Raw genomic sequence first — 56567 nt, 5'->3', positions numbered from 1 at the left:
TGCCTGAGACATGCCGACGGCAGTCATACCCAAGGCGTCCAGAGCTCTGGAGTTATCACCTGAAATCCTAATCTCCAGTCCCTGTGCATCCTCCAGGTGGCGCACCGGCTCTATGGTTTGTAGATAGGCAGGCTCTGAGGTAAAGGCCGTAATGACCTTGAAACCCTCCAATCCTGTCATCTGTTGGCCATACTCCTGGATGAGCTGATAGACCGTTCGACTGGCAATTTCAGAGTTAACGTTTTGACCTGTCAGGCTCCCGGTCAGATTGATCAAGGGAAAACGCCCAGGCTCATAGGAGGTTGCTGAAAGTCCAATGTCAGCCACGCCGTTCAGCACTCCATCGTACATGTTATTGGCGCTTAGCAGAGTCCCCCCAGGAAACAGCGCGACCTCCACACGGCCATTGGTGCGCTCGCTAATTTCATTCGCCCAGCGCTCCATCTGTATTGCCGGAAAGCTCTGGGCGGGTGCAAAGAAAGCGTAACTGAGCTTGATCACCTCTGGACTCTCGTCGCGCGTGCTGGCTGAACTTTCATCTTCACGATCGCTACATCCTGCCAAGGTGACAGCAGCGACCAACAGCGATAATCTGCCTATCCACTTACGGCTTTTCATGACTCCACTCCCCTTGGGCGCCCTTATGACCTCGGGCGAGCTTCGACAACTGGCATGAGCTTTAAAAGCGCCAGCCGCTTGAGAAAATCATCCGAACGCTGGCGGCGATGTTGCGCCAAGTCACTACCTGCATAGTCAAAAAAGCCCTGCCCATCCTGAAAACCGCGCCGCTGCTCTTTCATATTACGAGCAATGACATCGGGCGATTTGAAGCGCTCGTCGAGGTTTTCGCACAGATAGTTTGAGGCATAATAAAGCGTGTCGCCGCCCCCCCAATCAATAAACTCCAGCACGCCAAGCACTGAGTAGCGCAGACCTAATCCAACCCTCATGGCCACATCAATGTCCTCAGCACTAGCGACGCCTTCCTCGACGAGACGAGCAGCTTCGTTCATCAGCAGGACTTGTAAACGCGGTACGATGTAGCCCGGTGCCGCTTCGCATAAGACAGGTACCTTACCAATACTCTTGAGAACGCCGTATAACTCGTCGATATAGCGTGACTCGGTTTTGGTACTGCGGCTGACCTCGACTAATGGCATCAAGTGGGCAGGGTTGAGCCAGTGCGCGTTCATGAAACGCGCGGGATTTGTTACAAAATCGGAAAGCTCACTGACCAAAAACGTAGAGGTCGTCGAGGCGATCACAACGTTCTCCGGCAATTGCTGGCTGGCCCACACCAGTCCTTTCTGCTTGAGCTCACGCATCTCTGGTAAGGCTTCGAACACCAGTCGACCGCTCATCGGGGCCACCACCTCTTGATGGTCGGTAAATTGCAAACGCGACACCATGGACGCTATCTGCTCGGTCTGTACCAACCGCTGATCTCGGAGATACGTAAGCTCTGTCGTCAAACGGCTTCGCGCCTGATCGTAGTAGCGCGCTCGCTCACCGGGCTCACGCGCCTTAAAATCGACCAGCACAACAGCTTGCCCGGCCAGAATGAACGAAAGCGCGATGCCTTCCCCCATTCGTCCTGCACCCAGTACAATGATCGGATTCTGCACGTTATTCTCTCCCATCGTTGAGTCTCAGCGCTGGATACCGTGCGTCATGAGCTGACGCATCTCGTCCTGCGATAGCGACTCCAACCCAAGGTTTTCCAGTGTGCGCCCTTCGGCGTACAAGTCTCGTCCGGTAATGGCGGAAGCGATATTCAACAACCCTTCAGCGACGGGCGTCGGCTGCCCCACCCAACGGCCAACCGACACAATTAGCGATAGGCCTAGCCGAGTATCCTCCATCATGTAACGGTGACTATGTAACTCGATGTTCTCTCGCCAATCACCGCTGTCCGTCAGTTTTCCATGGGCCCCACGTCCATACATCCACTCTTCGCCTTCGCTGGCATAGTGATTGGCCAGCGGGAAGTGAGAAGGTTGATAGCCAAGCGCTTCACGCACGGCAATCCGCTCGTTATCGAGCTCAGTCGTGACGCTTCGAATAGCAGGTTGCGTACCTTCGTTGTGAATATCCCAAGCGTCGAAGTGCTCCAGCGGACCGGCATTCATGATTATTAGAGGGGGGTGGATGACAGGGCCTGCGTTCATGAGCGCTCCACTCAGACCATCTTCGATGGGTTCAACGCTGGGGTACGCCTCGCGAAGTACCGAAAACGCGTGCTCCGACAGCTCACTGGGAAAAACACCCGTCGGAAGGCGGGTCGCGTAGACGCTGATCACGACCTTGTTCGGACCATGCTTGCGCGCCAGATAAGGCAGTGTACCGGTTTCGCAAAACGCAACGCGGCTAGCATTACCGGCTTTTTTCATTGCGCGATGGAAGAGATAGCAACCAAACGTTCCCGGCGGTAGAAAGACGACCTGATCATCGCGAAGTAGCGGACCTAACTGCTCGGCAAGTGCTTCGTGAGACGTCGAAGGTAGTGGAACAATCACCAGATTTGCCTGACGAGTCGCCTCCGTTAGATCACTGGTCAGCGTCAGTTCACCTTGGCCACTTCCTATCTGAATTTGCCGATCACCGCGGGCATCCTTGACATCCAGATAGCCCAGTTGACTCAGCTCTTTTAAAGCCTCGCTATCACGACGCCACAGTGTGACATCGAAACCTTTTTCCACCATCTCGATAGCCGCGGCGTAACACCCGTGCCCACCACCAATCACGCTGACCTTCATCGCTTTCTCCCGTTGATGTTGTGATTTATCAGAGGCTTTTACGGTATAGCCACCCTGTGAGCGGCCGCTATCCAGAATGCGCGATCGATATACAAAAAACGCAAAGATATGAAAAAACCAGGGAGTGCTGACGAGCAGGTCTATCGACAAGTGAATCCGGCGATGAACCATAAAGGCTATCGGGTATCAATTTCTGCACTTTTTGAGTGCTTCAGTCGATCCAATTTAGCGAGTTGTTTTCCCCAGTACTCTTAAATTGGCATCCATCGTACTGATTCAAAAATATTTATATCGATCAGGAATCTATCTTGCAAAAACTACAAGAACATAACCGGCAAAAGAATTGCCTAGGCTATTTACTTAACTTTTCATGTGATGTTGAATGTTTTTTGCGCTTTCAACAATGGCATGCAGCCGATAATAAACGAGAGAATATGCTCATGACTGAAGACACTTACTCGACCCCTGCCTCCTCATTGCGTACGCCTGCATTACGTCTGGGTACTCTTTTGGCGAGCGCGCTGTTAAGCAGCGCTACATTAGCAAGCGACATTAAGCTCAACTATGCCTTTTTCGCACCAGCTCAAACGTTTCCGGGGATGCAAATGCAGTTCTGGGCAGAAGAGTTGGAGAAGCGCACCGAGGGCCAAGTGACGGTCAATACGTTTCCCGGCGGCACTTTGCTGACCGCGAGTAACATGCTTGATGGGGTACTCAATGGCGTCGCCGATATCGGTTTGACCACCACGTCCTATGAGCCCGCACGCTTTCCGCTACTCAACATGATTGGTGATATCAACGGTCTGGACATAAATGCCGAAGTAGCCAGTCAGGTGGCCTACCAACTCGTTCAGGAGTTCCCCCAGGAGCAGTTCAACCTGGAGGACTTCAAGGTCATCACTGTCTTTACCTCTGAGCCGGGATACCTTCAAACGCGTAACGAAGTTCGCACCCTCGAGGATCTGACAGGCCTTGAAATTCGCGTACCCGGGGAGTCGGAAACCATGCGGTCGCTGGGTGCTGTTCCCATTGGCATGTCCCAGGCCGAAACAGGCGAGGCGTTACAGGCCGGCATTGTTCAGGGGATTGCCTCTTCACGGGAAACGCTGATGGATCTTCAGTACGCGCGCTACCTTGACTATATCGTCGATTATCCCTTATCCAACGTGATCATGCTGGCCGTCATGAGCCGCCAGCGCTGGGACTCCCTGCCCGCGGATGTACAGCTCGCTATCGACCAACTGGGCGCTGAAGCCTCACGATTTGCAGGGCACTATCTCGATAACCATGTTCAGGAGTCGCTCGCTTGGTCACAGGAAAACCATGACTTGAACGTCATCACGCTGGATGAAGAAGAGCAGGCTCGTTGGGCGGCGCGCCTTGATCCTCTCAATGCGCGGTATATCGAACAGATTGATGCACAAGGGCTCCCTGCCCAGGCGCTTTATGATCGAATGCTAGAGCTCATTGAGCAGTACGATAGTAGCCCCTCTATTTAATTTTTAATTGAATGTAGAGAAGAAGTTACCGCCTCTGACGCTGTTGGAACGATGTCAGGCAACGCCGGGCTCTCCCATGGCCAGCAGGCGGTAAAGCGTTTCGAGTACCGGTACTCGCAGGTGGTGCTTCCTGGCGGTGCTGACAAGCGCACCATGAATACTTTCCACCTCGGTGGCACGACCTGCTCGACGATCCTGCAGCATGGACGGCAGGTGGTCTGCCTGACAGCGAATGGCATGATCGATACTGGCCACCACGCGCGGCCGATCAAAAGCAATACCGCCTTGCTCGGCGATACTGCCGCATTCGCTCACAATTTCCTCGATCAAGTCCTTGCCTTGTGCATGCTCACCCACCGCTCCCACGGCACGGTCAAGCAACGTGCAAAGGCCATTGAGAGCCGCGTTGAATGCCGCTTTCTCCCAGATTCTGCTCTCGACCGCCGAATCCGGACAGCTGGTTAAACCGGCGCCGATCAGAACCTCGTGTAACTTTTTCATCCATGGGTCCTCTTCTCCCGTACAGCACCACCATTGAATGGTGCCTTGGGAATTGCCATGCACCACGCCAGGCGCCCGCAAATCCGCCGCGATAGTCGTAATCCCCTGCAAAATGTAAGCGGTATCGACGTACTCGGCAATCAAGGCAGCGTTCCCCAGCCCATTTTGCAACGTCAGCACTCGTGTTTGAGGGGCAATAAGGTGTCTTGCGGCCCTGATCGCCGCTCGTGTCGCACTTCCTTTAGTGAGCATCAGTATCAGGTCGATGTCTTCTCGGAGTTGCTCAGCCAGACCAATAGGGACTCGTATCTGATCTACCTGTCCTGCCATGTCCAGACGAACCCCCCGAGTACGAATGGCCTCCAATATCTCCGAATCGACATCGATCAAACGCACTGTGTTGCCGCTCAGAGCGAGTCGAGCAGCAAACAGACACCCCATGGCACCGGCTCCAATGATAGCGATTTTCATCATATTGTTAGAACGGTAGCGGCCGCTCAGTTTTCATCTTACGGACCATGGCGGTGAAGAACTCGTTGGCAAAGCCACTTTCGCGAATCAGTTGAGCCGTGAGGTTGGCACACTTCTGACTGATCTCAGTGTCGATTTCAACGTCATCGCCTCCCAGTGCCCCTGCTGCGCACTGATTCTCGGCGGCTCGCTGAACAGTCCAAAGAAGAAAGATCGCTTTTTCGATGCTGGATTCACCGACGGCGATACCATGATTACGCAATACGAGAATGTGTTTATCACCAAGACTCTCCAACATACGCTTCTTCTCATCTTCGAATAACGTGATGCCCTCGAACTCGTGATAGCCAATCCGTCCATAAAGCTGAGCACCATAAAAGTCATGATGACCAAAGCCATTTGTCTTCTGCACTACCGCAGAGATAGGAATGGTATGGGTATGCAGCATGCAGTGGATGTCCTCGCGAGCGCCGTGCACAGCACTGTGCAGCGCGAATCCTGCCGGATTGGCGCTATATTCGGACTCCTCGACCTTGTTGCCATCCAAATCGACTTTCAGCAAATTGAGCGGAGTGACTTCCGTATAATTGAGCCCGAAGGGGTTGACCAGATAGTGACCGTCGGTATCCGGTACGCGGGCGGAAATATGATTGAAAATGGACTCCGTCCAACCAAAAAAGTCGACCAGATGATAGCAATAGGCCAGTTTGACCCGCTGCTGCCACTCTTCATCACTGCAGTGGCTCGGTTTTTCGATCCCAGCGGGCATTGCGATGGGCTGAATATTCATTGATACGTTCTCCTGTCAGGATGTCTGTTCGCGTTGGCGGTGCGCAGCGCTTTCCAAATAGTGAGTGAGATATACAATTGTCCTGGTGACGGGGACGGCAATCCTCTTTCTGTCTGCCAGCTCGATCACGCCCTCTACAATGGCAGTGAGCTCAAGTGGGCGCTCGCGCTGATAATCCTGAAGCATGGAGGTCTTGACGCCTCGCATGGCGGTTCCGATTTCCAGAAGTTCTTGCAGGGTTATTTCCAACTGACTGCCATGGGCCTGTGCGGTAAGCCGGGTCTCTTCGTAAAGCGCCTCTACCACTTTTTGTAACCAGGGATGGCTATAAAGAGTGTCAAGCGTTGTGCGGGTGATAACCGAGAGCGGGTTGGAACTGAGGTTCGCTGCGATCTTGCTCCATACAGCGTCGCGAATACGAGGCGTATGGAGTGTTTCAACTCCTGACGATGTCAATACTTCGACAACCTCGCCAAGACGGCGCTGGCGCTCCGGGGAAAGCGATGCGATTTCACCCAGCACCAGCCGATGCGGCGTAGTCGATACAGCCCGTCCCGGCGCTTCGAGTCGTGCGGTGATGTACACGACACATCCCAGAATGCACTCAGCCGGTCGTTGCCCGATCAGGTGCCCGCCCGGGTCGACCGCCTCAACATGGTCCACGGTTTCGCTACTCCCCATGAACAGCCACCAAGGCGTACCATTCAGCAGCGGGACAAGCCAGGTATGCACTCCAAAGAGAGGCGACAGCGCTGGTAAAAGTTCGGGTACCGCGTGCGCCTTGGTACAAAGCAGCACGATATCCTGAATGCCAAGGTCAGCGCTTTGATCGGACACCGTTACCCTTGCCGAGTGATGGCCCTGCATATCATTTAACTCGACACCCCGATGTTCGATGGCCGCAAGCGCCTCTCCCCTTGCCAATACACTGACGCGATGGCCTGCCTTCGCTAACCGAGCTGCCAGTGTTATGCCAATGGCACCTGCGCCGACGATGGCGATGCGCGGCGACACAATAGAGTTCATCGGGCACGAACCTCAGGGCTTGAGTAGTACTGAGGTGGTGCAGAAATCCGATGCCCAGCCGGCCGTCAACGGCGCCACGAACACGTTCTCCGTACGTGTTCGGGTAATCAACCAGCGCCCATCCGACTGTTTGGCAAAGGCATTGTTGAGGCGCGATGAGCGCAGCAGGGAGCTGCCGTCCGAAAATATCCAAGGCTGACAGTGCACCCATTGTCCCGTTGCCGTGTTTCCGTCGACATGAATCTGCTCGGAAGTCAGATAGTGCACATTAAGCAGCAACTCGGGGTCCTGTTTTTCGCCCCAGAACTTCTCGAAGTGACCACGAATGGCGGCCGCCCCTTCGAGACGCCCAAACTGCCCATCGTAGTATTCGCCGACCCCCTCCCACACCGCATCCTCGGAATAGAGCGCCATGATATGATCGATACGTTCGGCATCGCCGCTCACGCCATACTCGGGCAGGGGGGTATCGCATAGAAACATATAGCGTGCCTGAATGCGGCGTATCTCCGCCTCGGCTTCCAGTTTATCGACACGCTCCAGTAGCGCCTTGAATTCGCTGGCAGTCACTTCGTTCATCGCTCTCGTCCCCGGTTTATAGTGATGATGAATGTTGCTCACACTCTTGTCTTAACGTGAACCGAGCTGCTCGATGACATGCACCAGTCCGGTCTTCATATGGCTCAGTTCCTCATCGCTGACGCTATCGAACACCTTCTGTTCATGCTCTTGCGCCATCTTGAGCAATTTGTTCGCAAGCTCAGTACCGGCCGCTGACAGTGCCAGTTGGCGCTCGCCCGCAGACTCGTTCACCAGATCTCGGCGGATTAAACCGTTCAGCGTGTATTCGCAATCTTCCGGCGGTTGAGCGACGCCTTGGGCAACCTGAGCGAACGGCTGTGGACCGCGATCAAGAAGCAGTGTCAGCATCCGCCACTCCTTTTCGTCCACGCCCAGATGGCTTAACCGGGGATAAAAGTCCCTGCGATAGGCAGCCAATGATTGGCGTAGCAGATAAAGAAAATGCTGGCCCAGCACACCGTCACCGGTAGAATGATCGATATCGGGCAGCATCATGGGGTGCGGCTCCGGCAGCGCGTAACGGCCACCATGGAATACCAGCGATCCGCAGCCATCCTGATAGTCATACTCGAGCACTTCACCCACGATGATGAAGTGATCCCCTCCCTCATAAACCTGCCAGGTCCTGCATTCGAAATGGGCCGCCGCGCCGACAATACGAGCGCTGCCTCCCATCCCTTTTTCAATCTCGATATCCTTGAACTTATCCTCACCGCGCTGAGCGAAGCGGTTGGAAATCGCCACCTGATCGCTGGCCAACACATTGACGACAAAGTGCTCGGCCTGACAGTAGATATCCTTACTGTAAGCACTTTTATCGATACTCCAGAGAATCAGCGGAGGCGTCATGGAAACGGCATTGAAACTACTCGCCGTCACACCGTACTGCTCGCCCCGCTCATCCTGAGTAGTGATGACGGTAACGCCCGTAGCAAACTTGCCCAGTGCGTTTCTGAAGTCTCTTGTATCAATACTCATGATCCACCTTTTATTATTTATAGAACGTCAGCGCCCCAGCTTTTCGCCTGTTACACCGCCAATTCCATACTCGCTTTTAGGAACTTCGCTGATAATGACGCGCACATTCTCTTTGGGAGCGCCCACGGAAGAAACGACGGCGTCAGTAACTTCACTAATGAGCGCCTCTTTTTGTTGCTGTGTTCTACCCGACATCATGTAAACGTGAACGGTAGGCATTGGTATCCTCGTTATGAGTTCCTGTTAGTAATGCGTCAGGCACGAACGCGCCTGATCGGTCTTGCACCATGAAAGACTCCGGGGCCATGGTCTAAAATCGTACCCCGGAGCTAACATCAGAAAGCCGTTAGTTCACGGTACTCGTCGTAACTTTCGCTGAACGCTTTATACGACTGGATTACTTCGGCAAAGTCTGCATCTGCCTGAGCGGCCTCTTCCAGTACTGTCTCTGACGCCGCTTGGAGCGCGCTCATGACATCGTCAGGGAAACGCTCCACGGACACGCCCGCATCACGAAACTCATTCAGCACGGCCGACTGCGCCTGCATGTCGTGCGCGTACATATGAATACTCAGGTCACTACAGGCATTACGTACCGACACCTGTTGGCTTTCGGTAAGCCCAGCCCATACGTCCGCGTTGATGAGTAGTTCATTTAAACTGCCAGGCTGATGCCAGCCGGGAAAGTAATAGTGTTTGGCCACTTCATAAAAACCCGCACTCGTATCGATGGCCGGGAAGCTAAGTTCCGCAGCCCCAATACGCCCCGTATCCAGCCCCAGGAATGTTTCGCCGGCGGGAATGGAGACGGGCGATACCCCCAGTTGGCTGACGACTTGGCCGCCCAGCCCGCTGATGCGCATGCTCATGCCCTGTAAATCGTCCACGCTGTTGATTTCCTGTGTGAACCAGCCGCCCGCCTCGGAAATCATGCTGCCACAAGGAATAGGCACAACGTTGTGCGGCTCGTAAAGCCCTTCCCAAAGCTCCAGACCACCTCCGCCATAAAGCCAAGCCAAGTACTTGGGCACATCGGGGCCGAAGGGGATGCTTTGAAAGAGCGCGGCGGCGGGTATCTGCCCCGCCCAGTAGCTTGCGGCCGACCAGCCGGCGTCGAGACTCCCGTTACCTACGTTCTCGAGGATTTCAAACGGAGGGGAAAAGGCTCCCGCATCGTAAGGAGTGAATGTCAGTTCACCGTCGGTCGCCGTGGCAATATCCTCGACGAACCGATGGATCGAGCTATCGATCACTTCCAGACTGAATGGAAAAGCCGATTGAAGGGTAAGCGTTTGGGCCATCGCGGAGGATGCCAGCATCGATAGGCTGGCACCGATGAGAGTTTTCTTTAAAGGAAATGTCATGGTTTCAACTCCGTTTAAGGTTGTCGTTTTTGTTGAGCACGTTACAGCATCAATATTCCTGGAAAGATCAGGATCATCAGCAACACAAACAGCTGAATAGCGATGAAAGGCATTACTCCCCTATAGATGTCCAGGGTAGAAACACGCTCACCCACAGCTCCTTTCAAATAGAAGAGCGAGACGCCAAATGGGGGCGTCAAAAAGGAGGTTTGCAGGTTGATGGCAAATACAATGGCGAACCAAACCAATAACGACACGCCGTTGAGGCCATTGGCTAGATCAAGCTGTGTCACGATGGGAACGAAGATAGGCATTAAAATTAGAGAGATTTCCAGCCAGTCCAAAAAGAATCCCAACAGGAAGACCAGTAGCAGGATCAAGAAAAGTACGCTCCAGCTTCCACCTCCCAGTAGCTCCAGGCTACTGCGAATCAAACTATCTCCCCCGACACCTTTGAAAATCAGAGAAAAGCACGTAGCCGTAATCACCAGCATCATGATCATGGCGGTAGAAATGACGGCCTCTCTGGCCGCCGTCATGATGGCCGAACCATCTATCTTGCCCATGACGCCTGCAAAGAGAAGTACCGCTAAAACGCCAACCCCGCTCGCTTCGGTAGGGGTCGCCACGCCGAATACAATGGTTCCAAGAACCGCAGGGATCAGTATTAAAAATGGAAAAAGCGCCAGCGCGTTGCGCCATATACCTTGAGGTTCGAGCGATACCGCTTCACTCTCTTCGGCGGGGAAGGCGTTACGCCCGCTACCCCACCAAGCGAGCCCTAGCGAATAGAGCATGTAAAGCAGCATCAGTAGCGCACTGGGTACCAGCGCTGCTCGAAAAAGGTGACCGACAGGAACACCTACCAGGCTAGATAGAATGATCAGCATGACGGAAGGCGGCATTAAAATGGCCAGCGTACCCGACGCCGAAATCAACCCCGAGGCAGAGGGCGCGGAATAACCGGCATCCAGCATGCGGGGCAAAGCGAGCACGGCCAGCAACACCACCGATGCGCCGACGACCCCCGTGGTTGCCGCCATGAGCCCGCCAATGAACAGTACTGTTAATGCCAAATGACCGGGAAGGCGCTGCAGCATGCGCTCACTGACCCTGAAGGCCTCCCGCGCCAACCCGGTTCTTTCCAACAGCAATCCCATTAGAATGAACATGGGAATCGCGATATAAAGCCAATTATTCAACGCATTGGCGTAAACTCGGGTCAGCATCAGATTGGCGAAGGCCAGTGGCAAATCCGAGAATAGAAGAAAAATGGCCGATACACCGCCTAGTACCAGCGCTACCGGATAGCCCGATAAAATACCGATAAAAAGCAGGAGCACCATTGTCAGCGGCATCCACATATCAAGCAGCATGCGACCTCCTACCGGTCATCAAACACCAGGTATGTCGCGCGGTCAGTAATATCAACACGGCCAGGAACAGCGTCATCCCAATGGGGAGTGCCGCCTTGATGATATAAATATCGATCAACCCACCATCGGTTGAGCGCTCGCCCGTCATGTACGCCCGTTCGGCAAAGCGATAAGCAGGCAGCAGCAGCAGTACCAAGAAGGGAATGCCAAAGACGAGATGACCAATCAAGTCGATGATGAGCCGGCCGCGAGCGGGAAGACGTGCATGCAACACATCGACTCTGACGTGACGGTCAAGCCATAAAACGGGAGCGGCCGCCAGCATCATGGCATAGGTAAAGAGCAGTATTTGGAGCCCCATCAACGCGTTGAACGTGATACTCCGCCCTATCAACGTGTAGGAAGCATCAAACTCAAGCAGTTGGGACCACCCCATCAAGTGCATCAGTACGCCAAGGCCAATGACCAGGGCGATCAGCAGTAAACCGATACCGCAGAGGTTAAGAATCTGCTCGCAAAGCCGTGTGCCAAAAGGCTGCATGACGACGCTCCCTTAGTCAGTTCAAATATCGATAACGAGCCTAGGGCTCTTGGCGCGTGAGCAGCACACTGCAATCTGGTCGTTATCCTCCTTTTCTTCATCGCTGAGAAACTGATCGCGATGGTCCGGAGTCCCCTCGATCACGTCGCAGATACACGTACCGCATACGCCCTCCTCGCAGGATACGTTGACCTTCACACCAGCAGCCTTCAAAGCGTTGGCAATCGACATGCCTTCGTCTACCTGAACGATCACACCGCTGGCAGCCGCTTCCACCTCGAAGGCTCCCCCTGTGGTGTCGAGCTCGGCGGTGAAGAACTCAGAATGTACACAGGCATTGGGCCAATCTGCCTGTTTAGCGGCCTCAATGACCCAGTTCATGAAGCCGGTAGGGCCGCAAACATAAAGATGGGTATCGCTGGGCTGAGCGGCCAAGACCTCGTCAATATTCAGGCGCTGACGGGCATCGCCGTCATCAAAGTGCAGCACTACGGCATCGCCGAATGCACTCTGAAGTTCGTCAATGAAAGCGGCTCTTTCTCGCGACCGGGCGCAGTAATGGAGCTCGAAAGAGCGCCCTGTCGCCTGTAGCTCATACGCCATGGCAATCATTGGCGTCACCCCAATACCACCGCCGGCCAGCAGCGTATGGGCCGAGGCCGCCAGCGGGAACAGGTTACGCGGTGCGCTCACCTTGAGCTCGACGCCCTCGTGAAGTGTCTCGTGTACTGCTTGGGAGCCACCGCGAGAGTCAGGGTCGAGCAACACGCCCAAGCGGTAACGATGCCGCTCGCTAGGGTGGTTGCTCAACGAGTACTGGCGAATCAGCCCTTCGCCGAGATGAATATCAACATGGGCTCCCGCCTCGAAAGGAGGCAGCTCACTTCCATCCACGGCGACAAGGTCGATCACCGCGATGTCGCTGGACTGAATTTCTCGGCGATCGATGCGTAGTGTCAAAAGGTCATTTTGCATGTTCATCTCCCGTTGCTCAGCGCATGTAAATGCCGCCGTTGGCATCCCAGCAAGCACCGTTAACAAAGGCCGCTTGGGGGCTCGCCAAAAAAGCGACCATTTGGGCCACCAGCTCAGGAGCACCCAACTGCCCTACCGGAATGTTGGCAAGCGCCTTGTCCAGATTGTCACCCAGCACGTCATGGACCATGGGCGTATCCAGCGGCCCCGGCGCAATGGCGTTGCACGTCACGCCATCCTTGGCGAGATCGCGCGCAAAAATCTTGGTGAGCGTCAGAATGGCGCCCTTGGATGCGGCGTAATGTGCACCGGTCGCGGTGCCGCCATTCTGACCCGCGAGCGATGCGAGATTGATAAGGCGACCGTAGCCGTTTTTCTTGAAGTGGCGCCCGAAGACCTGACACCCTGCAAAAGTACCGCCGGCGTTGGTCGCCATGACCGAGTTGAAATCTGACGGGGAGATATCGAGCACCCCTTGCACGGCCGTGCGCGCGGCGTTGTTAACCAGCACTTCGCAGCTACCGAATCGTGCAACGACCTTATCCAGCACCGATTGGAAGTCTTCCGGCTTATCGACATCCAGCGTGGCAGTCACGGCGGTTTCCCCCGCCAGATCCAGCTCGGTGGCGAGCGCTTCAGCAGGAGTGGGGTCAATATCAGTGATCACGACGCGAAATCCGGCGCGATGGAGCTCGCGCACGATGTGAACGCCGAGACCGCGAGCGCCCCCTGTCACAACGGCGGTTTGAAGCTTGTCGGGTAGTGGTGTAGCCATCAGAATAAATAGCTGAACGAATTCAGCACTCCGTCCGAGTTGAGCAAGCGAACCACTTTCTCCTCGAGCGTGAAGCCTGAGTCAGTGATGGTCAGGGTGTAACGCACGTTGGCGGCCCAAAGGCGCTGACGGCCGAATTTGTCTTCTACCAGATGCTGGGCGCAGGAGACCGTAACCGTTTGACCGTCGACCGCTTCGATTACAAAGCGCGACAACGTCCGCACGGTAACCGCAGGCGGTGCCGATGAAATCGAGAAGCCATCCTGGAACCGCTTGATACGGTCGCGCCGCATTTTATCGTCGTCGTAACAGAGGTTGAGGACGTCGGCGTAGTTCTCGGCTTCCTCGATAGGAATGATGTAGAGCCCCTTGGGCTGCCATAGCGCCAGCCAAGCGTCATACTCTTTTGCATCGAGCATGGCCGCTTCGTTCCACAGAAACTGCGTGACTCGCCATAGCAAATTGTCGTGTTCGGCATTGTTCATGTCTTACTCCTGCATCATCCGTTTCCACATGCCATAAGCGGCGCGCATGCCCGTCTCATCCGATACATGACCACGCGGTCCGGCCTCACCCTGCTCTTCTTTCTCAATCCCGCGGTTTACCAGGATCGGCAGTTCGGTGCCGCCCTCGACGCCGCGCTGAATGCGCTCCCAAACCTCCGCATCGTCGGGAGAGCCGAAGCCCATGGGCCCCTGGAAGTGCTCGTGCAAACGCAGGCGTAGACGGTTGGCCGCGTCGGGCCCCCCCTCCATACCCAAGGCAATATGGCGGATATCGGTCTTGTCCACGGCAACCGGCGTCAACACTCGGAAAAACGCCATCGAGCACGCCACATTGGGAAAGAGATTGAGGTTGAAGCCAGAACCGCCGACTGCCCTGACGATGCGGCGGACCTGGTCGTCCGGGTAGCCCTCGGCGCGCAGCTCGTCAGCCAGTTCCTCGAAGCGCTCCGGGATCTTGCGCTCCAGATCCGCCTCAAGGTCAACCAGTTCGGGGATCATGACCATCACGGAGTGCCCGTTGCCTAAATCTTCCACAAACCCCTCACCGTCTAGAAAGGTGAATGTGTCTTCGGCTTCGGCATCGAGCGACTGCAAAAAGGATTTGTGTACGATGGGAAAGTGATAGGCATCGGTGGTGTTCTCGAGCTGTACTTTCCAGTTCATGGGGACCGAGAACTGGTGCTCACCCATGGTTTTCACCGGGTAGCCGCCACCTTGCTTCATGAAAAGATCGATCCACTTTTTGGCAGCACCGAGAAACTCCTCGAGCGGCTCGATATCATCGTTGAAGGTGGCGAAGATCATGCCGTTATAGGTCTCGGTGCGTAGGGAGAAGAGACTATGCTGAGCCTTGTCAAACGCCTCTCCGTACTGTTCGGGGTGTGGAATGGCCCGCAGACTGCCATCAAGCCCGTATCCCCAGCCATGGTAAGGGCACTGGAAAGAGGAGGTCTTTCCTTTGTGGATCTCGCACACCGTGGCGCCTCGATGCCTGCAGCGATTGAGCATTACATGGATGTTCTGCTTACGATCACGCACGACGATGACCGGCTCGCGACCGACGGTAGAGAGCTTGAACGATCCCTTGTCAGGTACTTCGCTCTCGTGGGCGACCCACACCCAGGTCTTGCGAAAGATCTTCTCCTGCTCCTGCTCGAAAAGCACTTCGCTGGTGTACATCGTTGATGCCACCTTGTCGCTCTCGACCAACCGCTCCGGGTCCAAAGTAATATTCTTGATATCAATCAGCTGGTTCACGATCTTCTCCTGATAGCGTTAACTGGCGGCCTTATATGCCAAGCCTGCTCGTTGGAAAGCGACAGTTATTCGGGAACGACCAGTTCGCGACCAATTCGCGCTTCAACGCGAGCGTATTTCCAGAGTTTGTAGGTGCCATCACCGACGGGCGTGGTACGGAAGAAGTTGCAGGCCTCGACGACCGTATCGTAGTCCGGTACATCGGCCATGATGTACGCCGTCCAAGGAGCCGTAGCGGAAGGGCCGACCATAATGCGGTCATCATCCATGATGCCCAGGATAGTGACGCCGGGCAGATTATCGATGCCTTGCATCATCTGACTGAAGGCCTGCCAGACCTGCTTACCTTCGTCGGCGGTGGCATTCATGAAGTTCTGGTTGATACCGATACAGAAAAGTACGCGTTGCATAATGATGTTCTCCGTAATGAGTGGGTCAAAAGTCGGCTACAGATAGCCCGGTAACGGATCGTGTCCGAAGAAAATGGCGCCCGCATTCTTCCAGGTCACCTCGCCCATGAAGGCATGCTGAGTGCATAGTTGAGAGTCACGCAGGATGCGCGATAACGGGTGAGCGTTGTCGGCACCGCTCATTCCGCTGATGCGATAGAGCGATTGGATAGCGTCGGCGCATTCGTGCGTCAGGTGGGTGGTGGATAACCGCAACAGGTTGACCTGATCGCGATCTGGAACACCGCCTTGCTCGATGGCTTGCCAAGCATCATCCGTGCTCTTATAGAAAAAGTGGCGAGCCGACTGCACCCGAGCTTCCGCCTTGGCAATCGCAATCTGCGCGTACTCGCGCTCGCCAAGGTTAGGCGCACCGGTGATCGATTTTCGCCCCTTCACCGAATTCCGCACGATATCGAGCGCCTCTCGAGCCATTCCAAGCGTGGTGACCGAGAGCACTTGGGCGGCAAACGAAAGCGATGGATAGCGAAAGAAAGGGCCGTCGATGGTGGGTTTACCTCCCCGAACGAAGGTCCACTCTTCGGGCACTTCGACATTCTCGACCACAAGATCATGACTGCCGGTGCCCACCATTCCGATCATGTTCCAGGTCGGATCGATCTGGACTTGAGAGCGAGGCATTACCGCCATCCGCGGCAGCGCGCCCTGCTCCTCGGGTAGAATGCCCACGCCACAAAGCGATGCGCCCATACAACCGCTGGCAAACTTCCAGCGACCGCTCACCTTGAAGCCGCGCTCGGTACGCTCGGCAGGCTGCGGTGGAAAGATACCCCCGGCAAATACTACATCCGGGCTCTCCCGCCAAACTTCCTCTAGCGTGCTTTCAGGCAAGGCGGCAAGATAGGCGGGGCTCATGCCGAAACTGGCTACCCAGCCAGCCGATCCATCGGCGGTTGAAATCGCTTCAACCATGCGAAGAAATTCCGCCGGGGACTTTTCATCACCACCGAATCGAGCAGGCACCATCGCACGGTAGACGCCAATGGCCTTGAATTGGTCGATGATATCCGAGGGAAGGTGGCGTAGCGCCTCGATCTCCTCACGTCGAGCGCGAATATCACCAAGCAATGCGTCAAAACGGGCCTTGCCTCCCCACTGTTCTTTATCGACGTACTGCGGCATGCTTGTCTCCTTGTTTGAAGGTTGCCTCCAGTGGCATTCCCTGTTGCATCAGTTGCCAGCTGGCACGACATACACCCGCATCGTCACCGCCACGCCCTATCACCTGCATGGAAACGGGAAGCCCCTGATACGGCGGCAAAGGAATGGATAAAGCGGGATGGCCAGAGAGGTTGAAAGGACGCACGAAAAGCGAGATGTTCAAATCCTGACGACCTGCCAACGCCTCGCTTGCTTTCATCGGAAAATGCGGTAGGGTCGGCAGAACCAGATAGTCATGACGCATCAACAAGCGGTCGACTTCGGCGGTGAAGGCATGGCGGACTCGCTCGGCTTCGGCAAGCTCTGTATCAGACGTTGAAGCCGCCGCGTTCAAACGCTTGGCAACATCGTCTCCAATTTTGCCGCTGCCCAGCAGCGCTTCACAGGCAAGATAGGTTTCCCGGTTGATGACCGTCATGGCCGCATGAAAGGCTTCGGCCATCAGCGGTAAGGCCACGCTCTCTTGCTTGGCCTCGGCTTGGTCGAGCTGCTGCCCAAGCCCATTCAGAATGGACGATTCGGCATCGACGTCTATAACTCCCAACGAGCCTAACTCCCCGGCTGGCGCCACCGAGAAGGTGGGATCTACCGCCGCCATGAAGTCGATCAAATCCTGCAAATTTGCCGTCAAGGGGCCAACACAGTCGAGGCTGCTCACCGCGGGCATGATGCCTTCCCGACTCAGACGCCCGAAAGTAGGTTTCAGGCCGTAAACGCCGCAGCAGGCCGCGGGTACGCGAATGGAGCCACCGGTGTCGGTGCCGATACCGATATCGGCCAGTCCTGCCGCAACGGCGGCCGCCGAGCCACTGGAAGAACCACCGGTAACCAAATCCGGATAACCGGGGTTTTCCGGTGTGCCTGTCCAAGCGTTCACTCCGGTCATGCCAAATGCCAGCTCGTGCAAATTGGCTTTACCGACAATGTGGTAGCCTGCCTGAAGGGTGCGTGCAACGATATCCGCATGTCGGGATGCCGGCGCGATCTCGGCCAGCGCCGCCGAAGCAGCCATCGTAGGCAATCCCTCAATATCGATCGTATCCTTGACGACAACGCGTTTACCGCCTTGCCCCAGATCTACGGCTGAAGTAATTACTGTCATGTTAGATCGCCTCTGTAGACATATCACATGAAAATTCAAGTATCTAAACCGACTTACCAAGCCATTTTTAGTGACTGCCAATCTCACCCTTAATAAACGTTAAAGGATGAACAGTACCAACTGAGGAACGGCCAGCAATAAAGCAATACACAGGATATAAGGCGGTAGAAAGTACCCGACACCGCGAAAGGTTTCGCCCATGCGTAACTCGTCGTCCAAGCTTTTAACAATAAAGGCATTCACGCCCACTGGCGGCGTAATCGCTCCCATACTGGTCACGATGCACACCACAACGCCGAACCAGATCGGGTCATATCCAAGTGCCATCGCCACTGGAAAAAAGATGGGAATCGATATAATCAAAAATCCCATCGCATCCATCAGAGCGCCGCCGATAATGTAGATAAGCAGAATAAAGGCCATAACTAATATGGCAGGTAAAGGTAGTGCGGCAGCCCACTCACCGACCATGTAGGGCAGTCGAGTGATGGTCAAAAAGCGACCAAAAATCACCGCACCCGCGATCAACATCAAAATCATGGCGGAGGATTTCAATGCGTTGGCCACGGCCTCCTGAAGAACGGTCCAGCTCAGCTTACCCTGCACTAAGGTGATCAGCATGGCACCGACGCAGCCAACCGCCGCCGCCTCCGTCGAGGTAAACCATCCAGCAAAGAGCCCGCCCAGCACCAGCATGAACAGTACGGCGACCTCGATGACCCCCTTTAATGAGCGCCACCGCACGGACCAGGAAGAACGACTTCCCTGAGGTCCCATGTGAGGTTTCAAGCGACAGATTAGTACGATCATGGCAATGAACAGCACTACCAGAATGAGCCCTGGTACGATGCTGGCGAGAAAGAGATCGCGGATAGCAAGCTCAGCCTGCAAGGCAATGACGATGAGTACTGAGCTCGGCGGGATAATGACGCCAAGTGTGCCGCCTGCCGCCACGCTTCCGGCACTCAACGCGCGGTTATAACCGAACTTTTTCATCTCCGGTAGCGCGATGGTGCCGACCGTGGCGGCTGTTGCCGTGTTCGAACCACTGACGGCCGCAAACCCGGCACTACTCAAGATCGTGGTAGTTGCCATGGAACCGCGCAAGTGGCCAATCCAGGCATAGGCCGAGGCAAATATTTTCTCCGTAATTCCTGAGCGAAACAGTAGCTCACCCATAAAAATAAACAGGGGAATGACACTTAAAGAGTAGCTTGACAGCTGCTCCCATATTCCCGAGCTAATAACGTTATAAGCCGCAATAGGGCTTGTCATATACAGCATGCCAAAAAAGCCCACTAAGAACATGGCAAAGCTGATAGGCATTCTTAAAAGAATGAGCAAAAACAGACAAAGTATTCCTATCAGGGCTACCATCGTCATACTCATTGCGTTATCACCTTTTTAAAACTGCTTATAAAGTCAGCGAACAGCACAAGGCAGAAGGCTGAAAAACCCAACGCGACCAGATATACAAAGGGATAGATAGCCACGCGCAGCGTTTGTGACAAAGAGCCCCGCTGCATGGCATTAACCCCATACTCCCATAACTTCCAAGCCACGACGGTAAAGAAAAGAAAGCTAGTCAGTGCCACCACTACGGTTAAAATGGCTTGAATACGTAGCGGAAAGTGAGCAACAAGTAGGTCCAGCTCTACATGCGCTTTAACACGTTGGGAATAGGCCAAAGAGAGTGCGACGACGATAGCGGTTAACCATCCCACTACCTCTGTAGTCCCACCGAAAGAGGCACTAATTTGGCGCATGACGATATTGCCTACAACGATAAATACCATCATCAACAGTGCCGCACCGGCGATATAAAGCAGCAACAAACTAACCAACCGATTTACCCTATCCATATGCGAGCCTCCTCGAATAATCAATAAACACGTGCCGAGCCGTCGCGGAATGCATTAGCTGCACCATTATTGATATTCGTTGATTAGCTCAAGGTAACGATCATATAGCTCGAATGCCGGAAGCCCCTTAGACGCCACATCGTTCAGCCTGTCCTCGTTCAGAGGCTGCAATAGATCAGACCAGCGCTGCGCTTCACTATCCTCGAGTGTCAGTTGCTCGACATCATATTTGTCTGCCGCCCAAGCGAGCGACTCCTGAATATGCTCATCCAGATAGCCACCCGCGAAGGAAGCCATTTCCGCCCCCAAAGCATCGATTTCCTGCTTTACATTATCGGGCAAGGAATCCCAACGCTGTTGATTCATGACAGCGACGAAGACGACATTGGTGAGAGGGTAATCGGTAACATAGCTAACGTTACGTGCATACTGCAGATCCATTAGGGTTTCGCGAGAACCCACGTAGCCGCTCACGATACCAGCCTGAAGCGCCTCACCCGTTTCAGACTGCGTCAGACCCACGGGTATTCCACCCAGTGCTTGAACAACTGCTGTACTATCTCCCGGAACGCGTATCTCTTGTGCTTCGAACTGTTCAAGCGATGTCACTGGTGCCTGAGTATGCAAATAGCCAGGTTCGGACGTGAACGCCGTTATAACCTTGAACCCCTCAAGCCCTGTTTCTTCGGCCGGAAATTCACCGATCAGATCAAAGAGTGCTTGGCTCGCCACGCGTGAATTAACCTCAATACCCGTTATACTGCCAACGAGGTTAATGAGCGGAAAACGACCGGGCTCATAGGAAGTCGCTGAAAGTCCGATATCGACGACACCATTCAAAACACCGTCGTACATGTTTGAAGCACTAAGCAGCGTCCCACCCGGAAACGTATTGACCGAAACTTGCCCATCGGTTCGCTCGTTGAGAAGCGTGGCCCAACGTTCCATTTGCACAGCCGGGAATGTCTGCGCTGGCGCGAAAAACGCATAGTTTAAGTTTATTTCTTCAGCAATAGTGCAAGCGCTAAACAATAGCCCAGCGCACCCAACTCCTACTCGCAGCTTCCACTGCTGGCTATAAGTTTTTTTGAGTAGTTGAAGCGGCTTATTTATCATAGGTCACGACCTCTATTTTATTTTTTTACTGGATATACATGTAACATCAAGCAAAAAAACATTCAACATCACATGAAAAATAAAGTAAATGCTAAGCGTTTTACTGCAAAATCAAGGCCAAACTCAAAAATCCTCAACAAATCATAAGTTTATTATTAAATGTAAAGAGATTAATTTTTGGAAAAATTGTTTTTTTAACCCTTTTCGCTCATCAGATGCACCAAATAGAGTCATGGGCGAGCTGGATGCACCTTTCGGAAGATGCTTTTATCAAACAATTCTATTTTTTAGCTTTTATTATATGACGCTAAAAACAAGGGGTATCAACGTATAAAGTGCTCCAATAATCAACAGTAAGCCAATTACATTTAACCAAACACCTGCACGAATCATGTTTTTAATCGGCAAATCCCCCGTCGCAAACGCAACCGCGTTAGAGGGTGTCGCGACCGGCAGCATAAAAGCACAGCTCACTGCAAAGGTGACGACTATCGTCATCAAGAATGGATCAATGCCCAGCCCCGTGGCAATCGCACCCATAATGGGGAAAAAAGCAGCTGCGGTAGCGGTATTACTGGTCAGCTCGGTTAACAAAATAATGACCAGAGCCGTTATCGAAAGAATTAAAATCGGTGGCAAGCCAGCGAGTCCGGACACGCTCTCGCCAATCCAAACGCTTAGCCCCGTTGCGGTGAACTGAGCAGAAAGCGTCAAACCACCGCCAAACAGAATCAGAACGCCCCAAGGCACATCGCGCGTTGCCGACCACTCTAATAGCGCCCCTTGGCCTTTGGTGGCCGGGATGATGAACATCAGTAATGCCGCCAGAATGGCAATGCTGGTGTCATTGATATTGGCAAGCCACGGCAGCGCTGATTGCACGACTGCAAGCTTGCCGAGTAGTGGAACAAAAACCCAGAAAAACACCGCCCCGGCGAATACCATCAGCACGCGCTTTTCTTCCACAGAAAGCCGACCCATCTCCTTAAGCTGGGCCTCGATCATAGCCCGCCCGCCCTGAATGTCCTCGACTTCAGCGCGAAACACTAGCTTGGTGAGTACAAACCAGGCGGCGATCAACATGGCTGTCGAGAAAGGCACACCCAGCAGCATCCAGTGCCCGAATCCAATACTGACTCCGTGAGTATCTTCCATATAGGCACGCATTAGTGCCATGGGCGGTTGGCCGATCAATGTTGCCATCGATCCAATGGTGATGGCGTAGGCGATCCCCAACAACACGGCGGCGGAGAATTTAGGCGTATCGTCGCCATTGCCCAACGATTTAACCAGCGCAATGATCGAGCCACCGATCGGCACCATGATCACCGCAGTAGCGGTGTTGCTCACCCACATGGTGATAAACCAGCTGGCGAACATCAGTCCAAAGACAATTTGCGCAGGCTTAGTGCCTACAGTGAGCACCGTCAGCAAGGCAAAGCGACGGTGCAGATTCCAGCGCTGTGTCGCGAGACCCAGCAGCACGCCTCCCAACACAAGAAACACAATGCTATGCGCGTAGGGCGAAGCCGTCGCCGAAATAGAGGCAATGCCAAAGAAAGGGAACAGGACAAGCGGCAAAAGCGATGTCGCTGGAATAGGAATAGCTTCTGTCATCCACCAAACCGCCATCAACATGGCGATGGCCGCGACCAACCGCGCATTGAATGCCAAGGTGTCTGGTAGCAAGAAAAATATGGCTAAACTCACCGCAACACCCAGCAAAAGTGACAGAGGCCTGAAAGGTGAGATATCGGTACTGGAGTCACCGTTGGCCGTTACGTGAGAGTGCGACATGCGAGGTTCCTGATAATTTTCACACTCACAATTGTTGCGCTTGGCTTTCTTGAGAACCAATACCTATCAGGTAGTGTTATATACCCGATTGAGCAAGTTCACGATGAACATCTCAGTATTTGCGTGTTAAAAACATAGTTTAGTTAGAAAAACAGCTAACGAGCATGGCGTTGTCGCAACGATGCCCCCATCAGAACATGTTTCAAAAGAATCGCTGCCAAGTACTATTTACGACTAATGGATTTCAAGACGCCTATAGCGCCTTGTACGGTCGTGTTGACCATCACTATAAACGCGCCTGATTTGTGGTTAACACCATAGGTTTTCCTGGCAAGTGAAATCAGCATGCCATACCCAAGCGAACGCTCAAGCATGACTTAACACTACTCGAGCGACTCATAAAGCAACCCCATATGGGTCTTCGCGATGGTCTTAAGCTCCCCAGGAGCTTGTAACGTAAACCAGTTCGGCCAGTTGCAGATGGATATCGAAGTGCTGCTCCTGTGAGAAAGTGTTCAGCACCCAGGCCATACGAACCATGCGCGATAGCGACCGCGACATACTCGACAAGTACAAGGAGACACCAAAGAAGGCATCGAGGTGAATTCGATTGAGTGCTGGATCGGCTCATGCACCTTTTCAGCAGGCCAAGGACTGTGCTTGAGCCTGCTCGAAGAAATACGCGGACGCCTGCCACAACGCTAGCCTCAGACGGTCGCCACCGGCGTTACTGGTGAGCCGATGGCCCCCGGTAGCCGCAAGGGCGGCGCGGTCAGAAAGAAACGTGTACGCCGGTGCGCGTGCAGCCACTCGGCCAGCGGCCCCAAGTGCCAAAGCTCGGCCAACGGCAGTCCCAACTTGAAGAGGCAGTGGTGGTGCAGCGGCAGCTTGCAGCAGTCAGTCTCGGTTAGTTCATGATCGGCATTTTCGACCGCATAGTTATCGGCGCACAGCGCGGATATCTGGCTATCGCTGATCCATTCGAGCAGCGCCTTGTCTCTGCCGTCCAGTACGGCGCCGGTACGCTTGAGCGTGTCCAGATCCGGTGAGCCGTTCATTTTGACGATTTCTTCGGCGAAACCCGTGCGCATCACCAGCATATCGCCGGCCTCTACCGTCACGCCCAGCGTTTCCAGTGCATGCATGAGTTCGTGATACCCCACCAGCGTGCGGCCGGGACCGAATACACGCGCCAAGTCCACGAGCACGCCTCGCCCCTGCATGCCGTGCATCGCCATGTTTTCCACCCCGAGGCGCTTGGCTCGGGATGGGCTCTCCATATCCTCGGCGTTACCAGGGCCCTGTATATGCTCTTCGGCACGATAGCCGTTGTAGTAGCACCGCTCGGCTTTGCCATCGCCGTTGGCGTCGAATAGGGCCCCCACGTGTGCCAGCGAATCCCACTGGGAGGAGTACTGAAGCGACAGCAGCACCGCATCGTCGCTGATGACATCGACAAGGCCCGGGCGAAGGTTGGAAAGTGCAAAGTTGAGATACTGATCCTCCCCTAGCCGAGTGGGTGACAGCCTGGGCGGGAAGCGACGAGGATTCAGCGCACTTCCTCCGGGAAGGTCCAGCGGTAATGAGAGCGTGAACACGTTGCCGGTTACGATCTCCCTGGCGCCCTTCAGCACCTGCTCCGCGGTAAGCAGATTGGCCCGGCCCAATTCATCGTCAGGCCCGAAATCGCCCCAGTTGGAGCCTTCGGGGCGCTGTTGCCAGCGCGCCGTCGATTCAGACATTTTCATTGCCTTCGCCCCCTTTCTGTTCCATGGCCAATGAGATCACACGCTCCAGCGCTTCACGCGTCGTTTGCCGGGTACCCGCCTGATCCCATTCGTAAAAACCACGTCCCGACTTGATGCCTAGCCATCCCTTCGCTACGTGCTCTTCCAGCAGCCGGGACGGGGTATGGGTATCTTCCAGATCTTCGTAGAGATAGCGGGCAATATTCAAATGCGTATCGAGCCCGTTCAGATCACGCTGCATGAGAGGTCCATTGAGCGCCAAACGAACGCCGATGGAGAACTGGACGATCTCGTCCAGCGCCTTCGCGTCCACCACTCCCTTTTCCAGCAGGGAAAGACACTCACGCATGATGGCGTGCTGAATACGATTGGCCACAAAGCCGGGAACGCTTTGCTTGAGCACCGCCGGGCGCTTACCGATGCGTGTCAGAAAATCACAGGTCCGGTGGATCGCAGACGATGTAGTGGCGGCGCCGGGAATGACCTCCACGGCGGGGATCAGATCCGCCGGATTGAAGAAATGCGCCCCGGCCAGCCTCTCGGGGTGACGCATGTCCTGGCCAATCGCGTCGATCGCAAGCCCCGAGGTGTTAGTGACGATCAGCGTACCGGTACCACAGTTCGCTTCGGCCTCGGCAATCACCACACGCTTGATCGCCAGATTTTCCGTCACGCTCTCGATGACAATGGTGTCATTGCCCTCTCGGGACCAGCCCGTCTGTACCTCGAGCTTGCCTACTGGCGTGGCAGCATCGGAAAACGCCAGGTCGATTGCCTGGCGACAACGCTCGAGAGCGGCGTGATGAGTGTCGATCATCCGTACCGATATACGATGTGCCAGCATCAGCTTGGCAAGCGTCACGCCCATGGTACCGGCGCCCACGATCACTACGCGATCAACCGATTGCGTCATTTCTTCTGCCTCATTGTCGATGTCGTGCAAAACCTGACCAGCGTCGTCGATGCCGGCCCTTGTCCGCTTTTCATGAACTCGCCGAATCAACCTCACGGCCTGACTGGCGAGCAGCTTGCGACTAACGTCGCATTGTTAGCCCGCTTAATAAGCTCAATCATCACCACCATGCGAACACAAGTACGCTATACGCACAATTAAAGTATCTCAACACTCGGAGAATCGCCATGCAGGCTATGGCCAACTTCTTTACGCGACTGGTCAGCCGCTATATGCCCGACCCTCTGGTGATTGCCGTCCTCTTGACGGCCGTGACCATCGTGCTTGCCATGCTCGTGGAGGGAACGTCGGTATTCGCCGCTACGCGCTTCTGGGGCGATGGCTTCTGGGGCCTGCTTGCGTTCAGCATGCAGATGACTGTCATTCTGCTGGCGGGCTACATCCTCGCCAAGACACCGCTGGTCGATCGCCTTCTCGATCACATCGCGGGCCTTGTCACCACGCCCTTTGCCGCCATCGTCGTGGCCACCCTGGTCGGCGGGGTCGGCAGCTGGCTCAACTGGGGGTTTGGCTTAGTGATCGGGGGTATCGTGGCTCAAAAACTGGCGGTGAAGGTCAGAGGCCTGCATTACCCTCTGGTTATCGCCGCGGCTTACTCCGGCTTTGCCCTTTATGGCATCGGGCTTTCCGGCAGCGTACCGCTGCTGATCGCCACCGAGGGGCATTTCCTGCAAGACGAGATGGGACTGGTGCCGCTTTCGCAAACCATCTTCTCGCCGATTCTGCTCATTACCAGCGCGCTCATCATCGTGACGCTGCCGCTGTTCAACGCTTGGCTGCACCCTAAGCGCCCTGAGGATATCATCGAGATCGACCCTGGTGCCGTCGAGAAACCGGCAGCACCGACACTGGGCGATACCCGAGACGCGACGCTTGCCGAACGTCTCAACCATAGCCGGATCGTTGGCATCGGCATCGGTCTGCTGGGTATGCTTTACGTTGTGCTCTACAGCCTGGATGGCGGATCGCTGAACCTCAATACGGTCAACTTCACCTTCGTCTTTCTCGGTATCCTGCTGTTCGCATCACCCGCCCAATACCTGGCCGCGCTCAACGATGGCGTACGCATCGTATCGGGTATCATCATTCAGTACCCCTTCTACGCTGGCATCATGGGTATTCTGGTGGGCTCGGGGCTGATGGTGAGCTTTGCCAACCTCTTCGTGGATATTTCAAGCGCGACCACCCTGCCCATCTGGTCGTTCGTCAGCGGCGGCGTCATCAATATCCTCGCGCCTTCCGGCGGCGGTCAATGGGCGGTGCAGGGCCCAGTCATGATCGAGGCGGCCACCGAGCTGGGCGCGTCCCATGCCGCAACGGCGCTGGCGGTACAGATCGGTGACCAGTGGACCAACATGGTTCAGCCATTCTGGATTCTTCCCGTCCTGGCCATTTCGGGTCTAAAACTGCGCGACGTGATGGGCTACATGGTATTGATCCTCATGTACCTGGGCATCATCTTCGTGGGCGCGGTATGGCTCTGGGGTTATCTGGGCGCCTGATAAACACCGAACGACAGGAGCAGTGACGATGCCCTACATGATCGAAACTTTCGACAAGCCCGGCCAGCATACGCTGCGCCTCGAGGTGCGTGATGCCCACTTGGCCTACCTCGAAACCCACAAGGAACGCCTGCTGGCATGCGGTGCCAAGCTATCCGATGACGGCGCCCACGCTACTGGCGGGCTTTACTTGGTCGACTGCGAAACGCGCGAGCATGCCCAGGCCCTGATCGACGAAGACCCGTTTAGCCAGGCAGGCCTTTTCGAGCGCGTCGTCATCTGTCGCTGGCGTAAGGCCTACCTAAACGGCATTTGTCATCTATAAACCCGGTATAGCCCCAAGACGGAGCCCCCCATGCTATTTCACGTGGAAATGGTGGTAGAACTTCCCAACGACATGCCTTCCAACATGGCCGACGAGATCAAGTCTCGGGAGAAGGCGTATGCCCAGCAGCTCCAAACCCAAGGCAAGTGGCGCCACCTGTGGCGCATAGCGGGCAGCTACGCCAACGTCAGTATCTTTGACGTGGAAAGCAACGCAGAACTGCACGAGCTGCTGTCCGGACTACCGCTTTTCCCTTACATGGCCATCACGGTGAGACCGCTGTGCCGCCACCCCTCCTCTATCCGGGAAGATGATCGCTAAACGGCGGTCTTGTCTGTTTTTTCACTTACTGATCAGGAGCACTGTATGACGACTCCCTTTGCTGTCGTGACAGGCGGCGCCCGCAATATCGGTCAGGCGATCGCCCTGCGTCTTCAGCAGGATGGCTACCGCGTCATCGTGCTCGATATCGTCGAACCCGACGCCCCGTCGCTGAAGGAGTACGCCTACCAGGTCGACCTTTCAGACGCCAGCGCGACCCAGGAACTTTTGTTGAAGGTGACTCAGGATCTCCCCGTAACCTGCCTGGTGAACAACGTCGGCATTGTGGCACCGGCGCTTTTGGACGATACCGACATCGACGATTTCGACAAGCTGATGCACTTGAACGTGCGCGCGGCGCTGGTCTGTACCAAGGCGCTCTTGCCCAAGCTGCGAGAAAGCGGGGAAGGCCGTATCGTCTTCAACGCCAGTCGCGTGGTGCTGGGCAAGGAAGCCAGAACCCTCTACAGCGCCACCAAGGGCGCCGTACAGGCCATGGCACGCACTTGGGCGCTGGAGCTTGCCCAGGATGGCATTACCGTGAACTGCGTCGCACCGGGGCCGATCGCCACCACGGCGTTCTGGGAGAACAACCCGCGTGACTCCGAGCGCGCGCGGCGCATCATCGATAACATTCCCCTACGGCGTATGGGCCAGCCCGAAGAGGTCGCCCAGGCAGTCAGCTTCTTCTGTGACCAGCGCAGCGGCTTCATTACCGGCCAGACACTTTTCGTCTGCGGCGGTGTCACCGTCGGCTAAGCCGCCTACACGACGCCACTCTCCTGTAAGCGGCGAATCGCTTCGTCGCTCTTGCCCAGCAGGCGGCCCAACACGTCCCGCGTATCTTCACCAAGCGCCGGCGGTGCCTTGGTGTAGCTCAGCGACGTTTTGGAGTACTTGATGGGGTTGGCAACGCCGGGCACGCTTCCAAAGGCGCCCGGCACATCCACCTTCATTCCCCTGGCTTTTACCTGCTCGTCCTCGAAGACCTGCGCGATGTCTTGAATGGGGCCGCAGGGGACACTGATAGACTGCAAGAGCTCCGTCAACGCCGCGCTATCAAAGCTCTGCGTCACTTGGCGGATGATGGCCACCAGCGCTTCGCGATGCTGAACCCGCATGGGGTTAGTGGCAAAGCGTGGATCATGGGCCACCTCGGCCAAGCCGACGGCGTTGCAGAAACGCTGGAACTGGCCATCGTTACCGATTGCGATAATGACTTTCTCGCCGCCCGCGGTAGGGAACGGCTGATAGGGAACCAAATTAGGGTGGTATTCCCCGGTACGTTTCGGGGGCGTGCCGCTACAGAAGTAATTCAACGCCTGGTTGGCAAGCCAGCTCACCTGCACGTCTAGCAGCGCCATGTCGATATGCTGGCCTTCGCCGGTCTGGTGGCGGTGATGCAAGGCACCGAGTATGGCAATGACGGCGTTCATGCCCGTGGTCAGGTCCGCTACCGCCATGCCCACGCGCTGCGGCCCGGCGCCCGGCTCATCGTCCGGCACACCGGTGATACTCATAAGCCCCGCCTGCGCCTGGATGAGATAGTCGTAGCCCGCCATGCTGGCCATAGGGCCGGTCTGCCCGAACCCGGTGACCGAGCAGTAAATAATGGCCGGATTGATCGCCGCTAGACTCGCGTAGTCGAGCCGCTTGCTCGCAAGCCCACCCGTCTTGAAATTCTCCACGACGATATCGCACTGCTCGGCGAGTTCATGGAGCAGGGCCTGGCCTTCCGGTCTAGCGATATCGACCGTGACCGAGTGCTTGCCCCGATTGGCCGAAAGATAGTAAGCCGACTGGGGCGGCGACTGCCCCTCACCCTGCCACCAGGGTGGCCCCCAGTGGCGCGTATCGTCGCCAAGCACGGGGCGCTCGATCTTGATCACCTCGGCGCCCATGTCCGCCAGTATCTGCGTACACCAGGGGCCGGCCATCACCCGGCTCAAGTCGAGTACCCGCACTCCTTTCAAAGGTCCAGCCATGGACGCTCCCCTGCTTGATGATGATCATGGCCCAAAGGCCATCCTGAAACGCTCACGACTCCAGCTGCCTGTCCTTGCCAGCCGCGCGCCGCTCCTGAAAGAACTTGAACAGCGCATAGGCGATGGACCCGAATGTCAGCGCGATGAAGAACCAGGTGATAGGTCCGCGAACGAAAACCGATAGATCCCCGTGACTGATCAACAGCGAACGTCGAAGGTTATCCTCGAACATTGGCCCTAGAATAAAGCCGATCAAAAAAGGCGCGGCAGGTATGCCCGAACGATTGAAGAGATAGCCCACCAACCCGAATACCAGCATGAGCCAGATATCGAAGGTCGAATTGTTGACCGCGTAGGCGCCATAAACACAGAACATCAACACGATTGGGAACAGGATGGACTTGGGAATATCAGCAATGAGCGAAAAGTACTTGATGGCCGCATTACCGACGACCAGCAGGATGAGCGAGCTGAACATGATGCCCAGGAACAAGGCGTAGATCAGCGAGAGGTTCTCCTGGAACATGATGGGCCCGGGAGTCAAACCATGCACCATGAAGGCGCCCAGAATGATGGCGGTAATGACATCGCCGGGAATCCCCAGCGACAGCAGAGGAATCAGCGTGGCGCCCGCAACCCCGTTGTTGCCCGCTTCGGCAGCGGCTACACCCTCGACTTCACCCTTGCCGAAGTTGGCCTTGTTGGGCGAGCGCCGCCGAGCATCGCTGTAGGATATGAAAGCAGCGGCCGTTGCACCTGTGCCAGGGATGGCGCCGATCAGTACACCGATCAAGCTGCCCCGGATGATGCTTTTCAGGCTGCGCTTCAACTCTGCCAGGGTCATGCCCGCACCGCTAGCCTTGGCCTTGATGTGAGGCACGATCTTCTTTCTATAGAATTCCAGTATTTCCGGTATGGCAAACAGACCGATCAACAGCGGAATGAAGGAGATCGAATCCATCAGGTTGTAGTTGCCAAAGGTAAGACGCTGCGAACCGAAGACTGAATCCAGCCCCACTAGCGACAAAAGGATGCCCATTAAGGCAGCCAACAGCCCTTTCACCATGGAGCCGCTGGCCAGCGAGATGATGATGGTCAGAGAGAAGCAGATCAGCCAGAAGAATTCCGGCGCGCCAAAATTGAGCGCTATTTTGGCCAGGTACGCGGCAAAGAAGATCAGGGCGATATTGGAGATAAAGTCGGCGATGACCGAGGAGAAAAGCGCCGTTTTCAGCGCCTTTTTGGCATTACCCTGCTGCGCCATGGGATAGCCATCAAGCAGAGTGCAGGCCGAGGCAGGAGAGCCTGGTGTTCGAATCAATATGGCCGTGATCGACCCGCCGTACATGCCGCCCTTATAGATACCCACGAGCAGCAGAATAGCGGCGACCGGCTGCATCGAAAAGGTGAAAGGCAAAGCCAGCGCCACCGCCATGGTAGCCGTGAGACCGGGAATCGAGCCGACGGTGACACCGATGACGACACCCAGCGCAATCGCGATGAAATTATCGATGCTCAAAAATAACTGTAAGACTTCCGAGAAGTTTTCCATAAATCACCTAAGCCGTACGTTGCTGTCGCGTCTTTAGAGGGGCATCAACGGAAGAGGAACATTCATCACGTTGACAAAGAGCAACGTCACGCCAACGGGAAAAGCGATGGCAAAGCCATACGCCCACCAGGTTCTGACGGGATGAGCCAGAAACAGGAGAACGGTCGCCAAAATGCCGGTCACGATCGCCCCCAGTGACTCGAAAAAAAGAATGTAGATCAATACGGCGACCAGCATGATGATGAAACGACGCAGAGGCCCTTTCACCAGTTTTCGCTCATCGTTTTCGCCATCCTGGTGAACCAGAACCCCTTGCAGGATCAGCAGAATGGAGAAAGCAAACATCAACCAGCTGACGATGTTGGGTAGCCACTTGGGCGACATCATCGGGTTCTGAAGAATGGGAGGCTCACCGATATAGTTAGGTACGAGATAGAGCGCCAGGACAAGCGAAATCACCAGCAGTATGACGCCGGTGATAAAATCCAGAGAATCTTTGATCTTTTTCACGACATTGGGACCGGAGAACGACATAACTGCCTCCTAGGGAGACACGTTAAAGTAAGCAAGAAAGGCGAAGGCCGTTGCGACCTTCGCCCTTGTTCTACCAACAAGCGTTTACTGGCTGATGCCTGCCTGCTCGGCAACCTCCTGCCAGCGTGCCAAGTCATCGATGACAAACTGCTTGAACTCTTCACCTTCGACCTGCCCCGGTTGGGCGCCCAACTGCTCTGCAAAGTCGAGGAATTCCTGACGCTCCATGACCTCGTCCAGTGCCGCTTTCAAGGTGTCATAACCCTCTTCGGGGAACGAGTTATGCGCAATCAAACCAAACCAGGCGGTCGTCACGAACTGATCCAGGTTGTATTCGCCGATTTCAGAAAGCGTGGGTACGTCCGGTAGGTACGGAGAACGCTCCTCGGAGGTAACAGCAAGCGCGCGCAAATCGCCCGATTTGATATGCGAGTAGACCGTCGGCATGTTCTCGAAGGAAACGTCGACATCGCCGCCCAGCAAGGCGGGGAGCGATGCACCGCTGCCTGCGAAAGGCACGGCGGTCATTTTAGATCCCGTCAGCGTTTTGAACAGCTCACCGGACATGTGGATGGAGCTGCCTACACCGCTGTGGCTGAAGGCCATGTCCTGATCCTGGGCGGCCTCGATGAACTCGATGACCGAGTGATAGGGACTGTCCGCCGGCACCACCATGACGTTGGGAATGTCGATAACATTCTGAATGAAGGTGAAATCTTCGACAGGGTCATAAGACAGGTTGGGATAAATAGCGGCACCAATCGTATGCCCCGGAGAGGCCATCAATAGTGTATGATCGGCATCACGGCCGCCGCGCGCCAAACGGCCAGTACCGACCGTTGAACCAGCGCCGGGACGATTCTCGACGATGACGTTGGCGTCCAGTTCATCGCTCAGCAGATCAGCGACACGGCGGGACAGTACATCGGTGGTTCCGCCCGGCGCGTAGGGTACGACGAGCCTAACATCCTTCGTTGGCCAGTCAGCGACAGCAGCGGTCGAAAAGGAGGCGGAAATCAGCATGGCACTGCCGCAGGCAGCCCAGGAACTGACGGTTAAAAACTTTTTCATCATGGTCTTCTTCCTATGCGTAACTGCCGAGGTGTTCGCTATTCGTACATATATTCGCATTCCATACAAATAGGGTACTGCGTTACTCTACTGCTAAAAAACACAACTTTAGTAGCAGCTTGCCAAGCATACTGAGAAGACCGCTTGGCTCCGGCAAGCATTAACTATTCAAAAAAGAAGACAGCCCTGCTTTGAATGTATGACCTAACACTACTCGAGCGGCTCGTAAGGCAAACCGACATAGTTCTCGGCGATCGTCTTGAGCCCTGCCTCGGAGCTTGTGACGTAATCCAGCTCGGCGAGCCGTAGTCGGCTGTCAAAACTGTCTTCGTCGTTGAAATTGTGCAGCATGGTGGTCATCCACCAGGAGAAGCGCTCAGCCTTCCAGATCCGTTTCAGGCAGGTCGGTGAGTAGCGCTCGATCAAATCCGTGCGGCCTTCCTGGTAGACCTTCACCATCAGCCGGTAGAGCGTATTCACATCGCTGGCGGCGAGATTGAGCCCCTTGGCGCCGGTGGGCGGGACGATGTGCGCCGCATCGCCGACCAAAAACAGTTTGCCGAACTGCATGGGCTCCACCACGAAGCTTCGAAGCGGCGCGATACTCTTCTCGATGGAAGGCCCGGTCACGAGCTGGCTGGCCACCTCATCGGGCAGGCGGCGCTTGAGCTCTTCCCAAAAGCGCTCATCGGACCAGTCCTCCACTTTTTCATCCAGCGGCACCTGCAGGTAGTAGCGGCTGCGGGTAGCGGAGCGCATGCTGCACAAACTAAAGCCACGCGCGTGGCGGGCGTAGATCAGCTCGTCGGACACCGGTGGCGTGTCGGATAAAAGCCCCAGCCAGCCAAAGGGATAAACCTTTTCGAACTCAGTGAGGCGATCACCGGGAATGCTCTGGCGCGAGACGCCGTGGTAGCCGTCGCAGCCGGCCACGTAGTCACAGTCGAGCCGTAGGGTGTCGCCGTTATGCTCGAAGGTGAGATAAGGCGCGTCGCTTTCCAGATCGAAGAGCTGAACGTTGTCCGCCTCATAGAACGTGGTAGCCCCGGCGGCGTCGCGAGCCGCCATCAAATCGCGCGTTACCTCGGTCTGACCGTAAACCATCACCCGACTGCCGCCAGTCAACTCGTCCAGCGCCACGCGCACGCGGCGGTTGTCGAAAGCCAACTCGAAGCCGTCGTGGGGCAGACCCTCTTCATCCATGCGCCGGTCGACGCCGGCTTCACGCAGAAGGTCCACCGTGCCCTGCTCCAGCACCCCTGCGCGGATACGGCTCAGCACGTACTCGCCGCTGCGCCGCTCGAGGATCACGTTGTCGATTCCCTGGCGCTGCAACAGCTGCCCCAGCAGTAGACCGGACGGCCCGGCACCGATAATCGCCACCTGTGTTTTCATCGAAGGTTCTCCCCAAGCGTGTTCTATACGATCTGTTCCACACGATCTATAAGTTGTATTTTTGATCGAAAGAAGCGCTGGGATAAGGCAGGATATCGCCTATTATCTGGATTTTTGGCGTATAAATGATCGACTTTAGTCAAATGCGCCAGGAGCACTCGATGTCACAGCCTTCCATCGTTCCTGTATTCAAGCTTTACGGCGAAACAAGTCGCTGGCCCACGCCGGATCTTTTGCACTGCGAATCGATTCCTGAGCGTAGCCGGCTGCACGACTGGCGTATTCGCCCGCACCGCCATACCGATCTGGTTCACGTACTGTTGGTCACGCAGGGCAGCGTGGATCTGGAGCTGGAGGGAGCCCACCACTATCAGCGGGATGCGGGGGTCATCGTGGTACCGGCCATGACGATTCACGGATTCTGTTTTTCGCCGGACGTGGCGGGGTACATCGTGACGCTGGCTCAACCGCTGGCGGACCATCTGGGAGTCGCGCTGGACGATGGCCGAGCGCTCAAGCAGCCAGGGTTTTACACCCTTGAAACCGCCGCCAATAGAGCGCAGATCGTGACACTCGTCGAGCAGATCGACCGTGAGTATCGCCACCCGGCGCCGGGACGGCGACAGCTTTTGGAGGTGCTGGCCCAGGCACTGGCCATCGAGCTCGAACGTCTGGTACTGCCGCGCAAACCCGCGCCCCGGCGTTTAGCGCCCAAACCGCGCGAAAAGGGCCGCCAGCACCTTGAACAGTTCCACGCGCTAATCGAGCAGCGCTTCAAGGAGCAGCCCGGCATCGAGGCGCTGGCCGGCGAGCTTGGCCTCAGCCGCGCGCACCTCAACCTTTTGTGCCGCCAGCAGGAGGGCCTGAGCGCCCTGCAGATACTCCACGAGCGGGTGCTGCTGGAGGCCAAGCGCCAGCTCACCTATACCAACATGACCATCGCCGAGATCGCCGATGGCCTTGGTTTCTCCGAGCCGTCCTACTTCACCCGGTTCTTCAAACGCAATACATCGTTGGCCCCGCGCGCGTTTCGACAGCGCCAATTTTCAGAGCGCGCAGAGTAGTGCCATAATTCAGGGATTGCGATCTCCCACGATACCCTATGGGTACTCACCCGGTAGCTTAAGGCTTGCGTATGTATAAAAAATTACAGCGATTCTTTTTTTTAAAACGGCCTGGCTGGTACCTGCTCAACCGCGCGCCGATGAACCCGGTGCTGAATCTGCACGGCTTGACGCCCATGCCCCACCTGGATGACAAGAGCAGCAGCCGCTTTTTTCTGCAGGAGAAGACCGGCACGCTGTTCAAGCTCGTGCACGATAAATACTCACCCCGCGAGGATTTCTGGCGCTGGCTGGGACGCGACATCATTTCCAAGCGCTTGACCGGCTCCTATGACGCTCACAAGGAGTACCAGAGCCGGCGTATTTTGAAAAAGCTGGGCCAGCGCACTGTTAACGTGCGCTGCTACGGCGTAGCGCTCAACTTCTTGAACCCGCTGGGCTCGCTCTATGCCATGGAGCACATGAGCCGGTGTCAGGCGGGAAGCGACTACTATGCCGACCTCGATGACACCAGCCGCGCCCGCTTCATCGATACCTTGGCCTTCCAGGTGGCGGCGCTGGCCGAGGCGGGCTACTACCACCGCGACCTGCATCTGGACAACCTGATGATCGACGAAAGCGGTCAGTTGATTTGGATCGACACTCACGTGAAGGCGCTGCCCTCGTCGCGGGAAAAGCGCCAGGCGCTGTTCGACAACATGCTGACCAACAGCCGCATCGAAGAGCCCGCCGACCGGGCCCGACTCAAGGACCACCTCGCGCCGTATTTTTCCAGCGCCAACGAGGCCCCGAGCCAGTCAGGATGAGAGCAGATAAGGCTAGAGCAAAAAGAACGTGCTCAGCACCGGGAAAATGATCAGCAGCGCCAGCCGAACGAAGTCCGACACGATGAACGGCGCCACGCCCTTGAAGATCTCGCCCAGCCCCACGTGCGGCGCCATGGCCTTGATGACGAACACGTTCATGCCCACCGGCGGGGTGATCAGGCCAAGCTCCACCGTCAGCACCGTGATGATCCCGAACCAGACCGGATCGATGCCCAGCGCCTGGATGATCGGATACACCACCGGCACGGTGATCACCAGCATGGCGATCGAGTCCATGAACATGCCGAGCACGAAGTAGAGCAGAAGGATGCACAGCACCACCGCGATGGGCGCCAGGTCCATGCCATATAGAAAATCGCTGATGGAAAACGAGATCCGCGAGACCGAGATGAAGTAGCCCAGCGTCTCGGCGCCGACCAGCATGAAAAACACCACCGACGACAGCGCCAGCGTCTCCTGCAGGCTGCGCCAGAGACCGGCTCCGCGCATGCCCTTGTAAAGCGCGTAGAGAAGTGTGGCGAACGCCCCGACGCTGGCGCCTTCCGTGGGGGTGAACAGGCCGAAATAGATCCCCAGAATCATCACCAGAAAAACGGCGAAGAACGGTATCAGCCCGGATATCGAGGAAAACTTCGCCCGCCAGGACGTCCGCTCGCCGGCCACGGCCAGGTCCGGGCGCAGGCGCATGACGACCGTTACCGTCAGCGCGTACATGACCAGCCCCATCAGGCCCGGAATCAGCCCCGCCATGAACATGTCGCCGACCGACTGCTCGGTCAAGATGGCGTAGATCAACAGCGCAATACTCGGCGGAATCATGATACCGAGCGTGCCGCCGGCGGCCAGCGCCCCGGTGGCCAGGCCCCGGTTGTAGCCGTAGCGCTCCATTTCCGGCAGCGCCACGCGGGTCATGGTGCTGGCGGTGGCCAAAGACGAGCCGGAAATCGCCGAGAACACCCCGCAGGAGCCGACTGCGGCAATGGCAAGCCCCCCTTTCCAGCCGCCGCAGATCGTGCGCGTGGCGTCAAAAAGCTTGCCTGCCATGCCCGAGTGCGCCGCCAGCACGCCCATTAAAATGAACATGGGCACGGCGCTGAAGCTGTAGTTCGACAGCACCTCGATGGGCACGGTCTTGAGCTGCGCGATGGCGGCGCCCCAACTGATGATCTGCGCAAAACCGCCCACACCGATGATCAGCATGGTCAGCGCGACGGGCACTCTGAGCACCATCAGTACCAGGAGCAGGCCAAGCCCCAGGGCTCCAATCATTTCACTCCCCATCGGCCACCTCCACGTCGGCACCAAAGAGCGCACAGAGCAGCGCGTGCAGGGCGCTACGAATGCCAAGCAGCAGGCTCATGGCCGCCGCCGCGTAGTAAATGGGCCCCATGGGTAGGCGCAAATCCTGGGTCACCTCACCGTGACGCGAGGCCGCCGCCGCCGAATCCAGAAGCCCGGTAAACAGCACCAGACCCAACGCGGCAAAGCCCAGCAGATAGACGCCGTGAAGGCGGTTTTTCATCCACTGGGGCAGGCGGTGCGAAAACGCCTCGACCACCACTTGGCTTTTCTCGACGTTGGCCGCCATGGCCGCGAGCAGCGAACACAGCATGAGATAGCTCACAAGCTCGACGCTTCCGCTCACGCGTAGCGCGAAGGCGCCGTCGGTCAAGCGATAGAGATAGCGGGTGCTGACATCGGCGATGGTCACCATCAGAAGCGCTACCAGCGCTACACCGGCGACCACGCGACAACAAAAGGCCAGCCAGTGGCTAGCCTTTTCCAGAGAACGCTGCATCGGTTACTCCTGGGCGCTTTCGCAAGCTGCGCTGGCCGTCAGCGCGGCTTGATAAACATCGCGTGCCTGATCGAGGCCCCGCTCTTCGAGCTGGCTCAGGTAGGTTTCGATACCTTCCTCCAGCGGGCCCTGCCAGTCCGGGTCCTCGAGCGGATTTTCGATTTCGCGAATCGTGTGCCCGGCGTCGACCGCTTCCTGCTTGCCTTCGACATCCAGACGATCGAAAACCTCGCCAGCCTTCTCGGCCCACTTCATACCGGAGTTGTCGTCGATCACCGCCTGCTGCTCCGGCGTCAAACGATCATAGGCGCGCTGGTTCATGGTGGCGACGAAGACCAGCGTGTAAAACGGCACCTCGGTGTGGTAGCTCACCAGCTCGTTGATGCTAAAGCTGCCAAGCCCCTCCCAGGGAAAGCTCAAGCCGTCGATGACGCCGCGCTGCATGGAGGTATAGATATCCGGCGCTGGCATACCCACCGGGCTTGCCCCCATGTTTTCGAGCATTTCGCCCGCTACGGCGGTCGGGCGGCGAATGCGAAGCCCTTCGAGGTCCGCCGGGGTCTGCACGTCGGTATCGATGGTATGGATACCGCCAGGACCTGTGGTAAACATGAACAACGGCCGGGTGTCCTCGTACTCGCTATCGAGATGGCCTTCGTCATACAGGGTCTGCAGTACGCAGGCGCCCTGGGTCGCCGAATTCGCCACGCCCGGAAGCTCGACGATTTGGGAAAGCGGGAAGCGTCCGGCGGTGTAGCCTTGGGCCGTCGCGCCGATATCGGTAATGCCGTTAGCCGCCGCTTCGTAGATGGAGTCCGGCTTGGCGAGCGTACCCGACGGGAACATCTGTACGTTCAAATCGCCATTGGACTCTTCGGCGATGGTATCGGCCCAGGCTTGCAGAATATCTTCGTTGACGGCGGAAGCGCCCGGCCAGAAGTGCGCCATACGAAGCGTGGTGGCCGCCTGGGCGGAAGCAATGGAGAGACCAGCGATGGTGGCGGCGAGCGCACACCGAGCGAAAACTGCTTTCATGAGGAGCTCCCGTTCTGTTGGTAGAACACGCTTGTTCGCATAACGAATATAAGTTCGTTTTATGGAAATACCATAATCCACTTGCCTATCGAGCACCAATCGACCTTGGTCCAGGGTATCTACGTTGATGGGCATCTTTCGAGACGCTCATAAAAGAATGACTGCTAGTGCTGGCTTCCTAAAAATGCCTGGTAGCGAATACCAATCAAGGCGTGCTCGCGCATCAACATTTCAACTCGCGCGCCTTCGCCACTATCGAGTGCTTGAAAGATGAGTTCGTGGTGCAACTGAGCCAGTTGCAGCTTTCTGAACTCGCCGACTCGATCTTCGTCATCGATTACGATGGACGCTGCGGCAGCGAAAGGCAGATGGTCGTTGCGCGCGATGGCGTCGCCAATCACGGCGCTGCCAGCAGAACTGACGATCAAATCATGAAAACGGTAGTTGAGCTCGATCCAGCGCTCGACATCATCGTCCTCCAAATGTCCCTTTTCAAGCACACCCCGCCCCTTTTGGATCCAAAAAAGCAGATCCCGGCGAAGCTCGTCGGACACTCCTCGCTCGGCCACGCGCTTGGCCGCTAGCCCTTCCAGCGCGCCGCGCACTTCCACCGCGCAGTGAATATCGGCGTCGGTGAATTCGCGCACCATGTACCCACGTTTACCCGCACGCTTCAACAGCCCTTCCTGTTCGAGGCTTCTGAACGCCAGCCTGACCGGCGTTCTGGAGACGCCCAACCGCTCGGCAACCGCCTCTTCGCCCAGTCGCTCACCCTGGGGATAGAAGCCGTCCTCGATCAGCTTGCGCAATCGACTGGCGACGCTTTTATCGTTACTCCCCATTATTGCTCCTGTATCAATTGTTTATCCCCATGCACGAGGTCGGGTAAACCAAAAGTATAGGTTGACGAAGAAAACCATCACCCTCTTTACTTTGGATCCAATAACTAAAAATCAAAAAATACTCTAGAGGATCCTGCCGTGACTCGACACCACTCTCCCTACCCGATGAATACCTGGTACGTTGCCTGCACGCCTGACGAGCTGGAAGATAAACCGCTCGGGCGCACTATCTGCAACAAGCAGCTCGTATTCTTTCGCGGCGACGAAGGCCGCGTCGCCGCCATGGACGATTTCTGCCCCCACCGCGGCGCGCCGCTCTCTCTCGGGTTCGTGCGCGACGGCAAACTGGTGTGCGGCTACCACGGCCTGGAAATGAACTGTAGCGGCAAATGCGACAGCATGCCCGGCCAGCGCGTGCGCGGCTTTCCCAGCGTGCAATCCTACCCCGTCGAGGAGCGTTACGGCTTTATCTGGATCTGGCCCGGCGACCCAGACAAGGCGGACGCAAGTCTCATTCCGGTACTCGAGTGGGCAGAGAACCCGGAGTGGGCCTACGGCGGCGGACTCTATCATATTGGCTGCGAATACCGGCTGATGATCGATAACCTCATGGACCTGACCCACGAGACCTACGTTCACGCCTCCAGCATCGGCCAGCCCGAGATCGAGGAAGCCGCTCCCGACACCAAGGTGAATGGCGACGAAGTCGTGACCAGTCGCGAGATGGAGAACATTCCCGCCCCGCCGTTCTGGCAGGCGGCGCTGCGTGGCAATGGCCTGGCCGACGACGTGCCGGTGGACCGCTGGCAAATCTGCCGCTTCACGCCGCCAAGCCACGTACTGATCGAAGTGGGCGTTGCTCACGCCGGTAACGGCGGGGCCAACGCGCCGGCGGACAAGAAAGCCTCGAGCATCGTGGTCGACTTCATCACGCCGGAATCGGATACCTCGATCTGGTACTTCTGGGGCATGGCGCGCAACTTCAAACCCGAGGATCAGGCGTTGACCGACAAGATCCGCGAAGGCCAGGGCAAGATCTTCGAGGAAGACCTCGAGATGCTCGAGGCGCAGCAGCGTAACCTGCTCAAGTACCCGGACCGCCAGCTTCTGAAACTCAACATCGACGGCGGCGGCGTACAGGCGCGCCGGATCATCGACCGCATCCTGTCTGAAGAGCGCGAGGCCGCAAGCACGGAGGAGAGCGCATGACCCACACCGCCCCCTCGATGATCGTGGAGGTCAAGGCGCGCCACGTCGAGGCGCGCGATATCGTCACCTTCGAACTTGCCGACCCCCACGGCCGGGAGCTCCCGGCCTTCAGCGCCGGCGCGCATATCGATGTGCGCGTCAAGGAAGGGCTGGTGCGCCAGTACTCGCTTTGCAACCATTCAGACGATCGCGACCGTTACCTGATCGGCGTGCTGCGCGACGCCAACTCGCGCGGCGGCTCCTACGCCATGCACGATGAGCTCCAGGTCGGCGATCTGGTGCAGATCAGCGCGCCTAAAAACCACTTTCCGCTCAAGCCCGCCGAGCACACGCTGCTGCTGGCCGGCGGCATCGGCATCACGCCGCTTCTATGCATGGCCGAGCGTTTGGCGCATACCGACGGTGGGTTCGAGCTGCACTACTGCACCCGCTCCCAGGAGCGCACGGCGTTTTATCTGCGCCTGCAGGACTCGAGCTTCGCCGAACGCGTGCACTTTCACTTCGACGACGGCGACGCCAGCCAGCACCTGAACCTCGACGCGCTGCTCGGCGAGCCCAGCGCCGATACCCACGTTTACGTGTGCGGCCCCAAGGGCTTCATCGATGCAGTCATGACCACCTGCAAGGCCAGCGGCTGGCCGGAGGATCAGGTGCATACCGAGTACTTTAGCGGCGCCGATACCTCGAACGAGGACGACGGCAGCTTCGAGGTACGCATCGCCAGCAGCGGGGCAAGCTTTACCGTGCCTGCGGACAAGACCGTTCATCAGGTGCTGGCCGAAAACGGCATCGAGGTGATGGTCTCCTGCGAACAGGGCGTATGCGGCACCTGCCTGACCCGCGTGCTCGAAGGCGAGCCGGACCATCGCGATTTGTATCTCGAGGAGCACGAGCATGCAGCCAACGATCAGTTCACGCCGTGCTGTTCCCGTGCTAAAAGCAGCGTACTCGTATTGGACCTTTAAGTTCTCCCCCCTGATACTGCTCAAGAAGATAGAAGGATAACTATAATGAAAAAAATTCCGACGACCGTGACACGTGCCGCGCTGATGAGCGCGCTGGTTTTATTACCCGCCGCCGCTCAGGCCCAGACCACGCTGCGTCTGGCCCACGTCTGGCCCGGTGGGTCGATGGTTGACAGCGCGCTCTTCCAGGCCTGGGCGGACAGCGTCAGCGAGGCCTCCAACGGCGAGCTCGACGTGGAAGTTTTCCCCAGCCAAACGCTGGCCAAGTCAGCGCAGACCTACGACAGCACCGCCCGGGGCATTGCCGATATCGGCGCCTCAGCCCAAGGCTATACGTCCGGGCGCTTTCCGTTGACGCAAATTGTCGAGCTGCCCGGCGTCTCCTCGAGCGCCCGCGAAGGCGCCTGCATTCTGCAGTCGCTCTATGACCAGGGCTACCTGGACGACGAGTATGCCGATACCCGGCCGCTGTTTTTCTTCACCACCGGCCCGGGCTATTTGCACACCAAGGAGCGCCAGATCGAAAAACCCGAGGACCTGGCCGGGCTGCGACTGCGCCGGCCCACGTCGGTGGTCGGCGACATGATGGAGCGCCTGGGCGCCCAGGCCGTTGGCATGCCCGCGCCGGACGTCTTCACCGCCATGCAGCGCGGCGTCGTCGATGGCTTGAGCTTCAATTGGGAGGGGATGAAGACCTTCCGACTCAGCGAGCTGGCGAACTACCACACTGAAGTCCCGCTTTATGACCTGTCGCTGTTCGCGGTCATGAACCAGCGTAACTACGATGGCTTGCCGGAGGAACTTCGCCAAGTGATCGACGAGCACAGCGGCATGGAGTGGTCGATGCGCGCCGCCGAGGTCTACGACACGTTGATCAAGGAAGGCCGCCAGGAGGCCGTCGAAGCCGGCCACACCTTCGTCGAAATCGACGACGCGCTCAACGACCCCGATTGGGGCCCGGTGTTGCAGGAAACTATCGATCGTTACATCAGCGAGGTCGGTGGTAACGCCCAGGAGGTTTACGACACGGCCATGAGTCTCAAGGCTGAATGCGCGGTGAGCGACGCCTGACCCGCGATAAACATTGAAAAGACACGCGGTCCTTTAGGGCCGCCGGATACGAAAGCGCCGGGGCAGTGCCCCGGCGCTTTTTTTCGGCCCAACAAGATCAGAAGTCGAAAAAGACCGTCTCACCCGGGCCCTGCAAGCGAATGTCGAAACGGTATCGCACCACGCCATCGGCTTCTTCACGCTTGGCGATCAGCGTCTGGCGGCGGCTATCCGACTCGACGCGGGAGAGCACCGGACAGGCCGCGTTGGCCTCAACCTCATCATCGAAATAGAGCCTTGTCTGCAGGTGGATGTTCACGCCGCGAGCGAAGATCGACAGGTTGATGTGCGGCGCCATCGGCGCACCGTTTGGATGAAGTACCGCGCCGGGCTTGACGGTTTTCAGGCGCCATTCGCTTCCCTGATCCGCCGTCGTGGCGGTTCTGCCAAAGCTGTTAAAATCGTTACGTAAATCGTAATTTGATTGATAATAACCGTCGGCATCGGCCTGCCAGGCTTCCAAAAACGCGTCGCGAACCAGGTCATCGTTGCCGTCGATGACGGTGCCGATGATCTCGATGGATTCGCCCTTGGCATTGGGGCCCGCCATCTCGTTCCAGACCTCCTCGTCACGCTCCGGGTTACCGGCAGCGGCGGGGGCCAAACCGATATGCACGTAGGGCCCGGCGGTTTGCGAGGCGGTCTCGCGCAGCATCAGCTCGCTGGTCGGCTGGGTGTTAGGCTGTTTCATGTGTTTCTCCCCTGCCTTACTGGTTTTCGAAATAGGTTTGCAGCTCACCGCGCACCACGATATCGAAACGATACGCGAGGCAGTCCATCGGCCGGCTCTGGGCCATGTCCAGACGCCCGATCATGGTTTCCACGGCGTCCGGGTCTTTCAGGGTATGTACGATCGGACACAGGGGAATCAGCGGATCGCCCTCGAAATACATTTGGGTGATCAGGCGCGTTGAGATCGAAGGCCCCATGACGGAGACGTGGATATGTGCCGGGCGCCAGCTGTTCACATCGTTGGGCCAAGGGTAGGGGCCGGGCCTAATGGTACGGAAGCGATAAAAGCCCTGATCATCGGTCAAGCAACGCCCCACCCCGCCGAAGTTCGGATCCAGCGGCGCCAGGTAGGCGTCCTTCTTGTGGCGGTAGCGCCCGCCGGCGTTGGCCTGCCACATTTCGACCAGCGTATGCGGGATTGGCTTGCCGAACTGATCGACCACGCGGCCGTACATGATGATCCGCTCGCCTTGGGGCAGACCTTCGCCCTGGGTGAAGTTCATCAGCAGGTCGTTGTCAAAACGGCCCATGCGCAGGTGGCGAAAATCCGGACCGGTCAGCTCCGAGGCGGTAGGCTGCTGCAGACTCATCAGCGCCTGCTGCGGCGAGCGCGCCACCGATGTCTTGTAGCCAGGGGCGTAGGCCGGGGGATGCCAGTTGCGGTCACGGGTCACGAAGCGGTTATAGTCATGGGTCATGGGAGAGGCTCTTGATGGCGTTATGAGCACCGGCCAGGCGAGCGCCGGCAGGCCCCGAGTGTGGCGGGTTGCCGCACTTTTGCCAATTGAAGAGTCATGGCCGCCCATAACCCATGGGTTATGGGAATTACGACCTTGGTTGAATGCGCTCTGCCGCGACCTGGCGCAGCGTTTCGCAAAATACGTCGCGGCTCATCGAGGCCTCCATGCTCGCGTTGGTGCAGACCCCTACCGACCCGCCCTGGGACTCGAAGGGCAGCGCGACCTCGACGAGCTCGCCCCTTTCGAGCTCGCCGGCCACCGCCTCGCGCGGGGCGATCCACAGCGCGTCACTCTCCAGCGTGTAGCTATGGCTGACCGGCAGCGACAGCGTTTCAAGCAAAAGCGGTGGCAAGGTAATGGCGTGGCGCACGCAGAAGCTGTCCACCTGCTGGCGCAGCGTGGTCTGGGGCGGCGGTAGCGCCCAAGGGTAGTCGACGAGCTGGTCGGCGGCGACCGGTGCTACCCGGGCCAATGGATGATCGCGGCGGGCGACGATCACCAGCGGCTCATAGTAAAGATGCTCAAAGTAGAGATCGCCGATCTCCCGCGCCTCGGTCATTCGCCCCACCACCATATCCAGCTCGCCCAAGCGCAAACGCGACAGCAGATAGGCGCTGGCCCCGGTCACCACCGATACGCACACCTCCCCGACGCCCAGAGGCGGCGCGGCATGAAAGCGCTGAATTGCCAGCGGCAGCAAACGGCTTTCGACGGTGGAGAGCGCCCCCACCCGCAGCCAGCGCTTGCCGCGATGGCCGCTGCCGATCGCCCCCACGCCTTCATCGAGCGCGCGCAGAGCGGGCCCGGCGTGGCGCAAAAGCGTGAGCCCCGCCTGGGTGAGCGATATCCCTTGGGCGCCCCGTTCGAACAGCGGCGTCTCTAAAATCTCCTCGAGCTCGCGGATCGCCTTGGAGATCCCCGGCTGGCTGATCGAAAGCGCCTCGGCGGCGCGGGCGAAACTGCGTCGCTTGGCGACTTCGAGAAATGCCGTCAGGTGGCGCAGTTTGATACGGGCGTTCAGCATGGCGCTCTATCCGCGAAACGAAAGCACTACCTTCGCCGATTCATGCGCGCATGAAAACCGTGACGTTACTCGCCGCACTCGTCACGCAGGCTCAGCGCGCGCTCATAAACCTCGCGGGCGTTGTCCAATCCGCGCTCCTCCAGCCGTGCCAGATAGCGCTCGGTGCCCTCCTCCAGTGGGCCCGCCCACGCCGGGTCACTGAGAGGGTCCTCGACGGTATGGATCGTATCGCCCTGTTCCAGCGCCTCGTCGCGCCCCACCGCGTCCAAGTGGTGATACACCTCGCCGGCCACCTGCGACCACTCCATGCCGCTATGCTGATCGATCACCGCACGCGCCTCATCTGAGAGCGCTTCAAACGCATCGCGATTCATCACTGCCATGACCGCGCCGGAGTAGTAGGGTACTTCCAGGTGATAGTCGACTAGCTCGTTGATACCGAACACACGCATCGCTTCCCAGGGAAAGCTCAAGCCGTCCATCACGCCGCGCTGAAGCGAGGTGTAGATATCCGGCGCCGGCATGCCGATCGGGTCGGCCCCCAGGCTTGAGAGCATTTCTCCGGCGACGTCGCTTGGGCGGCGGATGCGTAGCCCCGCCAGATCCGACGGCGACTCGATCTCGGTGCTGCGCGTATGCAGGTATGCCGGGCCCGTGGTAAACAGGAATAACACCTTAACGTCTTCGTACTCACTGTCGATGAGCCCCTCGTCAAACATCGTTTGCAGGATACAGGAACCCTGAGTGGCGCTACTGGAGACGCCCGGCAGTTGCACGATCTCGGAGAGGGGAAAGCGCCCGGAGGTGTAGCCCTGCAGTGAGGCGGCGATGTCGGAAATGCCGTCGACCGCTCCCTGATAGGCGTGGTCCGGCTTGCTCAGCGTGCCAGAGGGAAATATCTGAACGTCGAGCTCGCCCTGGGAGGCCTCTTCGACGCTGTCGGCCCAGACCTCGAATATCTCCTTATGAACGGCGGAGGCCGACGGCCAGAAGTGAGACAGGCGCAGCGTTTCGCCGTGAGCGGTAAGCGATGCGGTGGCGGCCAACGTAACGATCAGGGCTTGTGAGATGGCGCGTTTCATGAGGTCATCCTCTTATTGTCATTGTAAAGCAATGGTGATTATCGAGTGTGTTGCGACACTGTATTGACGCCCATTCAGGTCTGAAGTGTAGGCACCTCGATCAGTAGTGGGGCTTCCATCCCAAGGCCCTTCATCAGCGCGGCCTCCAGGCGCTCCCGATTGGTGGCGCACACGGCTTCCACGCCGTAGCCTTCTGCCAGCGCGCAGAAGTCGATGTCGGGCACGTCGAGTCCCGGCGCATCCTCCACCTGCATGTGCTTGGCAAACCCTCGCAAGGCACCATAGGTGCCGTTCTTGAGGATGATAAAGATCACCGGAACGCGGTACTGGGCGGCACTCCAAAGTGCGGTGATGGCGTAGTTGGCCGAGCCGTCGCCGACGAGCCCGATCACCTGACGCTCGGGGCAGGCGAGCTGGGCTCCCACCGCTGCCGGCAAACCGAAGCCGAGCCCGCCGGCGGCGGGAAAGAAGTAGCTGCCGGGATGACGCATCTCGACCCGCTCCCAGAAGATTTCCACCGTCGAGGTGGCCTCCTTGACGTAGATGGCATCCTTTGGCGCCAGCGCGTTCACGGCCTCGAATACGTTGGCCGGCGCCATGCGGCCCTTTTCATCCTGTACCGCGCCGGGTGTCGGTAGCGCTACGGGCATCGCGCGGCTGCTTGTCTCGAGATGCGGCAAGAGTGCCTCGAGCATCGCGTGCACACCGCCTACGTAGGCCTCCCCCACTGGCGCTCGGGCGGCTTCGTCCGCATCGGAGGTAACGTGTATAAGGCGGGCCCCATCCGGTAGGTAATGCCCTGGCGCGTACTTGTGATAGCGAAATACCGGCGCGCCTACAACGACGATCAAATCATGACCGTCGAGCTGCTCACTGATCCCGGCAATGGCCGCGGGCAGCACGCCGCGAAAGCAGGGATGACGATTGGGGAACGGACAGCGCGAGGCAGATGGCGCCACCCACACCGGCATTTTCAGGCGCTCGGCAAACGCGATGGCAAGCGCATTGGCCTGCTCGGCGTCCACCTCGGGGCCAAGTACCAGCACCGGGTTGTTCGCTGACTGAAGGCGCAGGGCCAACTGCTCGACCTGCGCCACCTGCGGCGCGCCGGTATGATGCACCTCACGCTCCAGCAGGTGGAGGGCATCATCGCCGGCCTCACGCTGCCAGTCATCGTGGGGAATCGAAACGTAAACCGGCCCCCGGGGCCGGGCATTCGCGCTGTGGATCGCTTGGCTCAACGCTCGAGGAGTATCTTCCGCGCAGGCCGGTTCATAGCTCCACTTGACCAGCGGCCGTGGAAGTTGCGGCGCATCGACGTTGGCGAGCATCGACTCCACGCCGATCATCGAACGCGCCTGCTGTCCGGCGGTGAGCACCAGTGGCGAGTGGGAGTACCAGGCGTTGGTCAGCGCCCCCATGGCGTTGCCGGTCCCCGCCGCAGCATGCAAATTGACGAAGGCAGGCTTGCCGCTTGCCAGTGCGTAGCCATCTGCCATGCCCGCTACCACGCCCTCGTGCAGACCCAGGATGTACTCAAAATCCGCCGGCATATCCTTGAGAAACGGCAGCTCGTTGGACCCCGGATTACCGAAAATGTTGGTGATCCCTTGACGACGCAAGAGTTCATAGGTAATCGCGTGAACGCTGGGCATTGTCTGCTCCTGATTGAATTTGTTTCATTCACGCTAACGGGCTTATCTATAATCAATCAAATCAATATTATTTCTTATAAAAATAGATGAGGCTTATAGAAAATGGCGCAGGTCGATTTGAATCTGATGCGCACCTTGGTGATGCTCTATGAAACCGGCAGCGTGACCCAGGCCGCCGAGCAGCTTCACGTTACCCAGCCGTCGATCAGCTACGCCTTGAATCGGCTCCGCGACCTGTTCGACGACCGGCTGTTCGTGCGCACCGCCCGGGGAATGGAGCCCACCACTGTGGCGCGTCAGCTCTATCCGTCGCTGAAAGAAGCCTTGCGACAGATCAACGACACCATCGACGGCAGCCGTCACTTTACGCCCGAGCGCTGCAAGCTCCGTTTTCGCTTGGCGCTGACCGACCTGGGTGAGATGTCACTGCTGCCTGCCATTTTGAAATCCTTCTACGCTCAGGCACCCCAGGCTGAGCTCGAGGTCGTACCACTGGAGATCGATAAGGCGCGAGAGTGGCTGACGACCGGGAAGGTCAACGCGGTGATCTGTAGCCGGACGCTCGGCGGCGCTGGCATCGACAAGCACGTGCTACTCGAAGACCGCTATGTCTGCCTGCTCGACCAGCAAGGCAGCCCAGCCGACGACTTCAGCCTCGAGCGATTCATTCATGGTAGGCACGTATCGATCGCCTCCTCATCGGGCCACGGCCTGGTCGAGGAGGTGCTGACGCAGCGTGGCATCGAGCGCAAGGTGAGCCTGTCGCTTTCGCACTTCTCGGTGCTTCCTCAGGTTCTTCAGGGCAGCGACCTCATCGCGATCCTGCCGCTGCAGATCGCCGCACGTTTCGCGGATGCCAGGCTCAAGGTCCACGAACTCCCCTTCGCGGTGCCAGGCTTCGACGTGGCGCTACACTGGCACGCCCAGCCCCGCAGCGCGGCGCCACAGCGATGGTTCTGCGCGACCGTGATCGACGCCGTCACCGCCGTGCAGCGAGCGTAGAGCGTAGCCTTGGCGCGGTGTGGCCCAAAAAAAACGGCGCACCAGGCGCCGCTTTCGGGGTCATCAATCAAGGTGGGCCAAGCTGCCGATCTCAGATGGGATAGTGGCGCGGGCCGGTCTGAAGCGTCATCCAGCGCAGGTCGGTGAACTCCTCGATCACCGCCTTGCCGCCGAACCGGCCATAACCGCTGTTTTTGACGCCGCCAAACGGCATCTGAGGCTCGTCATGTACCGTGGGCGCATTGATATGACAGATGCCGGTGACGATCTGGCCGGCCACGCGCAGCCCGCGGGCGCTATCACGAGTAAACACCGCGCCGGATAGGCCGTACTCGCTGTCGTTGGCGATGCGGATGGCCTCCTCTTCGCCCTTGACGCGCATCATCGCGGCCAGCGGACCAAAGGACTCCTCAGCGTAGAGGCGCATCGTCGAGGAGACGTTGTCAAGCAGCGTCGGCTGCATGATCACCCCGTCGGCCTTGCCACCACAGGCGAGCCGTGCGCCCTTACCAGTGGCATCGTCGATCAGCTCGTTGAGCTTGTCGCCGGCGGCCGATGAAATGAGCGTGCCCAGAGCATTACCCTCGTCGCGCGGGTTCCCGGCCAGCAGCGTTTTCGCTTTCGCCGCAAGCTTCTCGGCGAATTCGTCGGCGACCGTTTCATCAACAATCAAGCGCTCGGTGGACATGCAAATCTGCCCCTGATTGAAGAAGGCCCCGAAGGCCGCCGCATCGACCGCCGCATCGATGTCCGCATCGTCGAGCACCAGAAACGGCGCTTTTCCACCCAACTCCAGCAACACGGGCTTCAAATGTCTGGCGGCCTGCTCGGCGATAATCCGCCCGACGTGGGTGGAGCCGGTAAAGTTGACTCGCCGCACCGCTGGATGCTCGATCAGTGCGCTGACCACGGCCGCCGCCTGTGTCGGATCGTTGTGGATGACGTTGACCACACCGTCACCCAAGCCGGCGTCATGCAGCACCTCCCCAATCAGTGCGTGGGTGTTCGGGCACATCTCCGAGGCTTTCAGGATGACGCTATTACCACAGGCCAGCGGCCCGGCCAGCGCCCGGGTGCCGAGGATGATCGGCGCATTCCAGGGCGCGATGCCGACCACCACACCGCAGGGGACGCGCACACCCATCGCCATGCTGTTGGGCACGTTCGAGGGAATCACATCCCCCTGGATCTGCGTCGTCAGCGCCGCCGACTCGCGCAGTACGTCGGCCGCTACCATTACGTTGAATCCGGCCCAGCCTGGCGTCGCCCCGGTTTCATCCACCATGGCGTCGATAAACGCTTGCTGACGCGCCTCCATCAGGTCGGCGGCCTTGTTGAGTTTGGCACGCCGCTCGCCAGGGCCCGTTTTTGACCAGGCCGGGAACGCGCGCTCTGCCGCTTCCACGGCGCGCCCGGCGTCGGTCGGCGACGCCGCCGCCGTTCGAGAAACCGTCTCACCGCTGAGCGGATTACAGCGATCAAAGGTGGCGCCCTCTGAGGCAGGGCACGATTGCCCGTCGATTAAGAGCTGAACTGGGGTCATGGTATGGCTCCGGTGAATGCACGAGCGGGGTGCATGAATTGTTATTGGTGATGCGTCGTCATCCCGGCGATTATTCCCCCCAGCCCAGCTCCTTGGCCAGCGCAAAGGCGTGATTGGCGGCTGGGACGCCTGCATAGATGGCCACGTGCATCAGCACCTGGCGAAGCTCGGCCTCGCTCAAACCGATACGTTGAGCCGTTTTCAGGTGCAGCGTCAGCTCTTCACGGCCAAGCGCCGCCAAAATGCCGGTGGTGATCATGCTGCGTTCGCGCCGGGTGAGATCCTCGTTGCTCCAGAGCTCGCCCCAGGCCAGGCGCGTGATCATCTGCTGGAAGGGCGTATCCAGGCTGTTGGCGTTAGCGGTGGAGCGCCCGACGTGGGCCTCGCCCAGCACCTCTTTGCGCGTTTCAAGGCCGGTGGCATAGGCCACCCCGTCGTTGGCGACGTCGCCAAGCTCTCTGGCCATGGCGCCCAGGAGCGTCTCGGCAAAGCGCGCGGGGGCCTCGACCGATGGCACGTGGCCCACGCCGTCGAACACCTCGAGCGGCGCGCCGCCAAGCTCCTCGGAAAGCACTTCAAGGGTCGCGGGCGGGGTCGCGAGATCGTCGCTGCCGCCGAGCAGCTGCACCTTGACGCCTTTACTGGAGAGCTTCCCGGTGAAGGTATCGCGGCCCAGCATCTCGCAGAGCTGGGCGTAGGACTCATCGTCGCCGCGGCCCATCTGCACGCACCAGCCCGCTTTCAGCGCGGGGCTCGCCTCAAAGGCTTTGGGGCCGAACCAGCGCGGGACGATCTCCTCGGCCATGGCCTTGAGCCCTTCGTCACGCACCCGCGCGGCGCGGGTATTCCATAGCTCCGGGTTGCCGATGACCGCGCCAGTGTTGGTCAGCGTGGCCGACAGTAGCCGGTCGCCGTGCGCCTCGATCAGCCGCTGACCGATCACCCCGCCGATGGACGTGCCCACGAAGTGAAAACGTGCAGCACCAGCGATATCCGCCAGCGCCAGCGCCTCGTTGGCCAGATCAGCGGGCGTGACGCGTTCGCCACTTACCGCTTGGCTTGCGCCGTGGCCTGGCAGGTCCCAGGTCAGCACACGATAACGCGGCAGCAGCGCCGGAATGACGTCGTCCCATACCGCCTGGCTCATGCCCAGCGGATGTGCCAGCACCACCAGCGGGTTGGTCTGGGCGCCGAGCAGCCTATAGGCGACGCTGCGGCCGTTGAACTCCAGATAAGCCATGTAACCTCCGTTAAGCGCGTTCGATCAGCGTGGCGATGCCCTGGCCGACACCGACGCACATGGTGCACAGCGCGTAGCGCTTGCCGCTTTGCTGTAATTCATGGGCGGCGGTGAGCAACAGCCGCGCGCCGGACATGCCGAGCGGGTGGCCGAGCGCAATCGCACCGCCGTTGGGGTTGACCCGCGGGTCGTCGTCCGCAAGCCCTAAGTCGCGCATGCAGGCCAGGGCTTGAGCCGCGAAGGCTTCGTTGAACTCAAAGACATCAATGTCGTCGAGCGAAACGCCGGTGCGCTCCAGCAGCTTCTTGACCGCGGGCACCGGGCCGTAGCCCATGATGCGCGGCTCGACGCCGGCGGTGGCCATACCGATGATCTTCGCCATCGGCTCAAGACCGTGACGCTTCACCGCCTCGTCGCTTGCCACCAGCATGGCGGCGGCGCCGTCGTTGACACCGGAGGCGTTGCCGGCGGTGACACTGCCGCCGTCACGAAACGGCGTGGGAAGCCCGGCGAGCTTCTCGAGCGTCGTTTCCCGCGGATGCTCGTCGGTGTCGAATACCAGCGGCTCCTGCTTGCGCCGGGGGATCTCGATGGCGGTGATCTCGCGAGTAAAGCGCCCGGCCTTTTGCGCAGCGGCGGCTTTTTGCTGGGAGCGCAGCGCGAAGGCATCCTGATCTTCCCGAGAAATGTTGAACTGCTCGGCGACGTTTTCCGCCGTTTCCGGCATGGAGTCGATGCCGAAGGACTTTTTCATGATCGGATTGACGAAGCGCCAGCCGATGGTGGTGTCCTCGATTTTTTGGCCACGCGAGTAGGCGCTGTCGGCCTTGCCCATCACGTAAGGCGCGCGGGACATCGACTCCACGCCGCCGGCCAAGGCGAGCGCCATTTCGCCCGCCTTGATGGCGCGAAACGCGGTGCCCACGGCGTCCATGCCCGACCCGCACAGGCGGTTCATGGTGGTGCCGGGAACGCTGGTGGGAATGCCCGCTAAAAGCGACGACATGCGCGCCACGTTGCGGTTGTCTTCGCCGGCCTGGTTGGCGCAGCCCATGAAGACTTCCTCGATGGCCGCCGGATCGAGCTGTGGTGCCTCGGCAAGAACGGCCTTGAAAATCGTGGCGGCCATATCGTCCGGACGTACCGGGGCAAGTGTTCCGCCGAAGCGGCCGACCGCCGTGCGGCGGGGGTGACACAGATAGACATCGCTCATGTTCAGCTCCTTACTGGCCGGCGTGGGCGCGATCGGTGCGCTCTTTCAGCTCGCGAAGAATAGTCAGCTCGTTCTCGTCGGGCTCCGGGGTGCTTTCCAACTGCTCGGCGAAGCGAATCTCCCAGCCGGTGGCGTCCTGTACCTGCTCGCGGGTCACGCCCGGATGCAGCGACACCACGACCAGCTCTTTGGTCTCCGGGTCGGGCTTCATGACGCACAGATCAGAAATCACCCGGGTCGGGCCCTTGCCGATGTTGGGCACGTTATCGCGACCCTTGCCATCGCGGCCAAAGCCGAGGGTGGTGACGAAATCAACCTTCTCTACGAACGCACGGTGGGAGTGCTTGAGAGTAATGAACACCTCGCCGGCGTTGGTGGCGATCTCGGGCGCGCCGCCGCCGCCCGGCAGGCGCACTTTTGGCTCACGGTAGTCGCCGATCAGCGTAGTGTTGAGGTTGCAGTACTTGTCGATCTGAGCGGTACCCAAGAAACCGACATCGATCTTGCCGCCTTGCAACCAGTAGCGAAACATCTCCGGCACCGCAACGGTGGTCAGCGCAGTTTCGGCAAGCTCGCCGTCGCCAATGGACAGCGGCAGCACGTTGGGCTTGGTCTGCAGCGTACCGGACTCGTAGATCAGTACCACATCGGGGGCGTGGGTCAGGCGCGCCAGGTTAGCGGCTTCCGAGGGCAGACCAATGCCCACGAAGCAGGTCGACCCGTTCTCGAGCGCCCGGGCGGCGGTGACGGTCATCATTTCAGAAGACGTGTATTCGAGACTCATCAGGCGCTCTCCCCTGTTTGATGCACGTTTTCGTCAAGCCACTGGGTGAAGGTATCGCGGTCACGGGCGATGGCATCCCACTCCTTGTAAAAGCGGTTGCTGCGCCCGTAATAGCCGTGGGTATAGGAAGGCAGCGCGCCTTTTTCGGCGACCGCAATGGCACTGATCGCCCAGCCGGGAATCACGCAGGCATTGGGGTGAGTGTCGAGATCATCGACGATCTCCTCGACCGTGACGATGCTGTGTTTGGCCGCCAGCACGGCTTCCTTCTGCACGCCGACGATGCCTTCGACCAGCACGTTGCCTTGGCGGTCCGCGCGCTGGGCGTGAATGATCGAGACGTCCGGGCGCACCGACGGCACCGCCGCCAGCCGCTCGCCGGTGAACGGGCACTCGATGAACTTGATCTGGTCGTTAACGCTGGGCAGCTCGCTTCCCACGTAGCCGCGCAGCACCGCCAGCGGCAGGCCCGCCGCCCCCGCTTCGAACGCGCAGGCCATGGCGGCGTGGCTATGCTCGAGAATCTCGACCTTATGCGGCCAGCCCTTCTCGACGGCGTCGCGCAGGCGGTGCAGCGAGCCCACGCCCGGGTTGCCGCCCCAAGAGAAGATCACCTTTTTCGCGCAGCCGGCGCCGATCAGTTGATCGTAGATGATGTCCGGCGTCATGCGAATGAGGGTGAGGTCGCGCTTTTGCTGACGAATGACTTCGTGGCCCGCCGCGAACGGGATGAGATGGGTAAAGCCTTCCATGGCCACGGTCGCGCCGTCTTCAACGTAACGGGCGACCGCGTCATGCAAGCTGAGGAACTCGGCCATAGCATTGCCTCTTGACGAACAGTGGGGATCATCTGCCTATATGTTCGCAAGGCGAACATAGATTCTTAGTACGAACAAATTACTGCGCCACGGCACAAGCGTCAAATGTCGCCCCTGCTCGGAAGCAAACCACGTCGTCACAATCGAAACGGCCACTTGGAAATTAGCTTTTTCTGTTCAATAACTTACCGATTCTCGAGCCACTTTTTGGTGCGCGTCACCTGTAAAATGCTGCTACCAAGGTATAAAGCGGGATCGCACGCCTGGTCGAGCGCCTCGCGCGTCACGGCGTCGGCAACGTCGGGGTATTCAAAGAGCACGTCGGCGTAGGGGCGCGCCTCACGCCGGGCCTGCTCGGCGGCATCGGCACTTATGGACTTCGCCTTGTCGGCGCCCAGCGCCGGCGCCAGCAGCTTGGCCACCGGCTCGGCCATGATGCCGCCACCGGTGGCCGAGAGATTGCGACGCATCCTTTCGGTATGCACCTCGAGCCCTTCAAGCAGCGTCGCGGTCTGCTCAAGCGCCCCCTCCACCAGCAGCGCGCTCTCGGTCATCGGCGCCCACTCCGCGTGCCACTCGCCCAGCCCCCGCTCCAGCGGCTGGGCAGCAGCGTTGAGGACGACGCCGGCATGACCGTGGACCTGGCGCGCCGCACTTCTGATCAGCGCGCAGCGCACCGGATTGCGCTTGTGGGGCATTGACGAGGATTCGCCCATGCCGGGGGCGGCGGGCTCGGCCACCTCACCGATTTCGGTCTGAGTCATCAGGGAAATATCCAAGGCGATCTTGTCGGCCGCGGCGGCCACGGCATCGAGCGCGGTGACGAGCGCATGCACCGGATAGCGGTCGGTATGCCAGGGCAGCACCGGCGAAGCCAGGCCCAGTCGCGTTGCCAGCGCGTCCATCCACTCGAGGCCCTCTGCCTCCCACCCGGAATGCACACCCACCGCGCCGCCGAACTGCAGCGGAAGCTCGATTTCCATCAAGCGCCGCCGCGCCTGCTCGAGTCCCACCGCCCAGTGAGCCACTTTGACGCCGAAGGTGATCGGCAGCGCCTGCTGCATCAGCGTGCGCCCGACCATGGGCGTTTCGGCGTGCGCCTGCATCAGCGCGATGGCCGCCGCGCGGCAGCGCAAAAGCCACTCGTCCAGCGCTTTCAGGCGCGCCTTGAGCAGCAGCATCAGGGCCGAATCGATAACGTCCTGGCTGGTCGCGCCCTGATGCCAGTAGCGTTTGAGGTCATCGTCGAGCAGACCGCGCCCTTGCTTGACGAAGGGAATCGCTGCGTTGCCGCCGGTGGCGATCCCTTGAGCAATCGCCGCCGTGTCGAAGTTCACGCTTTGAAGCTGCTCACGCATCCGCTCGGCCGCGCCGCCGGGCACCGCGCCGCTTGCTTGCTGAACCTCGGCCAGCGCCAGCTCGAAGGCCAGCATGGCGTCGACCATGGCATTTTCATCGCAGGCGCCAAGCGCCTGGCCGCTCATGAAAGGGTGTTTTAGAAATTCGGCGGGCATGGACGTCACTCTCCTTGATCAGCGGCCACCAGGGCGCATGTGAACATGTGTTCGTTATT

At 58.3% G+C, this 56567-nt stretch carries 56 protein-coding genes (1 of these 56 only partly in view); 11 read left to right on the top strand and 45 right to left on the bottom strand.

Annotated features, from left to right (window positions below):
• The 3 genes in view from MQW23_RS10700 to MQW23_RS10690 are tightly spaced (at most 24 nt apart) and all read right to left on the bottom strand, a layout consistent with a single transcriptional unit that may run on beyond the window.
• On the bottom strand, positions 1–618 hold the 5' portion of the coding sequence (locus MQW23_RS10700) for a TRAP transporter substrate-binding protein (RefSeq protein WP_252108083.1). Its footprint begins 450 nt before the window's first position; the window shows 618 of its 1068 coding nt (coding positions 1–618); the start codon lies at positions 616–618; its stop codon lies off the left edge, out of view.
• A 23-nt stretch (positions 619–641) separates the two neighbouring features.
• Positions 642–1625, bottom strand: a complete 984-nt coding sequence (locus MQW23_RS10695; RefSeq protein WP_252108082.1) for a 3-hydroxyacyl-CoA dehydrogenase NAD-binding domain-containing protein — start codon at positions 1623–1625, stop codon at positions 642–644.
• A gap of 24 nt (positions 1626–1649) precedes the next feature.
• On the bottom strand, positions 1650–2906 hold the full coding sequence (locus tag MQW23_RS10690; protein WP_252108081.1) for an NAD/NADP-dependent octopine/nopaline dehydrogenase family protein: 1257 nt from the start codon (positions 2904–2906) through the stop codon (positions 1650–1652).
• Between the two features lie 158 nt (positions 2907–3064).
• On the opposite strand from MQW23_RS10690, the gene MQW23_RS10685 reads away from it, so the two are divergent.
• Positions 3065–4255 (top strand): TRAP transporter substrate-binding protein, encoded by a 1191-nt coding sequence (locus tag MQW23_RS10685; RefSeq protein ID WP_252108080.1) that lies wholly within the window; start codon positions 3065–3067, stop codon positions 4253–4255.
• A 54-nt stretch (positions 4256–4309) separates the two neighbouring features.
• On the opposite strand, the gene MQW23_RS10680 is transcribed toward MQW23_RS10685, so the two are convergent.
• The 22 genes from MQW23_RS10680 to MQW23_RS10575 form a co-directional block, all read right to left on the bottom strand.
• Complete coding sequence (locus MQW23_RS10680) at positions 4310–5230, bottom strand: ketopantoate reductase family protein (RefSeq protein ID WP_252108079.1); 921 nt, start codon at positions 5228–5230, stop codon at positions 4310–4312.
• A 4-nt stretch (positions 5231–5234) separates the two neighbouring features.
• Positions 5235–6017 (bottom strand): class II aldolase/adducin family protein, encoded by a 783-nt coding sequence (locus MQW23_RS10675; RefSeq protein WP_252108078.1) that lies wholly within the window; start codon positions 6015–6017, stop codon positions 5235–5237.
• Between the two features lie 15 nt (positions 6018–6032).
• Positions 6033–7043, bottom strand: a complete 1011-nt coding sequence (locus MQW23_RS10670; protein WP_252108077.1) for a ketopantoate reductase family protein — start codon at positions 7041–7043, stop codon at positions 6033–6035.
• A 12-nt stretch (positions 7044–7055) separates the two neighbouring features.
• Entirely contained in the window at positions 7056–7622 is a 567-nt protein-coding gene (locus MQW23_RS10665) for a nuclear transport factor 2 family protein (protein ID WP_252108076.1), read from the bottom strand.
• Positions 7623–7673: 51 nt separating this feature from the next.
• Positions 7674–8603, bottom strand: a complete 930-nt coding sequence (locus MQW23_RS10660; protein WP_252108075.1) for a flavin reductase family protein — start codon at positions 8601–8603, stop codon at positions 7674–7676.
• A gap of 27 nt (positions 8604–8630) precedes the next feature.
• Entirely contained in the window at positions 8631–8822 is a 192-nt protein-coding gene (gene thmT, locus MQW23_RS10655) for a 2-hydroxymuconate tautomerase (protein WP_252108074.1), read from the bottom strand.
• Positions 8823–8938: 116 nt separating this feature from the next.
• On the bottom strand, positions 8939–9967 hold the full coding sequence (locus MQW23_RS10650; protein WP_252108073.1) for a TRAP transporter substrate-binding protein: 1029 nt from the start codon (positions 9965–9967) through the stop codon (positions 8939–8941).
• A 41-nt stretch (positions 9968–10008) separates the two neighbouring features.
• Positions 10009–11343: a TRAP transporter large permease gene (locus MQW23_RS10645; protein ID WP_252108072.1), complete on the bottom strand. Its 1335-nt coding sequence runs from the start codon at positions 11341–11343 to the stop codon at positions 10009–10011.
• Positions 11333–11884 carry a TRAP transporter small permease subunit gene (locus MQW23_RS10640; RefSeq protein ID WP_252108071.1) on the bottom strand — a complete coding sequence of 184 codons (552 nt, stop codon included), beginning with the start codon at positions 11882–11884 and terminating at the stop codon, positions 11333–11335. The genes MQW23_RS10645 and MQW23_RS10640 overlap by 11 nt, the downstream gene beginning before the upstream one ends.
• A gap of 21 nt (positions 11885–11905) precedes the next feature.
• Positions 11906–12859 (bottom strand): PDR/VanB family oxidoreductase, encoded by a 954-nt coding sequence (locus MQW23_RS10635; RefSeq protein ID WP_252108070.1) that lies wholly within the window; start codon positions 12857–12859, stop codon positions 11906–11908.
• Positions 12860–12875: 16 nt separating this feature from the next.
• The gene (locus tag MQW23_RS10630) at positions 12876–13634 is read right to left on the bottom strand and encodes an SDR family NAD(P)-dependent oxidoreductase (RefSeq protein WP_252108069.1); all 759 of its coding nucleotides are present in this window, start codon (positions 13632–13634) and stop codon (positions 12876–12878) included.
• Positions 13634–14119 (bottom strand): aromatic-ring-hydroxylating dioxygenase subunit beta, encoded by a 486-nt coding sequence (locus MQW23_RS10625; protein WP_252108068.1) that lies wholly within the window; start codon positions 14117–14119, stop codon positions 13634–13636. Before MQW23_RS10625 ends, MQW23_RS10630 begins: the two co-directional genes overlap by 1 nt.
• A gap of 3 nt (positions 14120–14122) precedes the next feature.
• Positions 14123–15397, bottom strand: coding sequence for an aromatic ring-hydroxylating oxygenase subunit alpha (locus tag MQW23_RS10620; RefSeq protein WP_252108067.1), 1275 nt, complete (start codon positions 15395–15397; stop codon positions 14123–14125).
• 65 nt (positions 15398–15462) lie between these two features.
• Positions 15463–15807: an IacB protein gene (locus MQW23_RS10615; RefSeq protein ID WP_252108066.1), complete on the bottom strand. Its 345-nt coding sequence runs from the start codon at positions 15805–15807 to the stop codon at positions 15463–15465.
• Between the two features lie 36 nt (positions 15808–15843).
• A complete protein-coding gene (locus MQW23_RS10610) occupies positions 15844–16989 on the bottom strand; it encodes an acyl-CoA dehydrogenase family protein (RefSeq protein ID WP_252108065.1) in 1146 nt (381 codons plus the stop codon).
• Positions 16970–18130, bottom strand: coding sequence for an amidase (locus MQW23_RS10605; protein WP_252108064.1), 1161 nt, complete (start codon positions 18128–18130; stop codon positions 16970–16972). The genes MQW23_RS10610 and MQW23_RS10605 overlap by 20 nt, the downstream gene beginning before the upstream one ends.
• Positions 18131–18229: 99 nt before the next feature.
• Complete coding sequence (locus MQW23_RS10600) at positions 18230–19519, bottom strand: TRAP transporter large permease (protein WP_252108063.1); 1290 nt, start codon at positions 19517–19519, stop codon at positions 18230–18232.
• Positions 19516–19992 (bottom strand): TRAP transporter small permease, encoded by a 477-nt coding sequence (locus tag MQW23_RS10595; protein WP_252108062.1) that lies wholly within the window; start codon positions 19990–19992, stop codon positions 19516–19518. The genes MQW23_RS10600 and MQW23_RS10595 overlap by 4 nt, the downstream gene beginning before the upstream one ends.
• 66 nt (positions 19993–20058) lie before the next feature.
• Positions 20059–21108, bottom strand: a complete 1050-nt coding sequence (locus MQW23_RS10590) for a TRAP transporter substrate-binding protein (protein ID WP_264297483.1) — start codon at positions 21106–21108, stop codon at positions 20059–20061.
• A 297-nt stretch (positions 21109–21405) separates the two neighbouring features.
• On the bottom strand, positions 21406–22905 hold the full coding sequence (locus tag MQW23_RS10585) for an SLC13 family permease (RefSeq protein ID WP_252108060.1): 1500 nt from the start codon (positions 22903–22905) through the stop codon (positions 21406–21408).
• 707 nt (positions 22906–23612) lie between these two features.
• A complete protein-coding gene (locus tag MQW23_RS10580; protein WP_252108059.1) occupies positions 23613–24653 on the bottom strand; it encodes a cyclase family protein in 1041 nt (346 codons plus the stop codon).
• Positions 24640–25566: a 3-hydroxyacyl-CoA dehydrogenase NAD-binding domain-containing protein gene (locus MQW23_RS10575; protein WP_252108058.1), complete on the bottom strand. Its 927-nt coding sequence runs from the start codon at positions 25564–25566 to the stop codon at positions 24640–24642. Before MQW23_RS10575 ends, MQW23_RS10580 begins: the two co-directional genes overlap by 14 nt.
• Positions 25567–25793: 227 nt before the next feature.
• Here MQW23_RS10575 and MQW23_RS10570 point away from each other — a divergent pair, with 227 nt between their 5' ends.
• The 4 genes from MQW23_RS10570 to MQW23_RS10555 are packed head-to-tail and all read left to right on the top strand — an operon-like array spanning position 25794 to position 28533.
• Entirely contained in the window at positions 25794–27128 is a 1335-nt protein-coding gene (locus MQW23_RS10570) for a short-chain fatty acid transporter (RefSeq protein ID WP_252108057.1), read from the top strand.
• A 28-nt stretch (positions 27129–27156) separates the two neighbouring features.
• Positions 27157–27453, top strand: a complete 297-nt coding sequence (locus MQW23_RS10565) for a YciI family protein (RefSeq protein ID WP_252108056.1) — start codon at positions 27157–27159, stop codon at positions 27451–27453.
• A 30-nt stretch (positions 27454–27483) separates the two neighbouring features.
• Positions 27484–27774: a muconolactone Delta-isomerase gene (gene catC / locus MQW23_RS10560; RefSeq protein ID WP_252108055.1), complete on the top strand. Its 291-nt coding sequence runs from the start codon at positions 27484–27486 to the stop codon at positions 27772–27774.
• Positions 27775–27819: 45 nt separating this feature from the next.
• Positions 27820–28533 (top strand): SDR family NAD(P)-dependent oxidoreductase, encoded by a 714-nt coding sequence (locus MQW23_RS10555; RefSeq protein WP_252108054.1) that lies wholly within the window; start codon positions 27820–27822, stop codon positions 28531–28533.
• Positions 28534–28538: 5 nt separating this feature from the next.
• On the opposite strand, the gene MQW23_RS10550 is transcribed toward MQW23_RS10555, so the two are convergent.
• The 5 genes from MQW23_RS10550 to pobA form a co-directional block, all read right to left on the bottom strand.
• Positions 28539–29759 (bottom strand): CaiB/BaiF CoA transferase family protein, encoded by a 1221-nt coding sequence (locus MQW23_RS10550; protein WP_252108053.1) that lies wholly within the window; start codon positions 29757–29759, stop codon positions 28539–28541.
• 52 nt (positions 29760–29811) lie between these two features.
• Positions 29812–31311 carry a tripartite tricarboxylate transporter permease gene (locus MQW23_RS10545; RefSeq protein ID WP_252108052.1) on the bottom strand — a complete coding sequence of 500 codons (1500 nt, stop codon included), beginning with the start codon at positions 31309–31311 and terminating at the stop codon, positions 29812–29814.
• A 33-nt stretch (positions 31312–31344) separates the two neighbouring features.
• A complete protein-coding gene (locus MQW23_RS10540; protein ID WP_252108051.1) occupies positions 31345–31845 on the bottom strand; it encodes a tripartite tricarboxylate transporter TctB family protein in 501 nt (166 codons plus the stop codon).
• Between the two features lie 84 nt (positions 31846–31929).
• On the bottom strand, positions 31930–32916 hold the full coding sequence (locus MQW23_RS10535; RefSeq protein WP_396240045.1) for a Bug family tripartite tricarboxylate transporter substrate binding protein: 987 nt from the start codon (positions 32914–32916) through the stop codon (positions 31930–31932).
• 210 nt (positions 32917–33126) lie between these two features.
• Positions 33127–34311 (bottom strand): 4-hydroxybenzoate 3-monooxygenase, encoded by a 1185-nt coding sequence (gene pobA / locus MQW23_RS10530; protein ID WP_252108049.1) that lies wholly within the window; start codon positions 34309–34311, stop codon positions 33127–33129.
• Between the two features lie 161 nt (positions 34312–34472).
• Between pobA and MQW23_RS10525 the strand changes: the two genes are divergently transcribed.
• Together MQW23_RS10525 and MQW23_RS10520 are read left to right on the top strand one after the other, a co-directional pair.
• Positions 34473–35375 carry a helix-turn-helix domain-containing protein gene (locus MQW23_RS10525; protein WP_252108048.1) on the top strand — a complete coding sequence of 301 codons (903 nt, stop codon included), beginning with the start codon at positions 34473–34475 and terminating at the stop codon, positions 35373–35375.
• Between the two features lie 71 nt (positions 35376–35446).
• Positions 35447–36181 carry a serine/threonine-protein kinase gene (locus MQW23_RS10520; RefSeq protein ID WP_252108047.1) on the top strand — a complete coding sequence of 245 codons (735 nt, stop codon included), beginning with the start codon at positions 35447–35449 and terminating at the stop codon, positions 36179–36181.
• A gap of 12 nt (positions 36182–36193) precedes the next feature.
• On the opposite strand, the gene MQW23_RS10515 is transcribed toward MQW23_RS10520, so the two are convergent.
• From MQW23_RS10515 to MQW23_RS10500, 4 genes are all read right to left on the bottom strand, one after another.
• Positions 36194–37483, bottom strand: a complete 1290-nt coding sequence (locus MQW23_RS10515; RefSeq protein WP_252108046.1) for a TRAP transporter large permease — start codon at positions 37481–37483, stop codon at positions 36194–36196.
• Positions 37473–38000, bottom strand: a complete 528-nt coding sequence (locus tag MQW23_RS10510; RefSeq protein ID WP_252108045.1) for a TRAP transporter small permease — start codon at positions 37998–38000, stop codon at positions 37473–37475. Before MQW23_RS10510 ends, MQW23_RS10515 begins: the two co-directional genes overlap by 11 nt.
• Before the next feature lie 3 nt (positions 38001–38003).
• Complete coding sequence (locus tag MQW23_RS10505) at positions 38004–39035, bottom strand: TRAP transporter substrate-binding protein (RefSeq protein ID WP_252108044.1); 1032 nt, start codon at positions 39033–39035, stop codon at positions 38004–38006.
• A 164-nt stretch (positions 39036–39199) separates the two neighbouring features.
• Positions 39200–39877: a GntR family transcriptional regulator gene (locus MQW23_RS10500; protein WP_252108043.1), complete on the bottom strand. Its 678-nt coding sequence runs from the start codon at positions 39875–39877 to the stop codon at positions 39200–39202.
• 165 nt (positions 39878–40042) lie between these two features.
• Here MQW23_RS10500 and MQW23_RS10495 point away from each other — a divergent pair, with 165 nt between their 5' ends.
• Genes MQW23_RS10495 through MQW23_RS10485 form a run of 3 tightly spaced genes read left to right on the top strand, consistent with a single transcriptional unit; the run spans position 40043 to position 43122 of the window.
• A complete protein-coding gene (locus MQW23_RS10495) occupies positions 40043–41086 on the top strand; it encodes an aromatic ring-hydroxylating dioxygenase subunit alpha (protein ID WP_252108478.1) in 1044 nt (347 codons plus the stop codon).
• On the top strand, positions 41083–42051 hold the full coding sequence (locus MQW23_RS10490) for a PDR/VanB family oxidoreductase (RefSeq protein WP_252108042.1): 969 nt from the start codon (positions 41083–41085) through the stop codon (positions 42049–42051). The genes MQW23_RS10495 and MQW23_RS10490 overlap by 4 nt, the downstream gene beginning before the upstream one ends.
• Positions 42052–42096: 45 nt before the next feature.
• Positions 42097–43122: a TRAP transporter substrate-binding protein gene (locus tag MQW23_RS10485; protein WP_252108041.1), complete on the top strand. Its 1026-nt coding sequence runs from the start codon at positions 42097–42099 to the stop codon at positions 43120–43122.
• Between the two features lie 97 nt (positions 43123–43219).
• Here the strand turns inward: MQW23_RS10485 and pcaG are convergent, their stop codons facing one another.
• The 5 genes from pcaG to mdlC form a co-directional block, all read right to left on the bottom strand.
• A complete protein-coding gene (pcaG, locus tag MQW23_RS10480) occupies positions 43220–43852 on the bottom strand; it encodes a protocatechuate 3,4-dioxygenase subunit alpha (RefSeq protein WP_252108040.1) in 633 nt (210 codons plus the stop codon).
• 16 nt (positions 43853–43868) lie between these two features.
• Positions 43869–44591 (bottom strand): protocatechuate 3,4-dioxygenase subunit beta, encoded by a 723-nt coding sequence (pcaH, locus tag MQW23_RS10475; RefSeq protein WP_252108039.1) that lies wholly within the window; start codon positions 44589–44591, stop codon positions 43869–43871.
• A gap of 127 nt (positions 44592–44718) precedes the next feature.
• On the bottom strand, positions 44719–45657 hold the full coding sequence (pcaQ, locus tag MQW23_RS10470; protein WP_252108038.1) for a pca operon transcription factor PcaQ: 939 nt from the start codon (positions 45655–45657) through the stop codon (positions 44719–44721).
• A gap of 65 nt (positions 45658–45722) precedes the next feature.
• Positions 45723–46739 carry a TRAP transporter substrate-binding protein gene (locus MQW23_RS10465; RefSeq protein WP_252108037.1) on the bottom strand — a complete coding sequence of 339 codons (1017 nt, stop codon included), beginning with the start codon at positions 46737–46739 and terminating at the stop codon, positions 45723–45725.
• A gap of 74 nt (positions 46740–46813) precedes the next feature.
• Complete coding sequence (gene mdlC, locus MQW23_RS10460) at positions 46814–48394, bottom strand: benzoylformate decarboxylase (protein ID WP_252108036.1); 1581 nt, start codon at positions 48392–48394, stop codon at positions 46814–46816.
• A gap of 102 nt (positions 48395–48496) precedes the next feature.
• On the opposite strand from mdlC, the gene MQW23_RS10455 reads away from it, so the two are divergent.
• Positions 48497–49396: a LysR family transcriptional regulator gene (locus MQW23_RS10455; RefSeq protein ID WP_252108035.1), complete on the top strand. Its 900-nt coding sequence runs from the start codon at positions 48497–48499 to the stop codon at positions 49394–49396.
• A gap of 91 nt (positions 49397–49487) precedes the next feature.
• On the opposite strand, the gene MQW23_RS10450 is transcribed toward MQW23_RS10455, so the two are convergent.
• The 6 genes from MQW23_RS10450 to MQW23_RS10425 form a co-directional block, all read right to left on the bottom strand.
• Positions 49488–50939: an aldehyde dehydrogenase gene (locus MQW23_RS10450; RefSeq protein WP_252108034.1), complete on the bottom strand. Its 1452-nt coding sequence runs from the start codon at positions 50937–50939 to the stop codon at positions 49488–49490.
• Positions 50940–51009: 70 nt separating this feature from the next.
• Positions 51010–52179, bottom strand: a complete 1170-nt coding sequence (pcaDC, locus tag MQW23_RS10445; protein WP_252108033.1) for a bifunctional 3-oxoadipate enol-lactonase/4-carboxymuconolactone decarboxylase PcaDC — start codon at positions 52177–52179, stop codon at positions 51010–51012.
• A 10-nt stretch (positions 52180–52189) separates the two neighbouring features.
• Positions 52190–53392 (bottom strand): 3-oxoadipyl-CoA thiolase, encoded by a 1203-nt coding sequence (pcaF, locus tag MQW23_RS10440; RefSeq protein ID WP_252108032.1) that lies wholly within the window; start codon positions 53390–53392, stop codon positions 52190–52192.
• 10 nt (positions 53393–53402) lie between these two features.
• The gene (locus MQW23_RS10435; RefSeq protein ID WP_252108031.1) at positions 53403–54176 is read right to left on the bottom strand and encodes a CoA-transferase subunit beta; all 774 of its coding nucleotides are present in this window, start codon (positions 54174–54176) and stop codon (positions 53403–53405) included.
• Positions 54176–54994 carry a CoA transferase subunit A gene (locus MQW23_RS10430; protein WP_252108030.1) on the bottom strand — a complete coding sequence of 273 codons (819 nt, stop codon included), beginning with the start codon at positions 54992–54994 and terminating at the stop codon, positions 54176–54178. The genes MQW23_RS10435 and MQW23_RS10430 overlap by 1 nt, the downstream gene beginning before the upstream one ends.
• A gap of 185 nt (positions 54995–55179) precedes the next feature.
• Positions 55180–56508, bottom strand: a complete 1329-nt coding sequence (locus tag MQW23_RS10425; RefSeq protein WP_252108029.1) for a class-II fumarase/aspartase family protein — start codon at positions 56506–56508, stop codon at positions 55180–55182.
• Between the last annotated feature and the right edge of the window lie 59 nt (positions 56509–56567).

The sequence above is a fragment of the Halomonas sp. S3-1-1 genome (assembly GCF_023757625.1).
In the GTDB taxonomy this organism is placed as follows: Bacteria; Pseudomonadota; Gammaproteobacteria; order Pseudomonadales; family Halomonadaceae; genus Vreelandella.
The sequence above is the reverse complement of the archived record's forward strand: the minus strand, read 5'-3'. Positions and strand labels throughout refer to the sequence as shown.

Excerpts from the sequence above, each read along its gene's own strand:
- MQW23_RS10680 (WP_252108079.1), bottom strand. The coding sequence starts at position 5,230 with ATGATGAAAATCGCTATCATTGGAGCCGGTGCCATGGGGTGTCTGTTT.
- MQW23_RS10675 (WP_252108078.1), bottom strand. The coding sequence starts at position 6,017 with ATGAATATTCAGCCCATCGCAATGCCCGCTGGGATCGAAAAACCGAGC.
- MQW23_RS10670 (WP_252108077.1), bottom strand. The coding sequence starts at position 7,043 with ATGAACTCTATTGTGTCGCCGCGCATCGCCATCGTCGGCGCAGGTGCC.
- MQW23_RS10665 (WP_252108076.1), bottom strand. The coding sequence starts at position 7,622 with ATGAACGAAGTGACTGCCAGCGAATTCAAGGCGCTACTGGAGCGTGTC.
- MQW23_RS10660 (WP_252108075.1), bottom strand. The coding sequence starts at position 8,603 with ATGAGTATTGATACAAGAGACTTCAGAAACGCACTGGGCAAGTTTGCT.
- thmT (WP_252108074.1), bottom strand. The coding sequence starts at position 8,822 with ATGCCTACCGTTCACGTTTACATGATGTCGGGTAGAACACAGCAACAA.
- MQW23_RS10650 (WP_252108073.1), bottom strand. The coding sequence starts at position 9,967 with ATGACATTTCCTTTAAAGAAAACTCTCATCGGTGCCAGCCTATCGATG.
- MQW23_RS10645 (WP_252108072.1), bottom strand. The coding sequence starts at position 11,343 with ATGCTGCTTGATATGTGGATGCCGCTGACAATGGTGCTCCTGCTTTTT.
- MQW23_RS10640 (WP_252108071.1), bottom strand. The coding sequence starts at position 11,884 with ATGCAGCCTTTTGGCACACGGCTTTGCGAGCAGATTCTTAACCTCTGC.
- MQW23_RS10635 (WP_252108070.1), bottom strand. The coding sequence starts at position 12,859 with ATGCAAAATGACCTTTTGACACTACGCATCGATCGCCGAGAAATTCAG.
- MQW23_RS10630 (WP_252108069.1), bottom strand. The coding sequence starts at position 13,634 with ATGGCTACACCACTACCCGACAAGCTTCAAACCGCCGTTGTGACAGGG.
- MQW23_RS10625 (WP_252108068.1), bottom strand. The coding sequence starts at position 14,119 with ATGAACAATGCCGAACACGACAATTTGCTATGGCGAGTCACGCAGTTT.
- MQW23_RS10615 (WP_252108066.1), bottom strand. The coding sequence starts at position 15,807 with ATGCAACGCGTACTTTTCTGTATCGGTATCAACCAGAACTTCATGAAT.
- MQW23_RS10610 (WP_252108065.1), bottom strand. The coding sequence starts at position 16,989 with ATGCCGCAGTACGTCGATAAAGAACAGTGGGGAGGCAAGGCCCGTTTT.
- MQW23_RS10605 (WP_252108064.1), bottom strand. The coding sequence starts at position 18,130 with ATGACAGTAATTACTTCAGCCGTAGATCTGGGGCAAGGCGGTAAACGC.
- MQW23_RS10600 (WP_252108063.1), bottom strand. The coding sequence starts at position 19,519 with ATGAGTATGACGATGGTAGCCCTGATAGGAATACTTTGTCTGTTTTTG.
- MQW23_RS10595 (WP_252108062.1), bottom strand. The coding sequence starts at position 19,992 with ATGGATAGGGTAAATCGGTTGGTTAGTTTGTTGCTGCTTTATATCGCC.
- MQW23_RS10590 (WP_264297483.1), bottom strand. The coding sequence starts at position 21,108 with ATGATAAATAAGCCGCTTCAACTACTCAAAAAAACTTATAGCCAGCAG.
- MQW23_RS10585 (WP_252108060.1), bottom strand. The coding sequence starts at position 22,905 with ATGTCGCACTCTCACGTAACGGCCAACGGTGACTCCAGTACCGATATC.
- MQW23_RS10580 (WP_252108059.1), bottom strand. The coding sequence starts at position 24,653 with ATGAAAATGTCTGAATCGACGGCGCGCTGGCAACAGCGCCCCGAAGGC.
- MQW23_RS10575 (WP_252108058.1), bottom strand. The coding sequence starts at position 25,566 with ATGACGCAATCGGTTGATCGCGTAGTGATCGTGGGCGCCGGTACCATG.
- MQW23_RS10570 (WP_252108057.1), top strand. The coding sequence starts at position 25,794 with ATGCAGGCTATGGCCAACTTCTTTACGCGACTGGTCAGCCGCTATATG.
- MQW23_RS10565 (WP_252108056.1), top strand. The coding sequence starts at position 27,157 with ATGCCCTACATGATCGAAACTTTCGACAAGCCCGGCCAGCATACGCTG.
- catC (WP_252108055.1), top strand. The coding sequence starts at position 27,484 with ATGCTATTTCACGTGGAAATGGTGGTAGAACTTCCCAACGACATGCCT.
- MQW23_RS10555 (WP_252108054.1), top strand. The coding sequence starts at position 27,820 with ATGACGACTCCCTTTGCTGTCGTGACAGGCGGCGCCCGCAATATCGGT.
- MQW23_RS10550 (WP_252108053.1), bottom strand. The coding sequence starts at position 29,759 with ATGGCTGGACCTTTGAAAGGAGTGCGGGTACTCGACTTGAGCCGGGTG.
- MQW23_RS10545 (WP_252108052.1), bottom strand. The coding sequence starts at position 31,311 with ATGGAAAACTTCTCGGAAGTCTTACAGTTATTTTTGAGCATCGATAAT.
- MQW23_RS10540 (WP_252108051.1), bottom strand. The coding sequence starts at position 31,845 with ATGTCGTTCTCCGGTCCCAATGTCGTGAAAAAGATCAAAGATTCTCTG.
- MQW23_RS10535 (WP_396240045.1), bottom strand. The coding sequence starts at position 32,916 with ATGAAAAAGTTTTTAACCGTCAGTTCCTGGGCTGCCTGCGGCAGTGCC.
- pobA (WP_252108049.1), bottom strand. The coding sequence starts at position 34,311 with ATGAAAACACAGGTGGCGATTATCGGTGCCGGGCCGTCCGGTCTACTG.
- MQW23_RS10525 (WP_252108048.1), top strand. The coding sequence starts at position 34,473 with ATGTCACAGCCTTCCATCGTTCCTGTATTCAAGCTTTACGGCGAAACA.
- MQW23_RS10520 (WP_252108047.1), top strand. The coding sequence starts at position 35,447 with ATGTATAAAAAATTACAGCGATTCTTTTTTTTAAAACGGCCTGGCTGG.
- MQW23_RS10515 (WP_252108046.1), bottom strand. The coding sequence starts at position 37,483 with ATGGGGAGTGAAATGATTGGAGCCCTGGGGCTTGGCCTGCTCCTGGTA.
- MQW23_RS10510 (WP_252108045.1), bottom strand. The coding sequence starts at position 38,000 with ATGCAGCGTTCTCTGGAAAAGGCTAGCCACTGGCTGGCCTTTTGTTGT.
- MQW23_RS10505 (WP_252108044.1), bottom strand. The coding sequence starts at position 39,035 with ATGAAAGCAGTTTTCGCTCGGTGTGCGCTCGCCGCCACCATCGCTGGT.
- MQW23_RS10500 (WP_252108043.1), bottom strand. The coding sequence starts at position 39,877 with ATGGGGAGTAACGATAAAAGCGTCGCCAGTCGATTGCGCAAGCTGATC.
- MQW23_RS10495 (WP_252108478.1), top strand. The coding sequence starts at position 40,043 with ATGAATACCTGGTACGTTGCCTGCACGCCTGACGAGCTGGAAGATAAA.
- MQW23_RS10490 (WP_252108042.1), top strand. The coding sequence starts at position 41,083 with ATGACCCACACCGCCCCCTCGATGATCGTGGAGGTCAAGGCGCGCCAC.
- MQW23_RS10485 (WP_252108041.1), top strand. The coding sequence starts at position 42,097 with ATGAAAAAAATTCCGACGACCGTGACACGTGCCGCGCTGATGAGCGCG.
- pcaG (WP_252108040.1), bottom strand. The coding sequence starts at position 43,852 with ATGAAACAGCCTAACACCCAGCCGACCAGCGAGCTGATGCTGCGCGAG.
- pcaH (WP_252108039.1), bottom strand. The coding sequence starts at position 44,591 with ATGACCCATGACTATAACCGCTTCGTGACCCGTGACCGCAACTGGCAT.
- pcaQ (WP_252108038.1), bottom strand. The coding sequence starts at position 45,657 with ATGCTGAACGCCCGTATCAAACTGCGCCACCTGACGGCATTTCTCGAA.
- MQW23_RS10465 (WP_252108037.1), bottom strand. The coding sequence starts at position 46,739 with ATGAAACGCGCCATCTCACAAGCCCTGATCGTTACGTTGGCCGCCACC.
- mdlC (WP_252108036.1), bottom strand. The coding sequence starts at position 48,394 with ATGCCCAGCGTTCACGCGATTACCTATGAACTCTTGCGTCGTCAAGGG.
- MQW23_RS10455 (WP_252108035.1), top strand. The coding sequence starts at position 48,497 with ATGGCGCAGGTCGATTTGAATCTGATGCGCACCTTGGTGATGCTCTAT.
- MQW23_RS10450 (WP_252108034.1), bottom strand. The coding sequence starts at position 50,939 with ATGACCCCAGTTCAGCTCTTAATCGACGGGCAATCGTGCCCTGCCTCA.
- pcaDC (WP_252108033.1), bottom strand. The coding sequence starts at position 52,179 with ATGGCTTATCTGGAGTTCAACGGCCGCAGCGTCGCCTATAGGCTGCTC.
- pcaF (WP_252108032.1), bottom strand. The coding sequence starts at position 53,392 with ATGAGCGATGTCTATCTGTGTCACCCCCGCCGCACGGCGGTCGGCCGC.
- MQW23_RS10435 (WP_252108031.1), bottom strand. The coding sequence starts at position 54,176 with ATGAGTCTCGAATACACGTCTTCTGAAATGATGACCGTCACCGCCGCC.
- MQW23_RS10430 (WP_252108030.1), bottom strand. The coding sequence starts at position 54,994 with ATGGCCGAGTTCCTCAGCTTGCATGACGCGGTCGCCCGTTACGTTGAA.
- MQW23_RS10425 (WP_252108029.1), bottom strand. The coding sequence starts at position 56,508 with ATGCCCGCCGAATTTCTAAAACACCCTTTCATGAGCGGCCAGGCGCTT.